We start from the raw sequence: 57671 nt of genomic DNA, 5'->3' as shown, positions 1-57671 counted from the left end.
ATGAATATTATTCCCGGGGAAGCTCTTTTACAGGTTGATATTAGAGGAATTGATATGGAATCTAGAAATCGTGTAACAGAGGAATTAATTGAAACTATTTTTCTATTAAAAAATCAGCGTAATGTAGAAATAGAAATAATAAAGCTTTCTGAGGAACAATCCGTTCCAATGGATGAATACTATATCGATTTACTATTAATGTTAGCAGAAAAAAATAATTTTAAAGTTAAGAAAATGAGTAGTGGTGCAGGCCATGATGTCATGAATATGGCAAAGTTATTTAAATCCGCAATGATATTTGTACCTTCCAAATACGGTATTAGTCATAACCCTAAAGAATATACGTGTATTCAAGAGATTATGAAAGGAATCTCGTTGATGAAAGATTTTTTACTTGCTGTTGATAAGGAGTGATGATGTTGTATAAGTTAAATGAAATTTTATTCAATAAACAAATTTCATCTCGATATTGGCATATGGAAGTTTTTGTTGGGCAAGATGTTGACAATGTCCTTCCAGGTCAATTTTTTAATCTATTATGTTCGAATGAAAATACGTTTCCATTTTTACGTAGGCCATTAAGCGTTTACAAAATTAATTATGATAAAAAAACTATAGAGTTTTTATATTTAGTTAAAGGCGATGGTACAAAAAGGCTGACAAAATTTAAAAATGGAGATTGTATGGATTTAGTCGGTCCTTTAGGAGTTCCTTTTAAATTAAATAATGGTGCTAGGCACATTTTATTAGTTGCAAGAGGGGTTGGTATTGCGACCCTTACTGCTCTTGCTCAATATGCAGTAGAGAAGGGTATACAGTGCCACGCAATATTAAGTGCACGAACAAAAGATGATTTATTAGCGGTGCGATTGTTAACCTCATTAGGAGTTCATTTACACATTGTTACTGATGAAGAAGGAACAAGTGAATTAACTCATGTTAAAGAAATAATGCAAAAAATCCATTACAAATTTTCCATCCAGGGAATTTATGTATGTGGTTCAAAACGTCTATCAAAATTAGCAAAATCATTTGTTATAGAGCAAAAGTTAGAGGGGCAGATAGCTTTAGAAGAACATATGGCATGTGGTATGGGAGTGTGTTTCGCATGTGTATGTAATATTTTAAATGATGAAAATATCGAATCGGTTAGAGTTTGTAAAGAAGGACCTGTTTTTGATTTAAGAAAGGTGGTCTTATAAATAGTGGATTTATCTGTAAATATAGGCGGATTAAAATTGGAAAATCCAATTATGCCCGCTTCAGGTGCCTTTGGATACGAAATGGATGGGTTTTTAGATATTAAAAAATTAGGAGCAATCGTACCTAAAAGTATTACAAAATATCCTCGTCCCGGCAATAAAACCCCTCGTGTTTGTGAAGTAACTAGTGGCATGATTAATTCTATTGGTATACAAAGCAAGGGTATTGATTATTATTTGAAAAATATTTTAGAACAGTACAGAAAATATAATTTACCTGTCATTTCAAGTATCTCAGCGGATTCTATTAATGAATTTGCTGAAATGGCGGAGATAATCTCTGGCCATCCAGTGGTTTCTGCTTTGGAACTCAATATTTCGTGTCCAAATTTAGAGCACGATGGGAAGTCATTTGGAATGGATTCAGATATTTCGTATTCACTCATTCAAAAAGTAAAATCCGTCACTGATTTACCAGTTATACCAAAACTAACTCCAAATGTTACTAGTATACAAGAAATTGCAATAGCTTGTGAGGAAGCTGGTGCGGATGCACTGAATGTAGCCAATACATTACTCGCGATGGCTATCGATATTCATACAAGAAAACCTAAAATCGGTAATATTGTCGGAGGATTGTCCGGTCCAGCAGTAAAACCAGTTATTATTCGTATGATTTATCAAGTAAATCAAGTTACTTCAGTACCAATTATTGGGTGTGGGGGCGTAATGAATGGCGAAGATGCTATTGAAATGATTTTGGCTGGGGCTTCTGCAGTTCAAGTAGGAACTGCTTCATTTATATATCCAAATGCAATGGAAAAAATTCTAGATGAAATTAAAGAGTATATGGAACAACATCAAATTTCCTCAATAAACGAGCTTATAGGAAAAGTATTAATAAATGAATAGGGGTGCTATTAATGGAATGGGAGTTAATTATTAAAAATGGAACGATCGTTACTCATGAAGAAAAGTATGAGGCAAATCTGTATATAAAAGATGGGAAAATCTCGGTCATTTCTACAGAGGATCTTGGTGAGGGGAAACGTGTTATTGATGCTAAGGGTAAATATGTATTACCTGGGTTAATTGATACACATGTTCATTCAAGAGATGGTGGAGCAACACATAAAGAAGATTTCTATCACTCGACATTATCTGCAGCAGCAGGGGGGATTACAACGGTCTTTGAAATGCCAAATACTAACCCCCCAGTAAATAATGAAGAAAACTTTAATCAGCAACTCGAAAATTTAAGTAGTAAAGCAAATGTTAATTTTGGAATGTGGGCAATTTGCTTAGGGAAGGAAAACTTAAAAGATTTAAGTCGATTAAATGAACTAGGTATTATCGGTTATAAATATTTCTGGGGATATGCATTGAATCTAGATAACTATCAACTAGTTTATAATTATCATCCGGAGCTGAAAAATATACTTCCACCACTGGACGATGGTGAAGTTTATGAAATTTTTGAAGAAGTAGGTAAAACAAATAAAATGCTTGCTATTCATGCAGAAAACAGTGCATTAATAAAAACATTAACAAATCGTTACAAAAATGACTCAAATAATTATGAAGATTTATTAAAAGCACGACCAAGTTTAGCTGAAGAGTTAACTGTTCAAACAGGAATTAGAATGGCGAAAGAGACGGGTGCTCGTTTGCATATTCTGCATATTAGTTCCGGTAAGACAGTTGGTTATATTAAAAAGGCTCAAGAAGAAGGACTTCCGATTACTGGGGAAACTTGTCCACATTATTTGTATTTAGATGCATCTATGTATGATGAACTAGGAAATATGCTGAAGGTTTTCCCACCTATTAAGTATAAAGAAGATCAGGAATTATTATGGGAAGGTTTGCAAAATGGGACTATTACATCGGTTTGTTCAGACCATGCTCCACATACTGCAGAGGATAAGCAATTGGATTTATGGGAAGCACCAGCAGGAATGTGTGGTGTACAACATTTGGTTCCATTAATGCTTGATGCTGTTAGTACGGGGAAGATTTCTTTAAATCAACTTGTATCAATGTTGTCATATAAACCAGCTTTAGAGCATGGGATAGCTTCACGGAAGGGAGTTATACGGGTAGGATCTGATGCAGATATAACAATTGTAGATTTATCTAAAGAAACTGTTATTCGAACAAAGGATTTACTAAGCAAGAGCAAAGTAACAGCTTTTGATGGTTTCCGAGTGAAGGGGTTACCGGTTTATACAATTGTAAATGGTCATGTTGTAATGGAAGATGGTCAAGTAATTGAGACTTTAAAGGGACAATTTATAAAAGCCTAATTTTTAATTTGATTGCTAGGAGGGTTTTGAATGATTGGATTAATTACGTTGGGTACTTCTCCAAGGTTAGATTTATTATCTTATTTTGAAGAGCACTGTAGAGGTGATAAATTTATATTAGTAGGGGCATTAGATGGATTGAGTAATGACTCTATAAAAAATTTAACAGTACATGAAGGTAAATATCCATTAAGTGTACGTATAGGAACCCAATCCGAAGTAATTGATATAGAAGTACTTAAACCTTTTATTGAGAAACAGATTAATCATTTACATGAGCTTGGGTGTAAAAGGGCAGTATTATTATGTTCAGGAGAGTTTGATTTCTTTTTCAAATCACAGATTCCAATTATTAGACCTTCCTTTTTATTAGAAGGAACTGTAAAAGCAAATCAGAATAATAAAAATATACTTGTAGTTTCTCCAATAAAAGAACAGATAGCTGCAAATGAGAAAAAGTGGAGAAGTTATGGCTTCAATCCGATTGTTATTGCAATTCCACCTACTGATTTTAGTTGTAAGCAAATAAAAAATGCTTTACCAAATGATTATGTAAGTCAAATTGTTCTTGATTGTATAAGCTACACAAGGGAACACCGTCTTTTAGTAGAAAAACAAACAAATTGGAATACGTGGACGCCAATAGAATTGGTTGGAGCTATATTGAACTTATATTAAATTATTTAATTTGATATAAAAAAATAATATATTAATTTATTTCATAAACGATTTAAGTTTAACTTACTTCGTCAACTGATTTTTGGAAAAATCCAAAATTATATTTATTTTGTTATATACTATGTGATTCATTCGATATGCAGCGAGTTTACTAGCATTTAAAAATCATCACACTTTAAAATGTAATCTCGCTTTTTTATTCAGGACATTGTTTGATTCTAAGCTTTATATTGAGTTGTAGCAAAGTTCATAAGCAGTTTGTGCTTTATAGGTGTGAACTGTATTATTTACTCAAAACTTGCAACCACATCTCCCCAACATTTAACTGTGAATCCTTTCAAATTTCTTAAAAGTATGTTAGATAATCTTATTCTTTTAGTTAACTACTAGCTTTAACTAACCCTTTATATATCCTCATAAAATATTGCTGTATTTTAAAGACCCCATTAGATTTTTTTCATTATTGGAAAAAACTAACTATTTTATATTTTTTCCTTATTAAAACAAAGCGGAAAATAGAAGGAGAAAATTTTTATGGAAACAAACTCTTTGAAGACTTCGTGACTTTAGTAATGAATAATTAATAAACTGTACACCAGTTGTAAGGTTACTTTAAAAGTTATAACAAATTTAAGATATTAATCTTTGTCTAAACAAACATATCCAAACTTCAGAATTTTAAATTACAATAAAATAAATAAAAAATGGAAAATTACAACAATTTGTGAGGTGATTATAATAAAAATGATTTATCTAGATAATGCTGCAACTAGTTTTCCGAAAGCCATTGATACTATGCGAATACAGGAAATTATAGACCGAACTCCCGGATCCATTAATAGAAGAGGTTATAGTAGTGATTATAATCTTTCTTCTATACTCGATGAATCCAGAAGAAAGATAAAAACTTTTATAGGGAGCGGTTTCGAGGATAAATTAATATTTACCTTTAATGCAACGCATGCTATTAATATGGCTCTACGTGGGATTCTTAATAAAAATGATCATGTATTAACTACTAGGTATGAACACTCAGCTATTTCTAGAACACTTTATTCCTTAACTCATGAGCGAAATATAAGTTATTCACTATTAAATGTTAATACCAACACTAGTGAAGAAGAGTTCGAAGAATTATTATTAAATTTACTATCTCCAAATTCTAAAATGATAGTCATGACTTATGGTTCTAATGTTACTGGGGATATAATTTATAAATCAAAATTTGGTGAAATTGCTCATAAGTATGGGCTCATTGTTTTTGTAGATGCTTCTCAGGCAGTTGGGAATATTGAAATTAATGTAAAACGAGAAAATATAGATATTATGGCTTTTTCTGGGCATAAAAGTTTAATGGGGTTAACTGGAACTGGTTTTCTTTATTTCCGTAATAATATGAATTTGCCCCTTATATTCACAGGGGGAACGGGAATCAAGAGTGAAGATGATTTTATTATTCCAACTGAAGAATTAGATTATGAAGTTGGGACTATGAATATACCTGGAATACTGTCTATCAATCAATCAATACATTTTTTAGAGCAAAATTTTAAAGAAGTTATTACAAAAAAAAGCATGCTAACTAAAGAAATTATAAAGAGGTTAAAAGCAATTGATGGCATTCATATCTATGGGAATTTTGAAGCAGAAAATCATTTACCGATAATATCATTTAATGCAAAAAATCTTCATCCAGTTAATGAAGTAGCTATTATTTTAGAAAATGTTTATAACATAGTTACAAGAGCAGGCATTCATTGTGCACCATGGACTCATAAAATGCTTGGTACGTTTCCACAAGGTACTGTAAGAATAAGCCCTGGTTATTTCAATGAGATGGAAGATATTTATACATTAGAAAAAGCTTTGAAAGAAATTTCATTAATAAAACAAATTTAAGAGGAGGAAATCCAAATGTTTTTAGGTAAACCAAATTCTCATATTATCCTTGCACTAGATACTGAAAGTAAAGCGGAGGCAATTAAAGTATTAGATCAAACTCATGATTTAATAGATGTTATTAAATTTAATTACCCTTTAATTCTAAAAGAAGGTTTATCTCTTATTTCGGAAATCAAACAAAGGTATGGTTTGAAAATTTTAGCGGACTTTAAGGTAGCTGATGTACCGGTAACTAATAACAGAATAGTAGAGCTTGTTAAAAAAGCAGGTGCTGATGCTATTATGGTGCATGGATTTATAGGTACAGATGCATTATTAGAAATAATGAATATTGCTAATAATGAAATTGGAGTAATAATTGTTACTGAACTAACTCATCCAGGTGGTCTGGAATTTACAAGACCTTACTCAATAGATTTTGCTAATATATGTAGTCTTATAGATGCGTATGGTATTCAGGCTCCGGGGACAAGACCTGATCAAATAAACCAATTGAGAAATACGATAGGTGAGAAAAAAACAATTGTCTCTTGTGGAGTAGGTGCACAGGGGGGAGATTTTAGAGAAGTATTAAATGCTGGTGCTGATTTTGCTATCATTGGAAGAGCAATTTATAATGCTCCTAACCCTAGAGAGGTTGTTTTAAACTTAAGAGAAAGTGTTAATGTATGATTATTGAGTCATTACAAGTTGAAAAATACTGTGCTGAAAGTAATAACTTTACTTTAAAGATTAATTTTAAAAGAATTTTATCTATAAAACAGTTAACTAAAATTAAAGAGGTAGAAAAATCAATTGAACTTTCCTCAAAATGTGTATTAGTTAGAGACACAAAATTAGATACAATCATTCATTTTTATAGAGAGAAGAATTATTGTTTGGTAACTAATGCCGGTACTATAAATCAAGGAATTCTAAGCTTGGAAAATATATTAGGACGCATTGAGGATGAGTAAATTAAATGATTAAAAATAAACAATTTTTTACGCTCTTCTTTAGTCAAAGTATTTCAAATATAGGAGAACAAATATATATCCTTGCGCTACCTTGGTTTGTTTATGAGCTTACACATTCCACTTTAACAATGGGAACAGTTGCTGCTATGATAAGTCTTCCTCAAATTTTGTTCGGTTTTTTCCTAGGTTCAATAATAGATAATGGCAGCAAGAAAAAACTTCTTTTTATATCTACCCTTATACAAGTACTACTTTGTGGTATAATACCAATTTTATATTACTTCAAAGTACTGGAAATATATCATATATATGTAATTTCGTTTCTTTATTCGACATCTTCGTTATTATTTCTTTCGACATATAGAAGTACTATTCCAAACATAGTGAGAGAAAGTGAATTACTTATTTCTAATTCATGGATACAAAGTTCACTTACTATTATCAAAATTATTGGGCCTATAATAGGTGGATTTTTATTGGCTTACTATAATGCGACCTTTGCTATGTTAGTAAATATGTTTTCTTTTTTCTTTCTCTTAATATTTATACCAACTTTGGAAATTAATCAAGAACCCATAAAGAAATCTAATAAGCAATGGTCAATTATAAAAGATTCATTAGATGGAATTAAATTTATATTTCATGATAAAAACATTTTTCAAATAAATATTATTTCCTTATTTTTAAATTTTAGTATCTATTTCAGTACTTCTATGATTTTATATTTCCTCCTAGATGAAAGATCATTAAACTCCACAGAAGTTGGTTATTTATATGCACTTGGTGGTGGAATAGCTTTTCTTATTACCTTAATGGCCAAAAAAATCAATAAGAATTTTAATCTGTTCCAATCCATATTTATATCCTGTGCTTTTACAGGTATTGCTTTTATATTCTTTCCCATTTCGACACATTGGATAATAATTAGTATTTTATTCGGTTTTATTAATGGAGGTCTCACATTAGGTAGTATTTTTATAAATACTTATCTTCAAAAAAATACACCTTCTTATATGTTAGGCCGTGTTTTTACCACTTCTCAAATGTTATCAAGAGTTACTGCACCGGTCGCCGTTTTTCTTTCTGGTTGGCTTATAGAAAATAAAATAATATCTATTTCTAGTGTTTTCACTATATCTGGAATCGGTATAATTCTTGTTCTTTTAACAAATTATCTATTTTTTGAAAAAGTAATAACTTATAAGAAAAGAGGGATATCATAATGCAATCTATTAAACCAATATTAGATTATTCCGTTAGGATAAAAGAATTGCAGGGAGATTACTATTTAGTAAGTAAAAACTCTGCTTGGAAGTTAAATAGTATTGGTAAAGAAATTGTTGATTTATGTGATGGTGAACATACAGTGGAAGATATTATAAACAAACTTTGTTTATTATATGAAAATACAGATGAAAAAATAATATATGAGGATACCTTAGAGCTAATTGAATATTTAATTTCTGAAAAGTTATTAGCGTATGAACAATATAATTAGATAGTAATCTTGAAAGGAGGTGAGATGAATGAAAAAAAGTTATGTTAAACCATCAGCTAAGAAAGTAACTTGTCCACAAGCTATTCTTGCCCATGTTGTTGCATCCTAAAAGTACTTAACAAGAGGCAACTAGTTTAATAAAGGGGGGATACTAATGAAAAAAATGTATGTAAAGCCAACAGCTAAGAAAGTAAATTGCCCACAAGCAATTATTGCTCATGTAAAATTCTAAAAATACTTAACAAGAGGCGGCTTAATCTGCCTCTTGTTACCAAAAGGTAAAATAATATGTTAAAAAGGCAAAAAATATACTTAATAATTTTAATCTTAACATATGTTTATTTCTTTATATTTGAAAATCAATTAGGTCAAATTATTACTTTAGGGTTGTCAATGCCACTACTTATTATGGCATTTGCTCCTTTACTCTATCAAAGAATCAATGTTCCTATAAAATATCGTTATATTCCAATATTAATAAGTATGGTTTTACCTAATGTTTTATTTTCTATTCATATAGATTGGTTCACAGATGAATATCATTATTTTTTAATAACCATGCTACTTAGTCTAATTTTATTACTAACAAGATATAACAACTTAAAAGAAGCAATTAAAATCTCTACTCTATTGGAACCTATTAGTAAATTAACTTGTTTTATGCAAATGGTAAAATTAACTCTCATTATAATTGGAGAGGAGCTTCTATTTAGAGTTTTTTATTATAATTTAATTTCAAACCCTTCGTTTTGGCATATTATTTTAAATGGTTTAGTTTTTGCATGTTACCACCATTTTAATAGATTTGCTCATAACCAATATAAATTTATAGATTATGTCTATCATTTTTTATTATCAATTATATTGGGTTATTGTTATTTATCTTTCGATAAAATATTTGCGCCAATAGTTTTTGGCCATATTACTTATAATTTTACAAATTATATTATTTTATTGCAAAGAGGTAGGAAATAAAAAATATGAACAATGGATTTGATAAAAATGACAAAAGAAAAATATGATGAATACTTATATAAATATAATATTAAAACAGAACAATTATTAAAGGATCTAAATGTAAGTGGGAATGATATTGTCTTTATATCTGGATCTGTAATTGAGGGATTTTCAAATATGGGGTCGGATTTAGATGTCTATATTATTTACAATGAAAATTTTAAATTTCCTGAGAACTCAAACATTTCTAATAGTTATTTTGGATACGAATACACTATTTTAACTTATCAAATTCCTATAAATATAAATTTAATAAAATTTAAATTTTTAACAGAATTTTTAGATGAATACAAAAGTAAATTACAAAAAGAGAACATAGATTTTAGTGATATAAGAAAAGTTGAGTTATATCATAGACTTCTATGTTCCTATGTTATTAAAAATTCTGAATTATTTGATGCTATTATACTAAAGAAAATGGATAGCAAAAATTTTAAATTAGCATGTACATTAAATCGTCTTGCTTATAGTGAAAACAGACATGATGATGCTGTAGGTGCTCTTGAATCTAAAGACTTTCTAACAGCCTATATAAATGCTAGAAGTTGTTTAGAAAAGGCTGTAGAATCGATAATATTTATTAATGGTCAAACAAACCCAAAAGAAAAGTGGATAATAAAACGGTTATACAGTGTTTTTTCTAGTACTGAATCCTGGGTTCCAGATTTTATATCCCTCTATGTAGGGCAACTTAACTCTTTAGAAGAAGAAGAACTTAAGGACCAAACAAAAGCAATGGTTAGACTCGCATTTAAGATTAGGAATAAAACAATTTCTATGTTGAAAACAACTAAAGAAATGGAGAAATCGAGATGAAGGGATTATTAATAGCAGTTTGTGGACTAGACGGTTCAGGTAAATCTACTCAAATTCAAAAATTAGAAAATTGGTTTCGTAATCAACAATTGCCAACTTTACTTACAAAACAACCTACAGATTACTACCGCCAAGATTTAAGGGTTAGAGAATATTTAGATAATGGGCAATGTGGAAGTATGGAAGCATTAGCAATGCTAGCTGCAGCAGATAGAATATGGCATATTAAAACTTTAATTGAACCTTCCCTTAAGGGAGGAGTAAGTGTTATTTCTGATCGTTACCTTTTTAGTTCACTAGCCTATTTTTCTGCACGAGGTCTAGATGTACAATATGTAAAACAGCTTAATAATGGTACATTAATTCCCGATTTAACAGTTTTCTTAGATGTAGAGCCGGAAATTTTACTACAAAGAATTTCTATAAGAGATGGTAAAACAACTAAATTCGAAGAAAGGGAGCCTACTATGTTTACAAAAGTTCGTGAAGCTTTTTTAAATGAGGTGCTTCCAAGTAATGCACTTATAATCGATGGAACTTTATCTGAGGAAGAAATTCATAAGATAATAATTGGAGAACTGAATTTGATCATAAAAGATAAGATAATAGCTACCTAATAATCTAGGATTTTCAAATTATTTAGCTAAAACATTTTTTTTAACGTTGATTCAGAATATTCAAACCAATTTGGAGGGAGTAGGTAAAATGAACTTAAAGGAATTAATTAGCCAAGTAAAAGCTACTAATGCTTTTGTCGATACAAATCACCAACAAGCTTTGTGTACATTAATAAATAAAAATATTAATAGCAATAGCATTCTTAATTTTTTGGACGAAGTATTACAGTTGAATACCACTGAAATTTCTAATTTAGCATCTCTTATGGAAATCCATCCTTTAGGTTTTCAAAAGTATGTACTATGGGATGATGAGGTGCGTGCAAGATTACACTTATGGAATAATACGGATGCAATTGATGTGGTAGAAAATATTCATGATCATAGATTTCATTTTGTTTCAAACATTGTTTATGGAAGTTATATACACGAAGAGTATAAAATAGTTAATACTATTAATGATAAAGTAGAAGTAGAACTAATTTCCAGATCAGAATGTAATGAAGGATCAACTTATTTCTTTGAGGCAGGGAAATTCCATAGAATTATTCAAAATAATCCATTTGCAGTTTCATTTTTGGTTAGAAGTCAACCTATTTTACCATATTCAAGAGTAATTAATCCTGAAACAATGATAATGGCAAAAAGATATGGTGTTCATGAGAAATTCAAAAAGAATATTGAAAACGTAAAAAAAGAATTAGAAACTAGGTGTCACCATAATGTTTAATTTTTCTGATTTAATTATCCAAAATGTTAAGATGAAAAAATCTCATGTTGTTGTAGGGATAGATCCTGATATTAACAGAATTCCTCTTTTTTATTTAAAAGAAGCCGAGAGTTTATATGGAGTCTCCTCACAAGGAGCAGCTCATGCATTATTAGAGTTTGGAAAAACAGTTATTAATACGGTTAAGGACTATGTTGCAGTAGTTAAATTACAGTCAGCTTATTTTGAAGTATATGGGGCTTATGGTGTTGCAACTTTTTGGGAATTGGTTTCACATGCTAAAAATGAAGGTTTGATTGTTATAGCGGATGCAAAACGTGGAGATATTGGACCTACTTCTAGGGCGTATTCTGAGTCTTTTTTTGGTGATAAAACGAATAAATGGAGAGACTCAAATCCAACTGTTGATGCTCTAACTATAAATCCATATCTAGGAAAAGACAGTATAGATCCTTTTTATAATAGTGCAATTTCTTTGAAAAAGGGTTTATTCATATTGGTAAAAACTAGCAATGACTCCTCAGAGGATTTACAAGATAAACAACTAAAATCACAATTAACAGTTAGTGAAACAATTGCAGAATGGGTAAATAATTACGCATGTGATAGTATTGGTGAAAATGGGTATTCACTTATAGGTGCTGTCGTAGGGGCGACACATACAAAAGATATTCTAAAGTTTAGAAAATTAATGCCTAATAGTATTTTTCTCTTACCTGGATATGGGGCTCAAGGGGGAAAAGGTGAAAATATAACTAATGCCTTTAATCCAGATGGCTATGGTGCCCTAATAAGTGCATCAAGAAGTATTATATATTCTTATAACAAAGTAGAAATAAAAACTGAGCACCAAATAAAAAAATGTATTACTGATGCGGTTAGAAATATGAATAATGATATTAATGATGCATTACTTAGAGAAAATAAATTAAAATGGAAAGCTGAAGCCCTGAATAGTAGACATTAGTGTACTATTCAGGGTTTATATTATGTTGAGTTATCTGAATTCTGTGATAACTAAACGATGAAGTGCAACTTTTTTTGGTCACAGAAACAAGATTCAGAAAAATAAAAGCCGATGTGACTTAATACATCGGCTAATTTTTTATTTTATTGTACAACCTTAGCAGTCCAGCGAGATAAGTCTGCACCTTCAGCATTAACTGTTTTTGCTGGGAAGATGAATGTCCATGGCTTTGTTGAGTTTCCTTGAACTGTTAAGGCAGGATTCATTTTAAATGAACCTTTTGCTACTAATTTGCCATTTGCATCAATAATTTCTAGTGGCAGCTGCTCTAGATTTATTGCTTGATCGTTGCCGTTACGAATAAATATGGAAACCATTAAACTATTATCATCTCGAACTCTTGCTTGTAAACCAGTAAAATTCACTTCTTTTCTGCCAAGCTTCGGCAATTCTTTTACAACTTTCGCGAGCAATTCCTGTTGTTCCTGTGGTAATTGCTTTTTCCAACTTTCATCTAATTCAAGTTGGTGTCCTCTCAAGGCAATTAAATTGAACGCAATTGTCCAACCGTCTTCCGGCATCTCCTTTGTTTCAAGATATTCCTTCTCAAATTTGAATACCCATGGACGTGCGCTTTCCGGTGGTAAAGTGCCTAACTCTTTAAAGTCAAATTCTTTTGAAGCAAGACGTTTTCCGTCTTTATCAACAATAATTAATCCTATTTCACCAAGCTCTATATTGTTAGGAATAGAAGAACGGAAAAATGCTTTAACATACCATGCACCGTTCCTTTTATCTTCTTCTATATTAATAGCTGCCAATGATAATTGATTTGGCTTTAATGGTTCTAATTCATTGGCAAGAAAACTAAATACATACTGCTGCTCTAACGGTACGTTCCATTCAGGGTGTAAAGATAACTTTGTAGTAACCTCTTTATTATCTGAAGAGGCTTCTGTGTCCTGAACTAGTTGATTTGAATCAATGGCGCTATCGGCTCCTACTTTATCTGTTTTCTTGAAAAATGAGAATAAATTCATCATTGTTCCTCCTTTTCTTTAGCATCAATCGTTTTCATAAAGACAACTAAATCTTCTACAATCGAACGGCGAAGTTCTTGATAGTTTTTACCGAATAGCTCTAATCCTTCACGTTGGTAAATACGCATTGGATCTTCTTGTTGATAGCTTCGTAATCCAATACCTTCTTTTAAGTGGGCCATTTGCTCTAAATGTTTCACCCACATACGATCAATGAAACGCAGCATTACTTGAGGGATAATAGACATAACGCGTTCATTTTCCTCATACTGCTCAATAAACGATTTTAGCTCTAAATAACCGGGTTCTACTTGGTCAAAGATTGCATTTATTTTAGTTGTTTCACGGTCGATAGTGATAGGTGTTAGGTAAAGTGTATTAAGTGTTTGTTCGATTTTTTCAAATTCCCATTGTGCTGAATCCACTTCTTCTGGTGCATTGTCTCGAACTGCAAAATCGATTGTTTCAAATATCATTTTTCGTAGGTGTTCAATTAAGTTTTCGCGTTTTAAAATACTATCTCTTAAAGTGTAGATAATTTTTCGTTGCTCGTTGATAACATCATCCAGTTTTAGATTGTATTCTCGTAATGAGAAATGAGCGCCTTCAACAATTCGCTGAGTACGATTAATTAATTCATGAACATCCTTATTAAGAATAAGTTTCTTTTCATCAACTTGAATTTTTTTCATAAACTTCTCGACATCATCTTTAGCATATCGACGGAACATGTCATCTTCAATGGAAATGATAAAACGGCTTTCTCCTGGATCTCCTTGACGACCTGAGCGGCCGCGTAATTGGTTGTCAACACGGCGGCTCTCATGTTTCTCCGTACCTATTACATAAAGACCCCCTAATTCGGCAACGCCTTCTCCTAAAACGATATCCGTACCGCGGCCAGCCATATTCGTAGCGACTGTAATTCGACCTCTTTGGCCAGCCTCAGAAATAAGTTCAACCTCTTGTTCAACTGTTTTCGCGTTTAGCAATTGGTAAGGAAGGTTATATTTATCAAGATATTTTGCCACTTTTTCTGATTGTAATATCGAAGTTGTCCCAATTAAGATAGGCTGTCCCTTCTCATGGCGACGTTTAGTTTCCTGAGCAACAAATTCATATTTGGCTTCAATTGTTTCAAAAATATAATCAGGTTGATCTATACGAATACGAGGTCTGTTTGTTGGGATTTGTACAACTCGCATTCCGTAAACGTCCCGAAATTCTTTTTCCTGAGTTTTCGCTGTTCCTGTCATCCCAGATAATTTTGGATACATACGGAAGTAGTTTTGAATTGTAATCTGGGCCTGTGCTTTATTTTCTTCTGTAATTGAAACGCCTTCTTTTGCTTCTAATGCCTGATGCAGCCCATCCGATAAAGAACGACCTTCTAAAATACGTCCTGTAAACATATCAACTAATTCAATTTTATCGTCCTTCACAATGTAGTCCACATCGCGTTCAAACATTACATGGGCACGAACTGCTTGAATTACATAGTGGTAGAGTGTTTGATGATCTAAATCGTAGAGATTATCAACACCAAATGCAGCTTCTACTTTTTCAATTCCTTGTTCTGTTAGGGAAGTTGCTTTAGTTTCATCATCGAAGTCATAGTCTTCATCTTTTTTAAAGCGTTTTGCAAGAAGTGCTGCAATTCGGTGAAGCTCTTCATTGGCTGACATTTTTCCTGCAATAATTAATGGCGTCTTTGCTTCATCAATTAAAACGGAGTCCACCTCATCAATAATGGCAAAATGGTATGGACGCTGCACTTTATCTGCGATTGAATGTGCCATATTATCTCGTAAATAGTCGAAACCGAATTCTGTCCCTACACCGTAAGTAATATCTGCTTTATAGGCTTTCTTCTTTTCATTAAGCTCCATCATCGGTACATTTAAACCAACTGTTAAACCTAAAAATTGATGGATTTGCCCAATTAGTTCATAGTCGCGTCTCGCTAGATAATCGTTTACTGTGATAACATGAACACCTTTACCTTCAAGGGCGCGTACGTAGGATGGAAGGGATGCAACTAATGTTTTACCTTCCCCAGTAGGCATTTCCGCAATATTTCCTTCTGTTAATACGAGTCCACCAATTAATTGAACGTCAAAATGGCGCATATTTAAAACGCGTTTTGATGCTTCGCGAACTACTGCAAACGCATCGGGAATAATATTGATTATTTCCTCTCCATTTTGTAACTTTTCTTTAAAAGTGACCGTCATATTTTTAAGTTCATCGTCGGACTTGGATGAATATGTAGCTTCTAATTTATTGATTTGATCAACCAATTTATAATATCGTTTTAATTCTCGAACACTAGTTTTTTCTTTGTTACGATTTAAAATTGAGAACATTTTTTACGCTCCTTTAAACATCGTCTAAATATGTAGACACTTAGATATTCTATCAAACTTTTGAATGTATGACTACTTAGGGAAGGGGAAAACTAAATCAATGAAATATAAGTTATTAAAATAACCAATTTCCCCTAAAAATGGTTCCTCTATCTACAATTAAAAATTGATGAATTTGTTTTAAATGTTTCATAAATGTAATGGAGAACATCTATATTTTAGTTTTTATTCATGCTATAATGATTTAGGCTTATCTTCATTCAGTGGGGGTCTAAAATCCCCCTTTGAATGAAGATAAAGCTTTAGGCGGATTTCACGGATTTCATCTAAGAATTGCCTTGTGTTTTCACGAGCAGGAAATCCGAAATCAATTATACCAAGGTGTAATTGATTATGTGCTTATATTTTATTTTTGAGGAGGAGAGACATGCTTTATGTGTCTTTAATCGTGGCACTAGTTGTGTCCATTTTAATCACTCCACTTGTCAAGCGATTAGCGTTTCGCATTGGTGCTGTTGATGCGCCAAACTATCGAAAAGTACACTCGCGGATAATGCCACGATTAGGTGGGTTAGCAGTATTTATTGCTTTTTTAGTAGGACTAGCTATTTTAAGACCAGTACCTGGGACTCCATTAGTTCAAACTGGAGAAAATCCATTTATAATACCATTAGCAATGGTATTAGGTGCATCAGTAATTGTCATTACTGGTATTTTAGATGACATGTACGAAATATCCGCAAAAGCAAAAATGTTAGGACAATTAGTAGCAGCTTGTATCATTGTATTTTTTGGCGGAATTCAAATTGAATTCATTAATTTACCATTTGGTGGAGAATTAGAATTTGGATTTTTAAGTATTCCATTTACAATTTTATGGATTGTTGGGATTACAAATGCCATTAACTTAATCGATGGTTTAGATGGTCTTGCAGCAGGTGTTTCAACAATTGCTTTAATTACATTAGCATGTATGGCTTTAATTATGGGCAATATGTTTGTGGTTGCAACTGCAGCTATTTTAGCATGCAGCACAGTTGGATTTTTATTCTATAACTTCCACCCGGCAAAGATTTTCATGGGTGACACTGGTGCATTATTTTTAGGATTTATGATTGCTGTACTTTCTTTACTTGGTTTTAAAGGTGTAACGGTCTTTTCATTTATTATCCCTGTTATTATGCTTGGTGTACCAATTTCTGATACATTCTTTGCTATTGTACGTCGCGTGCGCAACAAGCAAAAATGGTCTGACCCAGACAAATCGCATTTACATCACCGTTTAATTGATATCGGTTTTTCACATCGACAAACTGTTTTAATTATTTACGGTATTGCAGCCTTATTTGGTATTGCAGCCATTATATTCTCAATGGCAAAATTATGGGGTGCAATTTTACTTATTACAGTTATTTTAGTGGCAATCGAATTGTTCGTTGAAGTAATTGGATTAGCAGGTAAAAACTATCGACCGTTAATTAATTTAGCGAGGATTTTTAATAAATAAAATAACAAAATATATGCCCTTACTTTGAACGTCTTTGAAACGACTCGGAGTAGGGGCTTTTTTATTCCTTCAATAGTTGATGTTAATTTTGTGAAATTACTTCATTACAAATTACATTAAGGCTATTCTAGAATATTATGTTAGAAAGAAAGGAACATTACATATTTATTTTGAATATATAATGTCCCTTTACTTATGTATATTTTAGACCTATAAAAAAGGAACTTTAAAATTTAGTAACATCAAAATAATTAAAATAGTACAGCTATAAATGGCTAGCTTATCGCCAATGCCACCTCCTTTAAAATTTGCAATTCTGAAGCTTTTTGAGGTTAATGGATACAGTAGAGGGATGCCTCTTCTAGTCAGCATATCCAAAAATAAATGACTAAACATTCCATAACTTGCCCCAATCACAAAGAAAAGCGATACGTCATGTATAATGCCTGTTAACTGCATAGCAACATAGCAAGGTAGAAAAGTAATGATGAAAAAGCAAAGATTACTAGAGGAGTGTGTACGATGCTTCGATGCCCTAGAGTTTTGCTAATAATGAAAGAAGTAATTCTAAGTTTTCTGCCGATATAGCTGTTTCGATGATCTATGTCGGGGAGAAGTGAACCTAATAAAGCCCCACAAAGGACTGCTCCAATCCCAACCATTCCATCTATCTGGCCGTTATACGGAACAGTTGGAACTATGTATTTCGAAACTGCAATTCCTACTGTTAAACCACTCATCAAATGCGCCGATTTATTCATGATTTTCCTCCTTTTTAATATGTGTTTAGTCTTTGAAGCGAAAAAGAAGGATTATTTTCTACCTTATGTACTTTTCGTATGTAATAGTTTTATTACAAATGGTAGATTTATTCAACTAATTACTTTTATCAAAGAAGTTAGATTAAAAAGGTAATACTACTTTCGTGTTAATTTTTAATACTTCTGTGTGCTTCGTTCATATTCAAGTACAGTTGCTTTTAAAATATAAAGTAAAAAAACAACCCTTAAGAATAAAATTCTAAGGGTTGGTCTATGATAGTTATGAAGAAATACGATGTCGTCAATACTACTGCTGTAATGAAGAATTATAAGTATCGGCTTGTATATTTTCAGATGCTGTTACGTCTAAGTTGTTATTTGTTCCTGACATTGTTCCGGAAATGTCAGATGTATCTGGAATTAAACCTAGATGGCTTTTTAAAATATGTTGTGTCTCTTCCAAAGATTCTTGATCAAGCAGATAGTAATAAATACCTGTAGACATATCATCCGAACCTTCTAAAGTTAGTGTATCAATTTGTGGAATACCATTTGATAAATAACTAAAGAAAGATTTCATTTCATCAAAAGTCATGTCAGTTTTCATATTATCGCCAATTGCTTCAATAATATCATCATATTTTGTAATAGCCGATACAGAAGAAGCTTTTTTTGCGATTGCCTTTAAAATATCTTGTTGACGCTTGCCTCGCATAATATCGCTATCATGTTTACGTGTTCTCGCTAAGGCAAGTGCCTGACTGCCATTTAACTGTTGCAAGCCTGGTTCCAAACGAATTGAATAGCGGTCATTTTCATCTTTTTCAGTAAAGGCATAAGGTATATCAACGTCAACTTCAATACCACCTAATGCATCGACAACATCGATGAATGCATTAAAGTTCATACGTACATAATAATCAACAGGAATATCAAATAATTCCTCTACTGTTTTAATTGAAGCAAGTGTACCGCCGTAAGCATGCGCGTGAGTAATTTTATCTTCATATCCAACATAAGGGATATAAACTTTTGAATCACGAGGAATACTAACTAATTTAACGGATTTGTCCTCATTATTTAATGTGGCTAAAACTAAAGCATCAGAACGGGAATTTTCTGAACCCTGCCCTCGTTTTTCACTATCATCTACACCGATAAAAAGTATAGAGACATTGTCTTGAACTGGTTCAACTTTTGCCTGTCGTTTGTCAGATTGTTCTCGATCTGCAATTTCTTCAAACGATTTATTGGCTGCATGTTCTGCTTTTTTTGTTATATAAATGCCATATGCTGTTACACAAATTAAAAGGGAAGCCGACAATAATAATATTATTTTGAAAATTAAAGAAAATTTTGTCGACTTTTTCTTTTTTATTTCTACTCTCTTCATTTAAACTCTCCTCTAATGTAGGAATCGCATTATATATCTAATTTGTATACATCTTTAGTATGTCGAACATAATACCAATCATCAGTGGTAAAACTTACAGTATGTAATCTGAATTGTATTTCGACAACAAGTTTAATTTTTTTCAATAAAACTAATTATACTATGTTGTCGAAATACAGTAAAATAAAATTTCGCAAATTATACGATAAATTCTACAAATTTCTTATCAACGCAAGAAATAATAGATTGCCCATTTGTAAGTTCAGTAATCCAGTTTATGAAAGCTTCCTCTTCATCTTTCAATACTCCCACAAATACATCTACACCTTCTGCATATTGGATTTCTGATAAGGTGTAATGAGAATTTCTAACTTCATTCTCTACTTTACCAAGCCATGTATAATCAATAGAAACCTTCATGACGTGATGCAATTTTCGTTCGACTACTTGTGCAGCATCGATTCCTTCTGTAGTTGATTTGCCGTATGCGCGAATTAATCCGCCTCCACCCAATTTTATGCCGCCAAAATATCGGGTAACAACTACGACAGTATCTTTTAAACCTTGTTTTTTTAATACTTCTAGCATAGGGACGCCAGCAGTTCCACTGGGTTCCCCATCATCGTTTGCCTTTTGTATCTGATCGTGTTCCCCAACGATATAACAAGAGCAGTTGTGAGTAGCATTCGGATGCTTCTTTTTAATACTATCAATAAAATCTAGTGCTTCCTCCTCAGTTTCAGCTCTGTTTACATAAGCAATAAATCGAGATTTTGAGATGACAATTTCCCTTTCTCCATATCCTTTTACCGTTTTATAGTCTTTTCGCATTAAAATTTCTCCTTTTTTTAACAAAAAATACATTATTCTATAGTAGGAATTTTACTTAAAATTTAAAATTAAAATGTTATAATAGTATTTAACAATTCTGTTTACTGGGTTTTAAATTTTAGAAACCTTTTATTGTTATAATATTAACACCAATTAGATTGGGGAAAAGGTATGTTTTCAAACGATAATGTTGACATTGGTTCACTTGATGTAATTTTTCATCGTATGATCGAAACAATTACAAATTCTAAAAATGATATTTTTATTATAAGTGAACAAAGTCGTAGAAGCTTTGAAGAAATGCAAGCAGAGCTAGAAATCATAAAACAACAAATAAAAATTCTCATAAATGAAAGCGACATATTAGAAACCAGAACCAAAATTGCTAAGCAGCGTCTAGTAGAAGTGAGTAGGTTTTTTGATAAATATTCTGAAGAGCAAGTGCGGGAAGCCTACGAATCAGCAAATGATCTTCAAATCAGACTTTCTCTAACTCGTTCAGAAGAAAAAAGACTGCGAGAAAAACGAGATGACTTAGAACGGCGATTAAGAGTACTATACGACACAATACAACGAGCTGAGCATATCGTCAACCAAGTAAATGTTGTATTAAATTATTTAACTTCTGATTTGAAAAATGTATCTGCTGCATTAGAAAAAGCCAAAATCAAGCAAGAGTTTGGTATTAAGATTATTGCATCACAAGAGAAAGAAAGAAAACGTCTTTCTCGTGAAATCCATGACGGTCCAGCACAAATGATGGCAAACGTTCTAATGCGTTCAAACTTAATTGAACGGACGTATAAAGAAAGAGGTATTGACGCAGCGATAAAAGAAATTGCAGAATTAAAAGAAACTGTACGAGATGCCTTATCCGAAGTACGGCGAATTATTTACGATTTGCGTCCAATGGCATTAGATGACCTTGGCATTGTTCCCACTTTAAAAAAATATTTGTCTACAGTAATGGAATACAATGAAGGCGTTAAAATTCATTTTCAATCCTATAGTAATGAAAAACGACTTCCTTCAGATTATGAAGTTTCCATCTTCCGTTTAGTGCAAGAATGTGTCAATAATGCTATGAAACATGGAAAAGCACTAGATATATGGGTAAAAATAGAGTGGCTTTCAAATAGCGTCAATATTCTAGTCAAAGATAATGGCAAAGGATTCGATAAAACTAGTGTAAAGGATCAATCTTTTGGTATTATCGGAATGAGAGAAAGAATTGATTTGCTAAAAGGGACGATGGATATCCAAAGTAATATTGGAAAAGGAACTAGTGTTACGTTCAAAGTACCATTTCCTGACAATGAAATTGAATTAGAAAAATAAAATAGCTTCATATTTATGTAGGGGGTAAAGACTTATGACGAAAATTATTATTATTGATGACCACCAATTATTCCGTGAAGGGGTAAAGCGTATACTAGATTTCGAAGATACTTTTGAAGTCGTTGCTGAAGGCGACGACGGTTCAGATGTAATTAACTTATACCGAGATCATTTGCCAGATGTTGTTCTAATGGATATTAATATGCCTGAAAAAAATGGTGTAGAAGCAACTGGCGACTTAATTGAAGAATTTCCGGATGCAAAGGTAATTATGCTTTCTATCCATGATGATGAATCGTATGTAACGCACGCTTTAAAATCGGGTGCACTAGGCTACATGCTAAAAGAAATGGACGCTGACGAAATTGTAGAAGCAATTAAAGTTGTTGCGAATGGTGGCTCGTATCTGCATCCAAAAGTTACGAAAAATTTAGTAGCAGAGTTCCGCCGTTTAAGCGAGCATGAAAATAAAGGAAACTTCCATCAAGCAGAAATACGCCGACCATTCCATTTATTAACTAAACGTGAATGCGAAGTGCTTCAATTACTAACTGATGGCCAATCCAACCGTACAATCGGAGAAACGCTTTATATTTCAGAGAAAACAGTAAAAAACCACGTTTCAAGTATTCTCCAAAAAATGAACGTAAACGACCGTACACAAGCTGTTGTAACAGCAATCAAAAATGGTTGGGTTGAAGTGCGTTAATTTTCTACATAGTAGTCTACTATAGATAGAAATTTATAGAATCGATTTCTTATTGAAAATCGCAACGTACCCTAAAAATTCCAATCAACGACTGAAATATCGTTGGTTGGAATTTTTTTGTTTTGGGGATGATTTAGATTAGATACGGCTCATCTGTATAAGTTTAAATAATTATAGATGGTTCATAGTAGTGTTGCGCAACTAGCAGGTTGAGTAAATCTATATGATGAACAGCGTGTTTTAAAGTAGGCGAAAAAAGTGGATTTTTAATTTTTTACTTAGTTTTAGGTGAAATTTACTCGTTTCAAAGAAATATTTACGCACTTTCGAACAGAATTTACGCGGGTTTACTACTTTTTTACGCGTTTTGAAATTTTTACGCGGTTTAGCATGGTATTTACGCGTTTCAAAGAAATATTTACGCACTTTCGAACAGAATTTACGCGGGTTTACTGCTTTTTAAGCGATTTGAAAGTTTTACGCGGTTAAGCATGATATTTACGCGTTTCAAAGAAATATTTACGCACTTTCGAACAGAATTTACGCGGGTTTACTACTTTTTTACGCGTTTTGAAATTTTTACGCGGTTTAGCATGATATTTACGCGTTTCAAAGAAATATTTACGCACTTTCGAACAGAATTTACGCGGGTTTACTGCTTTTTAAGCGATTTGAAGGTTTTACGCGGTTTAGTATGATATTTACGCGTTTCAAAGAAATATTTACGCACTTTCGAACAGAATTTACGCGGATTTACTGCTTTTTTCGTATTTTGAAAGTTTTACGTAGTTCCAGGTGAAATTTACGCATGTTCACAGCTTTTTTACGCACTTTGAATTCTTTCATGGTTTATCACTAACTTATCGTACTTTGTTTATACAAAGTGGAATATCAAATAGTTCTGTAAGAGCGAAACTAATTATAATGGAAATCGTCAATAAATCGAAAAGATAACAAATAATAAAATAGTATTACATTTTCGTGCTAATATTACGGAATTAGCCATAATTAGACAACTATGCTACAATATGCGCGGGAGGTTTAAAGTTTATGAAAAAATGGTTGATGTTGGCAGTGGCTTTACTTATGCTAACTGCTTGTAATAATAAAGAAGAATCAAATATTGAAAGTTCTGTTGCCAGCAATAAGGAAACTACAGTTGGATATGAAATGCTTGGAGATAGTATTGAAGAGGCGGATGATGTTCCAAAGGAAGCTGAAAAGGAAATTTTAGCTGCTTTTGATGAGTATATTGCATCATTTAATTCAAAAGATATCGACCGCTATATTAATACACTTTCTAAAAACCCTCAAGGCTTTGATGTTAATGAAGATATAGAAGTAGCAAAAAATGTTTTCGCACAATATGACATTAATCGAACTGCTTCCGATGTAACAATTGTGAAGTATAATGAAGAAGAAGCACAAGTATATGCAAACTTAGATGTGAAAATGACAGAAATCAAAACGAATGCAGAGTTAAATAGCAGCGGAAGACAGGTTACGGTATTTGTGAAGGAAGACAACAACTGGAAAGTAACAAGTGTTTATTATATAGGAAATGAATCTCAACAATAATCATCTCTGTTGGTAATTTACTCCATAATATTTGATTGAATGTTGTAAAAAGCGAACTTTAATAAGTAGATCAGCGTTTTGTGTACAATGAACTAATTACACGTACACGAAGCGCTTTCGTTTTTATTCACATAGTAGAAGAGATAGGGTAATATATTGTACATAGGAGAGTGGGAAATTCATGAGTATTGCAGTCGTAACTGACAGTACAGCGTATTTAACGCTAGAAGATAGAAAGCGCTACAACATTCAAATGATTCCTCTTAGTGTAAATTTAGAAGATGGTAGTTATGAAGAAGAAGTAGAAATTACTGCTTCTGAATTTTATGAAAAAGTTCGCAAGCAAAAATCGTTTCCAAAAACAACTCAACCACCAATAGGGAAATTTGTTGAACTGTTTGAGAAACTTGCAAAAGATTATGATGAAATTATTTCAATTCATTTATCGAGTGGAATAAGTGGTACATACCAAGGGGCGATACAGGCGGGACAGATGGTTGAAGGTGTCAAGGTTCACGCATTTGACAGTGAAATTTCTTGTTCTCCTCAGGGTTATTATGTATTAAAGGCTGCTGAAATGGCTCAGCAGGGAGCTTCAGCAGAAGAAATTTTAAGTACGCTTGAAGAAATGAAAACAGTATTGAGAGCATACTTTGTTGTAGATGATCTATCTCATCTACAGCGTGGAGGCAGACTATCAGCAGCCGCAGCATTGGTTGGAGGATTGTTGCAAGTAAAGCCTATTCTTCATTTTGAAGAAAAAGTAATTGTTCCATTTGAAAAAATTCGTACAAAGAAAAAAGCATTGCGTCGTGTAGAAGAATTGCTTGCTCAAGATGCTGCGAATGGTAATCAGCTTCAAGCAACTGTTATCCATGCTAATTGTGAAGAAGAAGGCAAACAATGGATGAATCAACTAGCAGAAGCCTATCCAAATGTTGAATTTCATTTAAGTTATTTCGGACCTGTAATTGGGACTCATTTGGGAGAAGGCTCCCTTGGACTCGGATGGGTGAAGAAGTTCTAAAGGCTAAATAATGCTTTTAAATTTAATAATAGAATATTAAGAAGCAGTCTCTATTTTAATAGTAGGGGCTGCTTTTTGTTTTGACATAAATTAAAAATTAAGGAGTGGATTCAATGCCTTATAAGCTTGTAAAAGAAAACCATTTTATTTTATATAAAGGAATTATAATTGAGCCTCAAATACGTGATTTTTTTATCGGAAGAATTTGGACAAGAGTAAATACCCCTTTCCCACAAGAAAAAATTGAAAAGTATAAAGAACAAAATTATTTCAACAAGAAGCCTGGTATATCAATCAACCGTTCAATAGGAATTTTTAATCGCAAAAGGTACAAATGCAATCGCTGCCACAATGAGCAGCAAAATGAATTCGTACAATATGACTGTGCGCGCTGCAACAAAACATGTGTGTATTGTCGACATTGTATCAATATGGGAAGAATTACAAGCTGTACAGATCTATTATTATGGAATGGACCAAAACCAAAAGTTAAGAAGACGCATGAACTGGTATGGAGTGGTGCTTTTACAGATTTACAATCTACTGCTGCACAGCAATTAATAGAAAGTTTAAAAGAAAATCGCAATCATTTATTACATGCTGTTTGTGGAGCTGGAAAAACAGAAATATTATTTCCTGCCGTTTTGTATGCTTTAAAAAAAGGGTGGCGTGTATGTATTGCCACGCCACGTACAGATGTTGTATTAGAATTGTTTCCTCGGTTTAAGAAAGTATTTCCAAAGACTATTCTCCACTCATTATACGGGAATGCACCAAGCCACCCTGGCTACCCGCAGCTTGTGATTGCTACAACACACCAGCTTTTTCGATTCGAAAATGCTTTTGATTTCGTTATTGTAGATGAGGCGGATGCGTTTCCTTATACGTATGATCGAGCTCTGCAAAAAGCAGTGCTAAAGTCAAAGAAGGTAGGGGCACCGATTGCTTTAGTTACAGCTACCCCTTCAGCAAAAATATTAGCGCAAATGAAGCGTGAAAAATGGGGGTATAGCTTTATTTCAAGGAGATACCACGGCCATCCGCTGCCTGTACCTCGTCTCGAGCCGCTTTGGTCATACAATAAAATCATTCAGAAGGGCCGCATTCCTAAAAAACTGCTAGATTGGACGACAACACGACTCGAAAATAAAGAACCCTTTTTAATTTTTTTTCCAACAATTAATTTAATGGAGAATGCGATTCCATTGTTTCAACAATTAGATAAAAAAATTCTAGGTGTCCATGCTGAGGACCCGGAGCGGAAGGGAAAAGTATTGAAACTTCGCAACGAAGAAATTCCTGGATTATTAACAACGACTATTCTAGAAAGAGGTATTACGATAAAAAACGTACAAGTAGCAGTTGTAGGAGCAGAATCGAAAATTTTTAACTCGAGTGCATTGATTCAAATAAGCGGACGTGTTGGAAGAAACGTTCTATTTCCAAGTGGTGAAATTGTACTTTTTCATCACGGAATTACCGTTGAAATGGATGAAGCACGGAATGAAATCATTCGCTTTAATAAAGAAGGTTTTAGGATGGAAGCAAAATGAAACGATATGAAACTCGAAACTGTTTATTATGCAATTCTTCTTTAAATGAACCCATTACATGGAAGCTTTTTCTCACAAATACTTTTCCGAAAACAATTTGTTTAGAATGCGAACAAAAATTTGAATTCTATAATCCATCACAACAAGAAGAACAAGACATTATATCCCTCTACAAATACAACGATATGATGAAAGATTTCATACATCGCTATAAATTTATGCATGACGTTATACTAGCTAAAGTATTTCGTCAACAAATCCATGAGCATCTGGCGAAGACAAAAGCAATCATTGTTCCTATTCCAATACATCCAGAAAAACTAAAAGAACGCACTTTTGCGCATGTAGACCAACTATTAAAAGAAGCGAATATTCCATTCCAACACTATCTTGAGAAAATAACAACTGATACGCAAGTAGGTAAAACACGCCAGCAGCGAATAAATTCACCACAACTATTTAGAACGACCGAAAATGTCGATATAAAAGGTAAAGAGTTTTTATTGGTTGACGATATTTATACAACAGGAACAACAATTCTTCATGCGAAAACTACATTATTCAAGGCTGGTGCGAAAAGAGTGGCGGCATTTACTTTAATTCGAGGATAATTTCAAAACTTAAAATGTGAAATAAATATTAAATTAGTATCTATAAAAGATGTTTTTCATTGGAAAATGATACAATTTTTATTGATTACTGTATAATCACAAATAAGAGAAAATGAATAATAATTTCAACATGGATCGATTAATGTGGAGGTATTAGTATGGCAGAAATACAAAATTGTCCAAGCTGTGGAGAGTTTTTTAATTTTACTGGGGTTCGGGACGTATGCTATAAATGTGCTCAAAAAGAAGAGGAAATGTATCAAATCGTCTATCGCTTTTTGCGAAAGCGGGAAAATCGAGCTGCGACTATGGAGAGAATTGTAGAAGCGACGGGTGTAGAACAAGAACTGCTATATAAATGGGTTCGAAAAAATCGCCTCCACCCTGCAATTTTCCCTAATTTAGGGTACCCTTGTGATAATTGTGGACGTATTACAAATAAAGGAAAGCTTTGTGAAAAGTGCCAAGGTGAGTTGAAATCAGATCTTCGTACATTTGAAGCAGCAAAAGAATTTAGAGATAATGTTGCGAATCGTGAAAGAGGAACCTACTTATCTGAAAAAAAATAAATATTTTTTTAGCTCATTTGTTCTTAAAGAAAGTGAGAAATTGTTATACTAGATAGACAATTTCTTAAGCTTTAGGGAACTAATGAGCTTTTTTTATTGAGAAACGTTAACATTTTTATGAATGAACCGAAATATACAGTAGAAAATGATTGATGAGGGAGGGGTAATTATGAAAATTACTTCGTATAATGTGAATTCTATCAACCCATATAATAAACAACCAAAAAATGTGAAATCTATAGATAGTAAATCAACATTTGCAGATAAAATTGAAATTTCAACTACTGCAAAAGAAATGTCCGTGTCTTCTACTTATAGTACAGAGCGCGCAGAAAAAGTTAAAAAACTGAAAGAAGAAATTCAATCTGGCGAATATAAAGTAGATGCACGAAAAGTAGCAGAAGATATGCTGAGATATTATAGATATTAATTTTTTAAAGGAGTTCGTTAAACCATGTCGGTCCAAGCTATTATAGCGATATTAGAAAAACTCGAAACAATGCATAAAAGCTTACTTGAGCATTCGTACAAGAAAACAGAACTAATAAAAAAAGGTGACATGGCAGAACTTGATAATATGCTGAAAACAGAGCAATCACATGTAGCTGCTATTGAAACACTTGAGAAACAGCGTCAGCAGGTGGTAACGGATTACCTAAGAGCTAAAGGAATAGCTCCCTCTGACTCACCAACTGTTTTTGATGTGATCGAAGTTGCTGAACCAGAAGAGCGAAATCATCTCGATGCTGCTCGTAAACGATTAACTTTAGTAATAGATGATTTGCGTAAACAAAATGATTTAAATCAACGTCTTATCTTTCAATCATTACAAATTGTTAATATGACGTTGGATATGCTGCGCCCACGACCTGAACAAATTAACTATACAGGGAAAAACGTGAGTGGAAATCAAACGAATACAAAGAAAACATATTTTGACTCGCAGGCGTGAATATCAGCAAATCATCCATAACATAATCTTCATATTTTTATATATATGAGCGACCATAATTTTATTAAGGAGGAGACTATATGCGCTCCACATTCATGGGATTAGAAACGAGTAAAAGAGGGCTTTTTACACAACAAAGTGCACTTTATACAACTGGCCATAATATTTCAAATGCCAATACAATTGGCTATTCGCGTCAACGTGTCAACATGACGCCAACACTAGGTTATCCAGGAATTGGGTTAAACGCACCTCAAACAGCTGGATTTATTGGAACTGGTGTGGAAGCAAGTTCAGTTCAACGTATTCGGGATCAGTTTATTGATCGACAATACCGTCAAGAGACAAACAAATTAGGTTATTGGGAATCACGTTCGAACGCAATTTCTCAAATGGAAGACATTATGTCCGAGCCATCTGAATTTGGGCTGAATCAAGCATTCAATTTATTCTGGAGTTCCTTGCAGGATGTAAGTACAAACCCAGAAGATACTGCAGCAAGAAAAGTTGCTATACAACGAGCTGCTCATTTAGCAGATTCATTTAATTACCTTGATACACAATTAAAAGAGATTCAAGGAAATCTAGGGAACGAAATTAATGTTTCAACAACTGAAATTAATTCAATTTTAAAACAAATCGCAGAAATTAATCGGCAGATACAAGCGGTGGAACCGAATGGCTACATGCCGAATGACTTATATGATGCACGGGATGTATTAGTAGATAAATTAAATGAATACATGCCAGTCACAATTGAAAATGTTCCTTCTGGAGGAAATGCTTTACCGATTGCGGAAGGAAGTTTAACGATTACATATAAAACTAAAGATGGTACTGAAATTAAGCTAGTAGATGGTAAAAATTACGCTAAGTTGTCAACGTTAGATACAAATGAAACTAAAATTGACGGCAATGAAGACGAAACTGGTACATCTTCGAGCTACTTTTTATTCGATAGAATTGAAGTATCATCACTTGGGGATCCACCAGCAGAAGGTTCAGGCGGTGGGACAATCACATACGATGATTTTGAAACTTCTAAAGGGAAATTATTATCCTTAATTGACTCATATGGACATAGCGGTAATCAAGGCTATTATCCAGAAATGCTCGCAAACTTAGACAAGCTTGCACAACAGTTTATTACAGCTTTCAATGAAGTTCACAGTGCAGGGTATACTTTAGGTACTTCAGAGAATCCATCGACTAACGGTGTAGCTTTCTTTACAGGAACAAGCGCTGGAACAATCCAAATTAATAATGCAATCGTTGAAGATCCAAATTTACTTGCTGCTTCAACAGTTGAAGGTGAAGAAGGAAATGGTAAGTGGGCTACAGAATTAGCGAATTTACAGTTTAAAGGAATTTCCCCTGGTTCAACAATTGAAGTGAAAAATAGTGATGGAACTACGCAATTGTCTGTAAATATTACAGCAGATTTAGAAGGAGCTACATTCCAATCATTCTACGAAGGCTTAATTGGCCAGCTTGGTGTAGACGGAGAGGAATCCTCTACTCTACAATTTAATACGGAAACGATTCGATTAACGATTGAAAATAATCGTGCATCAATGAGTTCAGTTTCATTGGATGAAGAAATGACGAATATGATCACTTTCCAACAAGCTTATAATGCAAATGCTCGTATGCTGACAGTAATCGATGAAACATTAGATAAGATTATTAATGGTATGGGTCGAGTAGGTTTATAACAACTATAACACTTTAATATAAAGGAGAACGACAATGCGAGTTACACAATCGATGTTATCGAGTAATATGCTTCGAAACTTAAATAATAGTTATTCGAAAATGGGGAAATTACAAGAACAACTCACATCAGGTTCTAAAATTAACCGTCCTTCTGATGATCCAGTTGCTGCGATTAAAGGCATGGGCTTTCGTACGGATTTAAATAAGGTAGAACAGTTTACCCGTAATATGAATGAAGTATATACATGGCTTGATTCAACTGATGATGCACTTACTCAAGTTGGAGAAGCTTTAAATCGCGTGAAAGAACTGGTTGTTCAGGCAGCAAATGATACAAATACAGCAGAAGACCGTGAAAAAATTAAGACAGAAATAGATCAAATTCGTGAACAGTTACAAGATTTAGGAAATACAAAAGTAGCCGATAAATACATTTTCTCTGGAACGAAAACACATTCCCCTTTATTTAATGAAGGTGTACTAAATACAGATGTAAATGAAAATAATGTGAATATGGAAGTATTTGATGGGATTCAGTTAAATGTAAATACTCCAGGATCTGAAATGTTTAAGCAGATTGATGAGGTAATGGCCAAAATCTCAACTGCTTTAACACCGGGTGAAGAAACGAATAATGGGTCAGATATTGGTGATTTACTAGGTGGAATTGCCGATGGAACAGATGACACATTATCCGAAGTCCAAAATTTAGTTTTGGAGATGCGTGCTGAAGTTGGGGCAAAACAAAACCGTGCAGATATGATGGCAGATCGTTTGTCCACACACGAAATAAACGTAACAAAACAAATGTCGAATAACGAAGATGTTGATTATGCTGAAACGATTACACAAATGGTAACAACTGAATCAATTCATCAAGCAGCATTATCTGTAGGTGCAAGGATTATCCAGCAAACATTAGTTGACTTCATTAGATAGTTAAAAACTTGTTCTAATTACGAAAACGAAGTGGTAGGGAACTTATTCAATTTTATCTATAATTAAAATATAGAGCGTTTGGACATATGCGTTCAAACGCTTTTATTAAAATGGAAGGTGATAAATTGCAATTCCCACGAATTCAAATTAAAACTACCGATACAAAATTAGATTTAAACATACAAGACTCTATTCAAATTATTAAACAACCAAAAGCAGATTTGAAAATTGAGCAACCAGCTGCAATTGTTGAAATAAATAAAAAAGATGGAACCTTACATATCGACTCTACTCAGGCTAGAAGGGATTTAGGATACTTTCCAATGAAAGAAGTGGTCCAAAAATATGCTCAAGAAGGCCGTCAAGAGATGTTAAAAGGGATTTCCAGAAGAGTAAGAGAAGGAAATCAAATGATGATGACAGCAGGGAAACATCAGGATGGTGCTGTATTTCAACAAATTGCAAAGCAAAATCATGGACCAAAGCGCCCGGGGCCATACAATATTAAATTTGTTCCATCAGTAGGCTCTGTAAAAATCGATTACATTCCGGGATCAGTGGATATTAATATACAAAAACGAAATCCAGAAATCGATGCTAAGGTTAACAAACCAATCCATGACTATCAACCAGGGAAAGTGACTGGTACAATTGTACAAAGACCAAGTATCGAAATCGATGTCATTGGTTGAACGCTCTATTTAAGGTGGAGTATTTCGCCAACTAATTAAAGGAGTTATTACCCATGAAGATTAAAACGAAATTTTTATGTGAAGTAGAAATCAATGAACAGGAAATTATAACTTTTGAATATGGCTTACCGGGATTTCCAGATTTAAAAAAGTTTGCTTTACTCTCATTAGATGCTGATTTACCTTTAGCTTTATTACAGTCAACTGAAGAAGCAGAAATCGGTTTTGTTGTAGCATATCCTTTCTTATTTAAAAATGATTATGAGTTTGAAATTAGTGACGAAGATAAAGAGGATTTACAAATCGAAAAGGAAGAAGAAGTACTTGCGTATTCCATCGTGACTTTGAAAGAAACTTTTCATGAATCAACATTGAACTTATTAGCACCAGTGGTTATTAATACAAATAAAAAACTAGGCAAACAAATCGTACTTCAAGATAGTGCTGCTTACTCACTAAGATATCCTATAGGTGCAATGGAAGGAAGTGCGAAATAATGCTCGTCCTCTCTCGTAAAAGGAACGAATCAATTATGATTGGCGACCATATTGAAGTGAAAATTTTATCTGTTGATGGCGATCAAGTAAAACTAGGCATTATCGCACCTAAAAACGTCCAAGTCCACCGCTCTGAGGTTTTTGAAGCGATCCAAGAACAAAATAGAGAAGCGCTAAACACGAACTTGAATTTATTAGAACAGTTAAAGAAAAATAAGTAAATTCCGCTGGGCTTAGGCTTAGCGGGATTTTTAGATTAGTTATAATTTAAATAAAAAATTTTTTCTAATTCTATTAAACTATTTTTATTAAAGTCGATATATAATTTGTAAGGCAGAGGTACTATATCCTAGGCCGAACTTTCCCACAAGGATGTGGGTTATTAATATAATAAATTCAAGGAGGAATTCCAAATGAGAATTCAACACAACATTGCGGCTTTAAACACACACCGTAACCTAACTTTCAACAACACTCAAGCTTCTAAAAACCTTGAGAAATTATCTTCAGGTTACAAAATCAACCGTGCTGGAGACGATGCAGCTGGTTTAGCAATTTCTGAAAAAATGCGCGGACAAATCCGTGGTCTTGACATGGCTACTAAAAACGCTCAAGACTCAATTTCTTTAATCCAAACTGCTGAAGGTGCTCTTAACGAAACACACTCTATCCTTCAACGTATGCGTGAATTAGCAGTTCAAGCTTCAAATGATACTAACGTAACTGCTGACCGTGAAGCATTACAATTAGAAATCGAAGCTTTAGCAGACGAGATTACTCGTATTTCTACAGACACTGAGTTCAATACTCAAAAACTTTTAGATGGTACATTTACAGCATCTACTAATACTGATAAAGTTTCTGGTGGAAATGCAACAAGTGTAGATGGTAAAGTATTCCACATCGGTGCGAACTCTGGTCAGAATATTAACCTTTCTATTGGTACAATGTCAGCTCAAGCACTAGGGGTTTCAGTAACTGCTGCTGCTAGTGTTACTGAAGGCGATTACACTACAGGTATTAACATCACAACACAATCTGCTGCTGATAATTCAATTTCTATTATTGATAACGCACTTAACACAGTATCAAAAACTCGTGCATCTCTTGGTGCGGTTCAAAACCGTTTAGAACACACAATCAATAACTTAGGTACTACTTCAGAAAACTTAACAGCTGCAGAATCTCGTATCCGTGATACTGACATGGCTGCTGAAATGATGGGCTTCACTAAAAATAACATCTTAATGCAAGCAGCTCAATCAATGTTAGCTCAAGCTAACCAACAGCCACAAGGTGTACTTCAATTACTAGGTTAATATATAACTAGAAAAGAACAGAAGAGGGTAACCTCTTCTGTTTTTTTATGTTTATTTTTATCTTTATTTATATAAAGTTTTGACGATAAATAAAAAGAGGTGAAAATTTTGACTGATTTTACTATTCACACTGAAGTTACTAAATCAGGTGATGAAACGATAAAAATTAATGACTATTTTGTTCATAGTAAATATAATCCAATAATCGAATCGGAAAGAATAGCCGAAAAAGAATATAGTATTAATTGTACTCATATTATTTTCGGATATGGGAAAGGGTACATTGTTGATAGTTTATTGAATAGAATGAAAAACGAGTGCATTGTAATAATTGATCCATTAATTGAAATGGGACTGATTAAAATTGATGCTCGCCATATGAATTACACTAATATTTACTATTGGGATACTAATTCTATAAATACATTAGGATACATAATCTCTGAGATTTCGGAAGGAAAAGCATTAAAAATAAAAGTCGTTGTAACACCAAACTATAATAAATTATTTGATAAAGAGTATAGAGATTTATTAGTATACTTACGTAATTTCCAAAATAAAACACAGATTAATTACAATACAGAAGTACAATTTGCAGATGAGTGGCAACACAACTTTGCTAAAAATGTTCCTTCTATTGCGAAAGATGAGTCGTTAGCTGTTTTACATAATAAATTTGATTTGCCAATAGTTTTAGCTGCTGGTGGTCCTTCATTAACAAAACAACTACCATTATTAAAACAAATCCAAGATCATGTTATAATTATTGCTTCGGGTTCCACTATTAACTCACTATTAGCTGAAGATTTAGAGCCGGATTTTGTAATATCAATTGATGGTGGAGAAACAAATTATAAGCACTTTAAAGATTTACATTTCGATAAAGCAAGCTTAATTTATGCACCATATAATCATGCAGGTATTAGGAGATCATTTAGTAAAAAAGCGTTTGTTTTCTCTCAAGTAAAACAAGAAGCTGTTGGAAAATATCTTTTGGACAATATTGGAATTAATTTGCCAATTTTAGCTGGTGGAGGGACTGTAGCTCATTATGGTGTAACGGTTGCTAGGTTACTGAATTCTGGTCCAATTGCAATGATAGGACAAGATTTAGCTTATACTAATAATGAAACTCATGCTAAAGGAAATAAATTTGGAAGTAAGATTGAAAATATTTCTGAATTAAAATCAAAACTTATTCAAGTTGAAGGTTATTATGGGGAGAAAGTTTATACAACTCGTGCTTTTTTATCTATGAAAATGGTATTTGAAGAATTAATTCGTTTTTATAAACCATTATACCCTATATTTAATTGCACTGAAGGAGGAGTTAAGCTTCAAGGATATGACCAAATTTCCTTCCAAGATTTTGTTAATGATTATGTAGATCATAAAAAAGTAAAAAAATTAAACATTATTAATACTTCTCAATCTCCATACAAAACGGACATTGAAATAGTTGAAATTTATCAAAAAGAATTAAATTTAATTAGAAGTTTAGAAAAAGAATTAATTAATGGAATAAATGAATTAAATAAAGTGAAAAATAACTCATTTTTTGATCAAAAAACCTTAAATCTATTTAATAAAATTGAACATGAGATTAATGAGAAAACAAAGAAAATTCAGATACATTTTCTTATTTCCCCAATTACAATTGAAATTTCAAATTGTTTCTTAGAAAAAGAGAGTGAAACTCAGAAAGAAGCATTTGAAAGAGTATGGAATCAGACATATACTCTTTATAAAAGATTGTTAGAAGCATTTGAGAAAACAAAACATAATTTAAGAGAAGTAATTGAAGATATTATAGGTAGGTGTTAGAAATATGACTGATATAGTTCTTGAAACAATTGAAAGTTATAATGAATATTTAAATAAATTACCCAGCGGTTGTATAGCAATAGCAAAAAAATTTCGTGAGGATCAAATTCAAGCAGCATTACTAAATGTGAAAGATTTCTCTGAAGGTGTAATTTGGCTATCGGAAGTATCTGAATTACTGAAGAAAAATTCAGTAAATGTAGAATCGAATATTGAAAAAATTCACGAGTTTTTAACAGAAATAAATGATGCTTTACAAATTCGTGATTATCATTTAGTTGCGGATTTATTTGAATACGAGATAGCTGAGTTTTTTGAACAATGTAAAAAAATAGTGAGGGAACAATGAGATTTGAAATTGGTATAGCTAGAGATGGTAATCAAACACTTACTGTAAATGGGATTCACATCTATAGCAAGTATAAACCTAGAGATCATGCAGAGGCATTTATTGAGAAAGAATTAAATTTTAATGCAGAAGGCTATTTATTACTAGGTTTGGGCTTGGGCTATCATTTAAAAGCTATTACAAATAAAGTGAATAATAAAAAAATCTACGTCATGTGTGTAGATAAAAAAGAAGAAATAATATATAAAAAATCTGATGTTTTTGAAGAGATGCTGAAGTTTCCAAACATATATATTGTTAATCATCCAAAAGATATTAAAATAAATAATAACTATCAAATTATAATTCCAAATGCGTGGTTACAAGTTTTAGACTATGACAATCCTATATATAATTATTTAGCAGATATAAAAATTAAACAAGAAAGTTATAGAAGGAATAAACCTTTATTGGATGAGAACTTTTCAAAAAATTTATTATTAAATGACAGGAATATTAAAGATTACATTACTGAAATTAAAATCGAAAATAAAATAGCCTGTTTAGTTTCAAGCGGTCCGTCACTTAATGAAACAAAAAGCTGGATAAAAGAAGTGCGTGACAAACTCTATATTCTATGTGTGGGATCGGCTTTAAAAGTTTTATTAAAAGAAGATATAAAACCAGACGCTGTTGTCATTTCAGATCCCAAAAAAAGTATTGTTCATCAGTTAGAAGGAACGAATTTTGATGGATCACTACTTTATTTAAGTACAGCCAATAATCTAGCAATTTCAAATTATCCACATAACAAATATATTTTGTTTCAATCCGGTTATAAGAATGCAGAAGAATTAGCAAGATTATACAATGTTCCTCTAGTTGAAACTGGAGGATCTGTAGCAACTACTGGATTTAGTACATTAGAATTATTAGGTTTTGATACAGTTATCCTTTTCGGTCAAGATTTAGGATTTATAGAGAATCATACACATGCAAATTATTCAACCTCGGGTAGAACAGTTAGTAAAAATGAGAACCTTTTAAAAGTAAAATCAAACATTGGGGAAGAAATTTATACAACACCGAATTTACATTCTTATTTGATGTGGTTTAATAATAAAATAAAAAATTCTTCTAAAATAAAGGTTTTTAATACAGCTTTAAATGGTGCTAAAATAAATAATGTAGAATCTATTAACCAAAGAGATTTTTATGAGCTTGTGAATATATAAAAAGTTTTAATAGTAGGAAAATGTAAAATTAAGAAAAATAATTTAAACCTATGTGTCCATAGGTTTTTCTTTATTTTTAATAAGAATTACCGATAATAATAGTATAAATTTCGATAAAATTAGACAAAGAAATTGATTGGAGTAGTTTTGCTATGAGTATTTTAGATAATAAAACAGTACTAGTAACTGGTGGGACAGGTTCTTTTGGTAAAAAGTTTGTCCGAAAAGCGCTTGATTCAAATGTAAAAAAAATTATTATTTTTAGCCGTGATGAGTTAAAACAATATGAAATGAAACAAGAGTTTACAGACAATCGTTTACGATTTTTTATAGGAGATGTTCGTGACAAAGAACGTCTGGTACGCGCATTTAATGGCGTTGATTATGTCATTCATGCTGCTGCAATGAAGCATGTGGATGCTTGTGAATACAATCCTTTTGAAGCGATAAAAACAAATATTCATGGTGCTCAAAATATCGTTGAAGCAGCAATCGACTGTGGTGTTGAAAAAGTGATAGCACTTTCAACGGATAAAGCATGTAGTCCAGTAAACCTTTATGGTGCCACCAAATTAGCATCAGATAAATTATTTGTTGCTGCGAACGCTTATGTAGGTGATAAAAAAACAAGTTTTTCTGTGGTGCGTTACGGGAATGTAGTAGGAAGCAGAGGAAGTGTTCTACCATTCTTCAAAAAAATTCGTGATACTGGTGTGCTTACAGTAACAGACGAAAGAATGACACGTTTTTGGATTACCTTAGAACAAGGGGTTCAATTTGTGCTTGATAGTTTAGAACGTATGTATGGTGGTGAAATTTTCGTACCAAAAATACCAAGTATGAAAGTCATAGATTTAGCAAAAGCAATCGGACCCGAGTGTAAAATTGAAATTATTGGTATCCGTCCAGGCGAAAAGCTACATGAAGCAATGATTATGGAAGATGATGCACGTCATACAGTAGAATTTGATAAATATTACGTAATTCAACCGGAATTCCCATGGTGGTCGAAAGCGTATGCAAAAGGTGGGAAAGAACTGCCAGATGGTTTTGCTTATACGAGTGATAAAAATACTGAATGGCTGACTGTAGATCAATTAAGTAAATTAGAAGAAGTCTAAAATTTAATGATTATTAAAGGTAAATATAAATAATATGAGGGTTAAAAAAACATAATAATTACCATAAATAGTGAATATTATATCCCTACTATGTAATGAAAATTTTTTATAGAATGAAAGGAATTTAAATGAAAAATATACTTTTATTTGCCTACACAAATACTAACCTTGGGGATGATTTATTTATCTATATTTTATGTAATCGATATCCACAGCATAAATTTTATTTAGTATCATATGGCGATTATAAAGATAAACTTGTAGACATTCCTAATTTGGAAATAATAGATATGTCAAGCCAATTTGACAGAAAATTAAATAGGTTATTAAGGAAATACAACCAAAAGGAACGTGCTTATTATTATAAAAGAAAAAATGAAATGGATCTTTCTATATATATTGGAGGCTCCATATTTGTAGAAAATAATGAATGGATGGAATTTTCTGAAATATTTAAAACTAGAAAAATTAATAATAAGCCGTATTTTGTATTAGGGGCAAATTTTGGTCCTTTTTCTAATATTCAATTTTTGAATACATATAAAGTAATATTTAAAAATGTGGATGATATTTGTTTTAGAGACTCGTATTCTTATAATTTGTTTAAGGGGATAAAAAATGTAAGAAAAGCAAGTGATATTATTTTTCAATATAAATCAGATAATTTAAAAAATGTTTCTATAAATGATCAAAAAATAGTATCAATAAGCGTTATCCAGCCATCATTTAGAGAACATCTTAAAGATATGGATACTTTATATTACGATAAGATAATAGAAGTCGCTAAGTATTACGTTAAAATGGGTTATAAGATAGAATTGATATCTTTTTGCGAAAATGAAGGTGATTTTAATGCAGCCCATATTATATATAAAAATTTACAAGAAATTCTTAATGATGATATTAATAATGTTAATATTTTTAATTATAATGGAAATAACATGATTCATATTCTTTCTATTTTATTTAATAGTGAAATTATTTATGCTACTAGATTACATTCTATGATATTAGGTTGGCTTTTTGGAAAGAAAGTACTACCACTTATTTACAGTGATAAAATGTTAAACATAATAACAGATTGTAAATTTGAGGGTGACTATTTAGATATTCGACATATGGATACAAGTTCAAATGTAATAAGACAACTGGGAAATAAAAATAAACTTCAAAACATTAATTATTATAAATGTGACTCTGCAAACCATTTTAAATATTTAGATATTATATTGAATAACGATTACAATTAAGATTAATTTGGAGGGCTTAAATTGAAAGTAGTAATCTTAGCAGGTGGATTTGGCACTAGAATTAGTGAAGAATCCCATCTTAGACCAAAACCTATGATTGAAATTGGGGGGAAGCCAATTTTATGGCATATAATGAAAACTTACTCTTACTATGGATATAATGATTTCATTATTTGTCTTGGATATAAGTCTTATGTTATAAAGGAATATTTTGCTCATTATTTTTTGCATGAGTCAGATATTACATTTGATTTTAGAAATAACAATAAGCAAATTATTCATCATATAAACGCTGAACCATGGAAAGTTACACTAGTTGATACTGGTCTTGAAACGATGACTGGAGGACGTTTAAAAAGAGTAAAAGAGTATTTAGGTAATGAAACTTTTATGTTTACATATGGTGACGGTGTTTCAGATGTAAATATTAAGAAACTAGTTGAATTTCATAAAAGTCATGGGAAATTAGCAACAGTAACATCTGTTCAACCAAGTGGTCGTTTTGGGGCACTCGATTTAGGGGAAAATAATGAAGTGTACGGATTTCAAGAAAAACCTAAAGGAGATGGCGGCTGGATAAATGGAGGGTATTTTGTGTTAGAACCTGGAGTTTTAAATTATATTGATGGAGATTATACTACTTTTGAAAATGAGCCCTTAATTAATTTAGCTTCTGATGATGAACTTAGAGCATTTAGGCATAACAATTTTTGGCAGCCTATGGATACTATTAGAGACCATAAGCTATTAGAAGATTTATGGGCAAATGATGAGGCGAAATGGAAAGTTTGGTAATAGAGAAGTGAGGAATTTGCTATGATTGACAAGACATTTTGGAATGGTAAAAAAGTATTTTTAACAGGACATACAGGCTTTAAAGGATCTTGGCTTTCTTTTTGGTTACATAATCTGGGTGCTAAAGTCATGGGTTATTCTTTAGAGCCAAGTACATCTCCTTCTCTTTATTATTTGGCAGAAATTGACAAGTTAGTTGATTCTGTTATAGGGGATATTAGAGATTTAGAATATTTAAAGAAAAAGATGATTGAATTTAATCCCGATATTGTTATCCATATGGCTGCTCAACCTTTAGTAAGAAAGTCTTATGAGAATCCAGTGGAGACATATTCAACTAATGTCATGGGTACTGTTAATATATTTGAAGCAGTGAGAATTTGTAAGAATGTTAAGTCTGTAATAAACGTTACAACAGATAAAGTATACGAAAATAAAGAATGGGATTGGGGATATAGGGAAAGTGATAAGTTAGGTGGATATGATCCTTATTCTAACAGTAAAGCTTGTTCAGAATTAGTTTCCTCAGCATATATAAACTCATTTTTTAACCCATTACAGTATGCTCAACATGGAATAGCAATTGCTACAGTTCGTGCAGGAAATGTTATTGGTGGTGGGGATTGGGCGCAGGACCGTTTAATTCCAGACTGTATAAGAGCTATCCATGATGATAAGCCAATTATCATTCGAAATCCAAATGCAATTCGCCCATGGCAACATGTACTAGAACCATTGAGTGGTTATCTTATTTTAGTACAAAAGTTATATACAAAAGGTACATTATATAATGGAGCTTGGAATTTTGGACCTAAATACGAAGATGTTAAGCCTGTTAAATGGGTAGTAAGTAAATTAATTGAAAAATTTGGAGGAAATGTTTTATTACAGTATGAAGAAAATAATGGGCCACATGAAGCAATGTATTTAAAACTAGACTATTCTAAATCCAAAATGAGATTAGGTTGGGAACCTAAAATTTCTCTAGAAGAATCTATTGATTTTGTTACGTCTTGGTATAAAAATTATAATAATAATAAGGATTTATTAAAAATAATGAAGGAACAAATTGGTCTGTACTTATGAAGAAAAAAAATGTTTTATTTACTGGCAGTACAGGGTACTTAGGTAGTTATTTAGTGAAAAAGTTTGTTGAGAATGGATGGTACGTCTTTTCTTTAGTTAGAAACAAATCAAAATTAGATAGACTTAGTTCGGTTGTTTCAAAAATTAGAATTATTTATAGTATTGAAGAATTGATTTCTTTAAATATAAATATAGATTTAATTGTACATTGTGCAACTAATTATGGAAGGAAAAATGAAACTTTAGAACAGATATTTCAATCGAATGTTGTTTTTCCTTTAAAAATATTTAATTATGCTAAATCTCAGAAAAAATGTGATTTTATAAATATTGATACTATTCTCGAGAAGAATACAAATAATTACTCATTATCTAAAAAACAATTTCTTGAAGTAATAAAATTAAATGAAGGAGAATTAAATGGATCTATTATAAATATTAAATTTGATCATTTTTATGGTCCAAATGATGATCCTTCGAAGTTTGTAGAAAATATTATTAAAAGTTGCATTAATAATGTAAAAGCTATTGATTTAACTTATGGTGAACAAAAAAGAGATTTTATTTATATTGATGATTTAATAGATGCTTTAGATATAATAGTACAAAAAACTATTAATACAGAAAATAAAACATATAAAGAATTCTTTATTGGAACAGGCAAAAGTATTACGATTAGAAAGTTAGTTGAACTTGTACATAAATATACAAATTCAAAATCATCATTAAATTTCGGAGCATTACCATATAGAAAAAATGAAGTAATGGATAGTAATCTGGATAATTCAAAAGTAACAGCTCTTGGTTGGATACCTAAGATATCAATTGAAAAAGGAATACAAAATTGTATTGCATCTTCTAGAAAGGTTTGTGATTAATGTTTAAAGTTGGAGAAATTATACAGGTTAATAACGGGAATTTTTTAATTGTTGAGAAAGGTGAAAAAGTTTACATTACAAAAGAATTAAAAGAAGATACCGTATCATTTAAAACTTTTGAATTTTTTATAGATGAATTAGAATCAATAGCTATAAGAAAAAATGAAAGAATTAATAATAAAATACTTGAGCAAGTAAAAAGGCAAAGAATATTTGATAAGGTAAATGAATTTTTTACTCTTTTTCATAAAAGGGAAATATTTAAACCAGGGGAAACTAGTTTAAGCTATGCAGGAAAAGTTTATGATGAAAATGAAATGACTACATTAGTAGATGCATCTTTAGATTTTTGGTTAACTTCTGGGAGATACTTCAAAAAATTCGAAAAAGAGTTAGCTAAATATTTAAATGTTAAATATGCCTTATTAACAAATTCAGGTTCTTCAGCAAATTTGTTAGCGTTATCTGCACTTACTTCTCCTAAATTAGGTAATCGTAGACTTCAGCGAGGCGATGAAGTTATTACTGTTGCAGCTGGTTTTCCAACTACTGTTGCGCCTATCATCCAAAATGGTTTGATTCCAGTATTTTTAGATGTTGAATTAGGGACTTACAATTTAGATATTGCTCAATTGGAAGATGCAGTTTCAAATAAAACTAAAGCGATAATGATTGCTCATACAATGGGAAATCCATTTAACTTAGATGAAATTATGAGAGTAGCTAATAAATATAATCTTTGGGTAATAGAGGATAATTGTGATGCTTTAGGTGCAAAATATAATGATAAATATACAGGTACTCATGGCCACATAGGAACTTCTAGTTTTTATCCAGCACATCATATAACAATGGGGGAAGGGGGTGCGGTATATACAAATGATCCTAATTTAAAAATGATAATAGAATCTTTTAGAGATTGGGGAAGAGATTGTTGGTGCCCATCTGGATGTGATAACACATGTAAAAAAAGGTTTGGATGGCAGCTTGGTGAGCTTCCAGAGGGTTATGACCATAAATATACATATTCCCATCTTGGATATAATCTAAAAGTTACTGATATGCAAGCAGCAATTGGAGTTGAACAGTTAAAGAAATTACCTGAATTTATTAAATTAAGAAATCGAAACTATGAGTTGTTGCTAGAGAAGCTTAAACCTATAGAAAAGTTTGCGATATTACCAAAAGCAACACCAAATTCGAGTCCGAGTTGGTTTGGTTTTATAATTACAATAAAAGATAATGTTAATATTGAACGTAAAAAAATTATTCAGTATTTAGAAGAGAATAAAATACAAACACGTATGTTGTTTGCAGGTAACCTAACAAAACAACCAGCATTTCAAAATATAGAATATCGTATTGTTGGTGATTTGAAAAATACTGATAAAATTATGAATGATACTTTTCTTGTAGGAGTTTACCCTGGGTTAACTGAAGATATGATAAATTATATGGCTACACACATTATTAATGCCTTTCAAATATAAATAAAACAACAACTTAAAGGTGAAGATATTGCAAAAGTTTAGTAGTTTTTTAAATGGTAAAAATATAATACTAGTGGGTTATGGATTGGAATTTGAAAATGCTAAAAACTTTTTAGAAGCTAAAAATATGGTAATTGATATAAGAAAAGTAGATTTTAATTTAGAAGATAAAAATCTAATCTATTCCAAGTTAAGTGAGTTATCTGAATGTTTCCTTATAATTGCATCATATTATAAAAGGAAAGCTAAACAATTTCTAAATAAGTTATCTTATGTAATAAATATAGATTATATTTATTTTGAACAAATTTTTAGTAATTCGAATGATATATATATTTTAAATAACTTAATAAGAATGAATTTAGAAATTGAAAATAAGTCGGAACTATTAAATATATTTAAAAAAGATATTGGTATTTTCCAAAAAGAAAATTTGATTGTAGGTAAAAATGAAAATTACATATATCCTCAAAATGAATGTTATACAGGAAATTTGTATTATTTTATTGCTGACAATTCATATGCATTTGGATTAAACTCCCATATTCTAGATGAAAATGGGAGGGTTGTTCAAGAGTTTAGTTACAAAGGGGAAGTAAATCCGAATTCAAGATTTTGGGATAATAGATCGCCTTTTAATTTGGAAATGAACTATATCTTCGAACCCTATTATCATTACTTAAATAAAGAAGTTGCAGTAACAGCTACTAGATACGCTAAACACAATTATTTTCATTGGATGTTTGAAGAACTCCCGAGATTTATGCTACTAAAATATTTAGACATCGTTCCAGATTTCTATTTAAGTTCTTTTAGTGGAGAAGAATATCAAGTAGAAACATTAAAGCTAATAGGGGTTGATTTAGAAAAAATTTTACCATCAAGTGCTAGTAGTGAGATATTCTATTTAAAAGCAAAAAAACTAATTGTCCCATATAATCCAGCTAATGATTTTGGATATATTCCTAGTTGGATAGTAAATTTTTTAGAAAATTTATTTAGTAAGGAGTTATTACAAGATTTTAATTCTCCCCGAAAAATCTATATAAGTCGAGAAGATGCTAAAGTAAGAAGGATTGTAAATGAAGATGAGTGTATAGGAAATTTAATCAAACTGGGATATAAAAAGGTAACATTAAGTAATTACACTGTATTGGAAAAAGCTAAATTATTTTATAATGCTACTCATATTATTTCTCCATATGGAGCAGCTTTGGCGAATTTGGTATTTTGTAGAAATAATACTAGAATTATTGAAATAGTTAATTCTAAAAGAATTACTTCAGTGTATTTATCTTTGTCAAAGAAAAAAAATCTAAAACATGAAATATTCGAAAGTAGAGAAATAGAAGAATTAGAAAAAAACTCGAATAATAGTGATATTTATTTGGATATAGAATTGTTTAAGGAATTCTTATCTAATAGAAATGACTGTTTTTAATAGTGCATATTAATCTAGAGGTAATTGGTTAGGGTTATCGCTAATAATTTTACCATTCAGTCTCGAAAAAAAATATAAATTTTTAAATATAATTCATAAACTTGTTAATTAGAAAGTTAAATAAAAATCCACTGTTTAGAAATGTTTTTTCAAATTAATTAATTTAATAAGAAGTGGTGGGAGATTATTGAGTAAAGTCAGTGTAATAATTCCTGTTTATAATGGAGAGGCATATATTAAGGAAGCGTTAATAAGTGTTTTAAACCAATCTTATAAGGATATTGAGATAATTGTAGTAGATGACGGTTCTACTGACTTATCATCAGTTATTATTAATGATTTTATAGAAGATAATAGAAATTTTAAAATAAAATACATCCGCCAAGAAAATAAAGGACCTTCTATAGCAAGGAATACTGGAATAGAAAATGCAAATGGTGATTATATAGCTTTATTAGATTCAGATGATTGCTATCATTCCGATAAAATATATGAACATGTGACTTTTTTGCTAAGAAACCCTAGAATTGATATAGTCTACGGTGATTTAACGATTGTTAACAAAAATAATGAAATTCAAAATATCTTAAAAGCAGAGATGCCGTCTGAAAATCCAAATTTATTTTTAGCATCGATGCTTTTTAGACAATTCATACCTGGACCCGCAACGTTAGTTGGGAAAAGAGAGTGTTTTATTGAAACTCCATATAATCCGAGTATTATTTATGCAGAAGATTATGATTTAACAATTAGACTAGCTATGAAATATCATTTTGCCTATGTTCCAGAAGGAATCTATTATTGCCGACGACACGACTCTAATCTTACTAATAATCATAAGGCGCAAGTTGAATCTGAAAATGAGATTGTTAAAAAATTAGGTGAAAGATATATTTGGGAAATTATTAATCTTACTCCATTATCTACTAGTGATAAAAATTTTTTATTCGCCAAAATTATGATGAAAATTGGGAAATATCAAGATGCTTTTGATAAATTAATAGCTATAAAGAATAAAAATGAAGTTATAAATTTTTATTTGGGTAATTTATACTACTATCAAAATGAATATCAGAAAGCTATAAACTTTTATAATCTAGCCATTGAACAAAATAATTCAATGGCTGAAGTGTATAACAATTTAGGGATCTGTTATGCGATGTGTAATAATTGTGATAAAGCGCAAGCAGCATTTATAACTGCATTGAATCAACGACCAAATTACCTAGATGCTACACATAATTTAGAAGTGATATATAAAAATATAGATAATTTTAAATTTACGAGAAAAGAATTAAGAAAAGAGTTATTGACTTACGGGGGGCAATGAATATGCTTCAAAATAATAAAATACAATTAAAAATAATTGAAAAAGAGGATTTGGACTTAATCCAAAAGTGGAATAATAATTTTAATATTACACAATATACAACTCTTACATCTTTTTTTCCAAGAAATAGGGATGAAGAACTTTCCTGGTATGAGCGAAAATACAAAGATAACAGTGCAAGAATCTTTATGATAGTTATAAAAGAAAATGATACAAAAATAGGATTTATCTCATTTTCGAATCTAGATTATAGAAATCAAAAGGCAATGCTTTCTATTGTAATAGGGGAAGAAGAATACCAGGGTAAAGGATATGCATCAGATTCATTAAAAATATTAGAAGACTATTTAAAACATGAAATCAATATTCGTAAAATATCCGTTCAAATTTTAGGTTTTAATAAACCTTCAATAGGATTATTTAAAAAAAATGGGTATCTTGAAGAAGGGATTTTAAAATCCGAAGTATATCGGTTTGGTAAATATCAAGATTTACTTATATTAAGTAAATTTTTATGAAGGTGAATGTTGATGGAATCAGTTGTCTATAATGAATTTTCGTTTACAGATTATGATGAATATAATTGTGATCTTGTTCAACAAAGTATTAGGTTGCAAAGTATTTATCGTAATTTCCCAAAAATGAATTATCGATACATAGTTTGTACAGATCAAAGTAAGATAGTTGGGGTTATGCCATTTATTCATTACACAAGTAAATTATCAGATATTATCCATTCTATGCCGTTTATCGGATATGGTGGTCCAACGGTTATAACAAACCATATTGAAGTATTTAATAATTTAATAAGTACATTGGAAGAGTATGCGATTTTGAATAATATCTCTTTAATTACAATATGTACTTCACCTTTTGATGAGTTTGTTGAATCCTATAAAAATATTCTCAATCCTGATTTTACTAAAGAAAACTTTTATCAATTTATTGAATTGGATTCACACTATTTGGAACAAATGAAAAGTAAACAGAGAAATAATTTAAAGAGAAATTTAAGAATTGCAAATCAAAATAATATTATTTTAAAAGAAAGTTATAATCACAAAGATTTAAAATTTTGGTATGAAAATGTTTATGTTCCAAGATTAGTTGAAACTAATGGTGCAATTTATCCTATAGAGGTATTTGAAACATTTAGGAAAGAATTTGGTGGAAAAAGAGTTATTATCAATTATGCTATAGAGAACGAAAAGATTATCGGTGCTGGTTTTTTTATAAAGCAAAAAAAATCGTTAGATAATTTTATGAGAGTAATTTCGACTGATAAACTGTATACACAAGCAGGTGTTTTATTAGATAAATGGAGTATAGATTTTGCTCTAGAGAATAATTTTAAATATTATAATTGGCAGTCAGCTGATGCAATTGACTCTTCAATTTATAATTATAAAGCTAGTTGGGGATCAAAAACAAATAAACACTATTACTTAACCAAAAAAGTTGGTGATATTAGTAAACTATTAAATGTACCATTATCAACTATAAAAGAAGAGTATAAAAATGTTTATGTATTACCATTTGAAGTATTTGAGAAAGGAAAATGAAAGTGAAAACAATCATTATAATTCAAGCTAGAATGGGATCAACTCGACTGCCAGGAAAAATATTAAAGCCCCTTGGAGATGTAGATGTTTTAACCTACGATATAGAACGATGTCGAGCAATAGAAGGTGTTGATGAAGTTATAATTGCTACCTCTCATTTACAACAAGACGATAAAATTGTCAAATGGTGTGAAGAACATCATGTTCCATATTTCCGTGGATCAGAAGATGATGTATTAGACCGCTATGTACAATGTGCAAAAATGTATAACCCGGATTATATAATACGTGTCACTTCCGATTGTCCTTTTGTGGATTATGAAATGGCAAGCGATATTGTTGCATTAATGGAAAAAGAAAGGAAAGATATAGTCCTTGTTGAAGGAGAATTACCACGTGGATTAGTTGTAGAATTAATATCTTATGATGCTTTACTTCGTATTCACAAAGTAGGTAATGAAGGACGCCATCGTGAGCATGTGACGTACTATGCCTATGAATTCTCTGCAGAATTTGAATCTGTCACTTATAAAGCTCCTTCAAATCGTATTGCACCTGAACTTAGAATTACATTGGATACGGAAGAAGATTATCAATTAATTAAAGCTGTTGCAGAGCATTTCCAAAATCCTTTAGTATCCAGTGCAGATGTCATTCAATATTTAAAAGAAACTCCAAAAGTAGCAAAATTAAATGCCCACATTGAACAAAAGCCGGTGATCTGATTTGAAAAAAATTATTATTCGAACAGATGCTTCCACACAAATTGGTAGTGGCCATGTCATGCGATGCCTTACTATTGCTAAAAATTTAAAAAAGCAAGGTTATCAGGTTATATTTTGGATGGAACCACTACAAGGAAATTTAATTAGTTACGTGAAGGCTCAAGGATTTGAACATATTCTTGGAGCTGAAAATGCTGACTTATACATAGTAGACCACTACGATATCGATCAAGAATGGGAAAGAATTCACCGAAAATATACAAAAAAAATAATGGTCATAGATGACCTAGCCAATCGTAACCATGATTGTGATCTTTTACTAGATCAAAACGTAGTACCTGAATTTAAGAAACGTTATGAAACGCTTATTCCTCAATATTGTAAAACATTACTTGGTCCAAAATATTTAATTTTACGTGATGAATTTTTAGAGGCTCGTCAACTTATAGATCGTAGAAATGGGAATGTTGAACATATACTCATTTTTATGGGTGGAACAGATCCGACACACGAAACGATGAAAGTGTTAAATGCCTTACCGGAAATATCTCATAATTTCAAACATATTGATGTTGTTGTAGGAAAAGGTAATCTCCAAAAAAATAAGATTGAAAGGATTTGTAAGGAAAGAGGTTATCATTATCACTGTCAAATTAATTATATAGCAAGCCTTATACAACAAGCAGATTTTTCAATCGGTGCTGGTGGTTCAACAACATGGGAACGCTGTTATTTAGGATTACCTTCATCAAGTACGATTGTTGCAGAAAATCAATATGAAGCAACGAAATATGCTGCAGAATTAGGTGCTGTATTGAATCTAGGATGGCATAACCAAGTAACAATAGAAACATATAAAGACCTACTAAATACTTTAAATGCTAAGCAACAGCAATTAAGTAAAATTAGTGAAATGGGTTTATCTTTAACGAATAATGAAGTTCCAAATCCTTGGATAGACGAAATAATGGAGTTGTTATCATGATTAAAATTGGAAATAGAGAAATTGGTCGACATACAAAACCGTTTATAATAGCAGAAATGTCAGGAAACCATAATCATTCTCTAGAAAGAGCACTTCACCTAGTAGATTTAGCAGCCGGGGCAGGAGTAGATGCGCTAAAACTTCAAACTTATACACCAGATACGATTACACTTGACGTACATACCGGGGAATTTTTTATTTCAAATGATGCAAATCTTTGGAAAGGTCAATCTCTTTATAATTTATATAAAGAAGCATATACCCCATGGGAATGGCATGAAGCGATTTTTAATCGTGCAAAGGAACACGGCATCCTTGCATTTAGCTCACCATTTGATGAGACAGCGGTTGATTTTTTAGAGACGTTGAACGTACCGGCTTATAAAATTGCGTCATTCGAAAACGTATCAATACCACTTATTCGAAAAGTGGCTCATACTGGCAAACCACTCATTATATCAACTGGAATGGCAACAGCTGCAGAATTAGATGAAGCAGTTCGTGCTGCACGTGACGAAGGAAATGACCAAATCATATTACTAAAATGTACAAGTACATACCCAGCCACTCCTGCTAACTCAAATTTAGCAACAATACCCCATATGCGAGAGTTATACGGAACCGAATTGGGATTATCAGATCATACAATGGGTGTCGGTGTATCAGTAGCTGCTGTTACATTAGGTGCAACTGTGATTGAAAAGCATTTTACTACATCCCGTGCAGAGGGGGGAGTCGATTCTGCATTTTCCATGGAGCCTCATGAGTTAAAAATGTTAGTCGAAGAAACGGAACGGGCTTGGCAAAGTATAGGCCATATCCAATATGGCCCTACAGACGCTGAGGTAGCCTCATTAGAACATCGACGTTCACTATACATTGCACAGGATGTAAAAGCTGGAGACGTGTTGACGAAAGAAAATGTTCGTGATGTTCGTCCGGGGTTAGGCTTACCTACTAAATATTATGACCTAATTTTAGGAAAGACAATTAAGAAAGACGCGAAAAAAGGTACACCACTTAGTTGGGAGTTATTAATGTGAAAAAATTATCGAGTTTTTTATCATATGGACGTCAAACAATTTCAGAAGAAGATATTGAAGAAGTAATAAATACATTACGTTCCCCCTTCCTTACTCAAGGACCAAAAATAACAGAATTCGAACAAGCTATTGCAGATTATCTTGGTGTTAAATATGCAGTAGCGTTTTGTAATGGGACAGCAGCGTTACACGGAGCGTGCTTTGCAGCAGGGATTGGAGAAAGTGACGAGGTAATTACTACACCAATTACATTTGCAGCTAGTGCAAATTGCGTTCGTTATATGGGTGGTACGGTAGTCTTTGCTGACATTCATCCTGAAACGTACAATATTAATCCCTTAGAAATTGAAAAAAAAATTACTTCAAAAACAAAAGCAATTATTCCAGTTGATTTTACTGGGCAACCAGCTGATATGGATGCTATCAATGAAATTGCCCAAAAGCATAATTTAATTGTAATTGAGGATGGTGCACATTCTCTTGGAGCAGAGTATAAAGGAAGAAAAGTTGGTACTTTGGCAGATATGACTATGTTCAGTTTTCATCCAGTGAAGCCGATAACAACGGCAGAAGGTGGGATAATAGTAACAGATAATGATGAATTCTATCACAAATTACAATTATTCAGAAGTCATGGTATCCAAAAAACGCCTTATTCAAATGAGCAAGGTGATTGGTACTATGAAATGATTGAACTTGGATTTAATTACCGAATGACGGATTTACAAGCGGCCCTTGGATTATCACAATTAAAAAAAATAGATCTCTTTCTAGAGAGAAGGAAAGAGATTGCTGAAATTTATAATAATTTGTTTAAAAACGTCCCCGAAATTATCATACCAAAGCAATTAAAAGATACAAATTCAGGTTGGCATTTGTATATGATTCAATTAGATGAAAAGATATCACGAAAAGAAATATTTAAAAAAATGCGGGAGCTAAATATAGGGGTACATGTTCATTACATTCCGGTTTATTGGCACCCTTACTATCAAAATTTAGGGTACAAAAAAGGCCTTTGTCCGATAGCAGAAAACTATTATAAAAGAGCTTTAACTCTACCAATACATCCGTCATTAACAAATGATGATATAGAAGGAATTGTAAGCTCAATGACCTCATTAATATCTTGAAGGAGATGTTAAGAAATTGGCTTTATTGAATAGTATAAAAATTCCTGCTCATTATAATCTGTATAACGGCAAGAATAATAGGGAATTAAGAATTGATTACGCTATCCCAGAATCAGGTACAAATGAGGAAACAGGAATTTTTATTTTTGTTCCAGGATTTGGAGGCCACATAGATTCAAAAGTTTATAAAAAAATGAGAGATGTTTTTGCTGATAAATATAACTGTGTAACCCTACAATGTGATTATTTCGGTAGCAAATTTATGCAAGAAGCTGAAGAATTCACATTAAAGGGGGATTTTTCAATGATAAGGCATCTATTTACAAATAATGAATTAAATCATATCCAATTACATCCCGAAGATATTTTAAACGTAGTTTCTAAAAAATATACATCTATACCAGTAATTGCAAACTTAAATGAAACAATAGACGAATTTGCAGACTTAAGTTTTATGCAAGTAATTGATATTGTTACGGCAATAGAAGCAATAAAAATATTATTGAGAGAGAATAATTTACTTTATCATGAAAGAAAAGTTATAGGTTATGGACAATCTCATGGTGCGTATTTGTTACATTTCGCTAACCGTTTAGCTCCTCATTTGTTTAGTTTAGTAATTGATAATTCTAGTTGGATTTATCCAAAATATATAATTCAAAATAGGAAAATTGCTAGCAAAATCAACAATTGCGAATTTATAATGGAGTTTGATTATTTTGCAAAAAAATTTATTAAGGATACAGAACCAATTTCTTTATTCTCAATGTATAATAATTTTGAAAACGGATCGTACATATATTCATGCATAGGGACAACAGATTCTTTAGTCGATGTTGAAAAGAAAGGAAAAATTTTTGAAAAGTTAAGCAATGTTGAATTTGAAATTATAGATGAATCAAAAGTAGATAGAAAAGTTTTTTATTCTACTAATCATGGGTTGGATGCAGATTTTCTTAAACTAATAGATTATGTGTTTTCTAAAAATATTAATCATTTAAATCAAAATATTCATCAACAAAAATATATCGTAAAATTAATAAATCTAGAATTGAATGTTGATTATAGTTATGGATTACCATTCTTTTCTTTAATATTCTAAAAATTTATTTTAAAATCAATTTCCATTTCGTGAAGTTAAACATATTAAAAAATCAATGAAGTTAATGATTAAGATACCAATTTTTAAACTAAGCAAGCAGTTGCTTAGTTTTATTTTTTTGGATAGAATTTCTAGTATTTTTATGAAATATCAAAAATTCTTGCCGATATAAAGTACATGATAAGAACCATATACGCTCGGACGAATTCAAGGAGGATAAGGAACATGCGTATTTCGACACAAGCAACAGTTGATACATCAACTACAGCTAAGCCAGTTCAACAAGATTCAACTGTCGAAAAAGTAGTAAAGCAAGGAAGCTTAGACACTGCGAAAATGGTAAAAGAACAGAATTTAGGTATAGAAAAAAATGAGGCTACTGATGAAAAACTAAAGCAGGCAGTAGAGTCGTTAAATGAATTTCTAGAAATCAATCATAATTCTTCGAAATTTGTCTATCATGAGGGACTTGACCGCTATTTTGTTCAAGTTGTAAATAAAGACACAGAAGAAGTTGTTAAAGAAATTCCACCTAAAAAGCTTCTTGATGCTTTTTATGAAATGCAAAAACTAGTTGGAATGATTGTAGATGAAAAAATATAACATAAATAGGAGGTTTTATAAATGGTGACACGTATTGGTGGATTAGCATCTGGAATGGATATTGATAGTATTGTTGAAAAACTTATGTCAGCCGAAAGAGCACCTTTAAATAAGTTATATCAACAACAACAGAAATATGAGTGGACACGAGATGCTTATCGAGAAATTAATACAGCGCTAAGTTCCTTTGATGATTTTTTATTTGACGGGTATCGTTTATCAAGTAATTTCTATAAAAAAACTGTTTCTTCAACAAATAGTTCTCTTGTAACAGCTACTGCGACTTCAGCGGCTACTGGAACCCTTTCTATTGATGGTGTAAGTCAACTTGCAAAATCAGCTCAAGGAGTAGGATCTACTATAATAGCAACGGGTTCTACTAAGATTAGTGATTTAACTGGTTTAGCTAGTGGTTCAAAGTTTACTCTAAGTGCTATTAATAGTAGTGGGACATTGAGTACAAAAGAATTTTCTATTGATGAAAATGAGACTGTTGATTCCTTAGTGAAAAAAATTAATAGTAGTGATATTGGTGTTACAGCACTTTTTGAAAACGGAAAACTGTCAATTACTGCCAAGAATATGGGGGATATAGAAAATGGTGCTGAAGTAACCGTATCAGCAGGAAATGGTGCCACATTATTTAATAAGCTCGGTTTTGGTGATCAAACAGGTAGTTTTGATAGCAGTACTTCACTTGATTTAGCTTCAGGTGGTCAAAATGCGGTATTTTCCATAAATGGTATTGCCACAGAAAGAAGTTCTAATACATTTTCGATTAATGGTTATTCAGTAACTCTTAGTTCGACTTTTAATAGTCAATCCACAACAGCAGAATATACGAAAAATATGTATAATAATTACATAATTGCCTCTTCTGAGTATAATGATGCAATGAATGAATTAGATGCTGCGCAAAATGACGTAAGTGCAAAAAAATCGGCTTTAAATTCTAACATTAGTTCAGCGATTGACTCAATTGAAACAGACGATTCTTTAAATGCTTACTTAATGAATTTAGGGGAAAACGGAGTAGAAAAATTAAAGAAACTTTCTTCTTTAAATTTTGATGATCCTTCCGTACTAAAAACAGAATTAGAAGGTTTATATTCTGCAGATAGTGAAACAAACTTGTTTACAGAATCGGAAGTTAACCAGTTAAAAAAAATGTTCATTTCTGAAACGGAAGCAACAGAAAATACTGAAGCTTCTATTTCATTCACTTCATCGGCTTCTATTTTCAAAGGTTTGGCAGATAATTTAAATGGCGAAACAGAACAAACTTTTACAGATGTTAAGGCTTATTTTGATGCAAATAAACATTTGGAAACTAGTATTGTCAATGCTGAAACAGCTTCAAATAATTTAAATTCAGCAAAGTCTACTTTAACGGATGCTTTATCGAAAAACTATGGAATTTCATACGATTTTAATACGAATAAAGCTTATGATTCTTCTAATAATGAAATTGATTTAAATTCGTTCTTAAATAATGAAATTAACAATTCAACAAGTATAAGTCCTGTTACTTTAACATCTTCAACTAATGTTGATGACATGGTTGACAAAATCAAAAAGTTTGTTGAAACGTATAACGGGCTAGTAACGACAATCAATAGCAAATTAAAAGAAAGCTACGATAGAAACTATCAACCTTTAACAGATGAACAAAAAGAAGAAATGTCTGAAGATGAAATAGAGAAATGGGAAGCTAAGGCAAAAACAGGTTTATTACGCAATGACTCCATTTTAACAAATGGATTATATGGTATGCGTAATACATTTATGAACTCGATTGGGGGATTAGGTGATGCTACCATCGACTCTTTAGCGGAAATTGGAATAACAACATCATCTACTTATTCTGATGGTGGTAAATTAGTAATAGACGAGGATAAATTACGTACGGCGATTGAAAAAGATGCAGATCAAGTTGCAGCAATCTTTACACAAACAGGTTCAGTTTCTAAAGATGAAGAAACTGGAAAAACTGTTGATACACGAGGTATTGCACAAAGATTGCGCGATGAACTAAAAGAATTTACAACTGACATTGAAAAGAAAGCTGGGAAAGCTTCTGCAACAAATCAAACCTTTACAATTGGGAAACGTTTGGATGAAGTAGAAGATAGTATAGCTCGATGGTTAGATAAGTTAGAAAACATTGAATCCCGATATTGGAAACAATTCACTGCTATGGAACAAGCCATTAGCAATGCAAATAGCCAAGCATCACTATTCCAAACAGGATATTAATCATTAAATTGGGGTAAACCAATGGAAAACATACAACAACTTTTGCAAATATCCGCTAAACTTTTTAAGCATCTTTCAGAAATTCCAAAGGGCGAAGAGCGTTCAGAATACATTGAAAAAATTAATCTTATGTTAGACGAGCGCGGTGTTATTATTAAAAAGCTACGTCTAGAAGGATTTGTAATAGAGGATAATAATAAACTTCATGAAACTTTGGCACAATTAGATAAAGGAATCCGCGAACGTCTAGATACTGTCATGCAAGCTGTAAAACAAGACATGAAAGACCTGCAAAACTCAAAGAAAAATGAGAAGCGTTATATGAATCCTTATTCATCGGTTCAAGTAATGGACGGGATGTATTATGACAAGAAAAAGTAAGTATTGGTACGAAAAAGTTCTATAAATGTTCATTCACATATAGAAAATTCTAGCTTACAAAAGAATTAGAAATGCAATCTCTCAAAAGGAGTGGCCCAATTGGCAGTACAAAATTCCGCACTTAATGCTTACAAACAAAATAGTGTGACAACTGCTTCGCCTGGAGAATTGACGTTAATGTTATATAACGGCTGTCTTAAATTTTTAACAAAGGCGAACAAAGCAATCGAAGAAAAAAATATTCAAGAAAAAAATATAAACTTACAAAAGGCACAAGCTATTATTTCTGAGCTAATGTCAACCTTAAATATGGATTATGATATTTCAAAGCAAATGCTTCCACTATATGAATATATGAATCGCCGTCTTATTGAAGCAAATTTAAAAAATGATACGGCAATTATTGATGAAGTTATTGGTTTAACAACTGAATTCCGTGATACATGGAAGCAAGTTATCCAAATTACTCGTCAACAACAATATAGCAATACGCAACAAGTTTAATATATTTTCGAAGCCTTGCATCAACATTTCATGGTGTAAGGCTTTTTATTTAACTGAAATCAGCAAATAAGTAACTATTTTCCATATAATTCACAGTGATAACAATACAAATTTTCCTAAATATAATGGTTGGAAAATATAGTAAATAGTCAAGTTGTGTATTGCATAATAAAAGTGCAGACTAGTGCAACGAATTTGTACAGAGTCTAGCACTTTTTTAGTGCAAAAAAATAGACTTGCCAGCCACCCCAAGTCACTCTACTGTTAAAGTGTCGAATTTTACCAGTGGAGGTTTGAAAGGATGCTAGCAATGTCTGAAATTAATTGTATCAAAACTTTAAGAAATGAAAAAGGATTGTCTATTTCTAAAATTGCAGAAACTATGAATGTGAATTGGCGTACCGCCAAAAAGTATGGTGATGGCGATCAGTTACCTCAAGAAAAAAAGCATATTAAAAAAGGGATGATGTACGAAGAAAAATGGGGAGAAATCGTTATAGACTGGCTTGAAG

The 57671-nt window shown here is 31.8% G+C and carries 59 protein-coding genes and 1 pseudogene (1 of these 60 running past the window's edge); 54 read left to right on the top strand and 6 right to left on the bottom strand.

Annotated features, from left to right (window positions below):
* The 15 genes from EKG35_RS06125 to pyrF (EKG35_RS06055) all read left to right on the top strand — a co-directional run.
* Positions 1 to 414, top strand: partial view of a M20 family metallo-hydrolase gene (locus tag EKG35_RS06125; RefSeq protein WP_126293559.1) — the 3' end only. 816 nt of this gene lie to the left of the window's left edge; only the last 414 of its 1230 coding nucleotides appear in the window; its start codon lies beyond the left edge, outside the window; the stop codon is at positions 412 to 414.
* Positions 415 to 419: 5 nt separating this feature from the next.
* Complete coding sequence (locus EKG35_RS06120) at positions 420 to 1202, top strand: dihydroorotate dehydrogenase electron transfer subunit (protein WP_410799198.1); 783 nt, start codon at positions 420 to 422, stop codon at positions 1200 to 1202.
* 3 nt (positions 1203 to 1205) lie between these two features.
* Positions 1206 to 2114 (top strand): dihydroorotate dehydrogenase, encoded by a 909-nt coding sequence (locus EKG35_RS06115; RefSeq protein WP_342774105.1) that lies wholly within the window; start codon positions 1206 to 1208, stop codon positions 2112 to 2114.
* A gap of 11 nt (positions 2115 to 2125) precedes the next feature.
* On the top strand, positions 2126 to 3508 hold the full coding sequence (locus tag EKG35_RS06110; RefSeq protein ID WP_126293556.1) for a dihydroorotase: 1383 nt from the start codon (positions 2126 to 2128) through the stop codon (positions 3506 to 3508).
* Positions 3509 to 3538: 30 nt separating this feature from the next.
* Positions 3539 to 4186: an AroM family protein gene (locus EKG35_RS06105; RefSeq protein WP_126293555.1), complete on the top strand. Its 648-nt coding sequence runs from the start codon at positions 3539 to 3541 to the stop codon at positions 4184 to 4186.
* Between the two features lie 645 nt (positions 4187 to 4831).
* Positions 4832 to 6085 carry an aminotransferase class V-fold PLP-dependent enzyme gene (locus tag EKG35_RS06100; RefSeq protein WP_126293554.1) on the top strand — a complete coding sequence of 418 codons (1254 nt, stop codon included), beginning with the start codon at positions 4832 to 4834 and terminating at the stop codon, positions 6083 to 6085.
* Between the two features lie 15 nt (positions 6086 to 6100).
* Positions 6101 to 6760: an orotidine-5'-phosphate decarboxylase gene (pyrF, locus tag EKG35_RS06095; protein WP_126293553.1), complete on the top strand. Its 660-nt coding sequence runs from the start codon at positions 6101 to 6103 to the stop codon at positions 6758 to 6760.
* Entirely contained in the window at positions 6757 to 7044 is a 288-nt protein-coding gene (locus EKG35_RS06090; protein WP_126293552.1) for a hypothetical protein, read from the top strand. Before pyrF (EKG35_RS06095) ends, EKG35_RS06090 begins: the two co-directional genes overlap by 4 nt.
* A 5-nt stretch (positions 7045 to 7049) precedes the next feature.
* The gene (locus tag EKG35_RS06085; RefSeq protein WP_126293551.1) at positions 7050 to 8267 is read left to right on the top strand and encodes an MFS transporter; all 1218 of its coding nucleotides are present in this window, start codon (positions 7050 to 7052) and stop codon (positions 8265 to 8267) included.
* Positions 8267 to 8542 carry a PqqD family protein gene (locus EKG35_RS06080; protein ID WP_126293550.1) on the top strand — a complete coding sequence of 92 codons (276 nt, stop codon included), beginning with the start codon at positions 8267 to 8269 and terminating at the stop codon, positions 8540 to 8542. The genes EKG35_RS06085 and EKG35_RS06080 overlap by 1 nt, the downstream gene beginning before the upstream one ends.
* 288 nt (positions 8543 to 8830) lie before the next feature.
* Positions 8831 to 9517 (top strand): CPBP family intramembrane glutamic endopeptidase, encoded by a 687-nt coding sequence (locus tag EKG35_RS06075; protein ID WP_126293549.1) that lies wholly within the window; start codon positions 8831 to 8833, stop codon positions 9515 to 9517.
* A 27-nt stretch (positions 9518 to 9544) separates the two neighbouring features.
* Positions 9545 to 10375 carry a hypothetical protein gene (locus EKG35_RS06070; RefSeq protein ID WP_148103500.1) on the top strand — a complete coding sequence of 277 codons (831 nt, stop codon included), beginning with the start codon at positions 9545 to 9547 and terminating at the stop codon, positions 10373 to 10375.
* On the top strand, positions 10372 to 10992 hold the full coding sequence (tmk, locus tag EKG35_RS06065; protein ID WP_126293547.1) for a dTMP kinase: 621 nt from the start codon (positions 10372 to 10374) through the stop codon (positions 10990 to 10992). Before EKG35_RS06070 ends, tmk begins: the two co-directional genes overlap by 4 nt.
* Positions 10993 to 11080: 88 nt before the next feature.
* The gene (locus EKG35_RS06060; RefSeq protein WP_126293546.1) at positions 11081 to 11722 is read left to right on the top strand and encodes a hypothetical protein; all 642 of its coding nucleotides are present in this window, start codon (positions 11081 to 11083) and stop codon (positions 11720 to 11722) included.
* Positions 11715 to 12689: an orotidine-5'-phosphate decarboxylase gene (gene pyrF / locus EKG35_RS06055; RefSeq protein WP_126293545.1), complete on the top strand. Its 975-nt coding sequence runs from the start codon at positions 11715 to 11717 to the stop codon at positions 12687 to 12689. The genes EKG35_RS06060 and pyrF (EKG35_RS06055) overlap by 8 nt, the downstream gene beginning before the upstream one ends.
* 143 nt (positions 12690 to 12832) lie before the next feature.
* Here pyrF (EKG35_RS06055) and EKG35_RS06050 read toward each other — a convergent pair whose 3' ends face one another.
* Entirely contained in the window at positions 12833 to 13729 is an 897-nt protein-coding gene (locus EKG35_RS06050; RefSeq protein WP_126293544.1) for an accessory Sec system S-layer assembly protein, read from the bottom strand.
* A complete protein-coding gene (secA2, locus tag EKG35_RS06045) occupies positions 13729 to 16095 on the bottom strand; it encodes an accessory Sec system translocase SecA2 (protein WP_126293543.1) in 2367 nt (788 codons plus the stop codon). Before secA2 ends, EKG35_RS06050 begins: the two co-directional genes overlap by 1 nt.
* A gap of 427 nt (positions 16096 to 16522) precedes the next feature.
* On the opposite strand from secA2, the gene EKG35_RS06040 reads away from it, so the two are divergent.
* Complete coding sequence (locus EKG35_RS06040) at positions 16523 to 17602, top strand: glycosyltransferase family 4 protein (protein ID WP_126293542.1); 1080 nt, start codon at positions 16523 to 16525, stop codon at positions 17600 to 17602.
* Between the two features lie 210 nt (positions 17603 to 17812).
* Here EKG35_RS06040 and EKG35_RS21590 read toward each other — a convergent pair whose 3' ends face one another.
* From EKG35_RS21590 to EKG35_RS06020, 4 genes are all read right to left on the bottom strand, one after another.
* Entirely contained in the window at positions 17813 to 18088 is a 276-nt protein-coding gene (locus tag EKG35_RS21590; RefSeq protein ID WP_425462049.1) for a metal-dependent hydrolase, read from the bottom strand.
* Positions 18052 to 18363 carry a metal-dependent hydrolase gene (locus EKG35_RS06030; protein ID WP_126293541.1) on the bottom strand — a complete coding sequence of 104 codons (312 nt, stop codon included), beginning with the start codon at positions 18361 to 18363 and terminating at the stop codon, positions 18052 to 18054. Before EKG35_RS06030 ends, EKG35_RS21590 begins: the two co-directional genes overlap by 37 nt.
* A 307-nt stretch (positions 18364 to 18670) precedes the next feature.
* Positions 18671 to 19756: an LCP family protein gene (locus EKG35_RS06025; protein ID WP_126293540.1), complete on the bottom strand. Its 1086-nt coding sequence runs from the start codon at positions 19754 to 19756 to the stop codon at positions 18671 to 18673.
* Positions 19757 to 19954: 198 nt separating this feature from the next.
* Positions 19955 to 20587, bottom strand: a complete 633-nt coding sequence (locus EKG35_RS06020) for a YigZ family protein (RefSeq protein ID WP_126293539.1) — start codon at positions 20585 to 20587, stop codon at positions 19955 to 19957.
* A gap of 171 nt (positions 20588 to 20758) precedes the next feature.
* Between EKG35_RS06020 and EKG35_RS06015 the strand changes: the two genes are divergently transcribed.
* The 38 genes and pseudogenes from EKG35_RS06015 to EKG35_RS05830 all read left to right on the top strand — a co-directional run.
* Positions 20759 to 21925, top strand: coding sequence for a sensor histidine kinase (locus EKG35_RS06015; protein WP_126293538.1), 1167 nt, complete (start codon positions 20759 to 20761; stop codon positions 21923 to 21925).
* A 34-nt stretch (positions 21926 to 21959) separates the two neighbouring features.
* Positions 21960 to 22634, top strand: coding sequence for a response regulator transcription factor (locus EKG35_RS06010; RefSeq protein ID WP_126293537.1), 675 nt, complete (start codon positions 21960 to 21962; stop codon positions 22632 to 22634).
* 1050 nt (positions 22635 to 23684) lie between these two features.
* Positions 23685 to 24212, top strand: a complete 528-nt coding sequence (locus EKG35_RS06005; RefSeq protein ID WP_126293536.1) for a nuclear transport factor 2 family protein — start codon at positions 23685 to 23687, stop codon at positions 24210 to 24212.
* Positions 24213 to 24393: 181 nt separating this feature from the next.
* On the top strand, positions 24394 to 25239 hold the full coding sequence (locus tag EKG35_RS06000) for a DegV family protein (protein WP_126293535.1): 846 nt from the start codon (positions 24394 to 24396) through the stop codon (positions 25237 to 25239).
* 113 nt (positions 25240 to 25352) lie between these two features.
* Positions 25353 to 26792 carry an ATP-dependent helicase ComFA gene (locus EKG35_RS05995; protein ID WP_126293534.1) on the top strand — a complete coding sequence of 480 codons (1440 nt, stop codon included), beginning with the start codon at positions 25353 to 25355 and terminating at the stop codon, positions 26790 to 26792.
* The gene (locus EKG35_RS05990; RefSeq protein ID WP_126293533.1) at positions 26789 to 27403 is read left to right on the top strand and encodes a ComF family protein; all 615 of its coding nucleotides are present in this window, start codon (positions 26789 to 26791) and stop codon (positions 27401 to 27403) included. The genes EKG35_RS05995 and EKG35_RS05990 overlap by 4 nt, the downstream gene beginning before the upstream one ends.
* A gap of 158 nt (positions 27404 to 27561) precedes the next feature.
* The gene (locus tag EKG35_RS05985; RefSeq protein WP_126293532.1) at positions 27562 to 27972 is read left to right on the top strand and encodes a TIGR03826 family flagellar region protein; all 411 of its coding nucleotides are present in this window, start codon (positions 27562 to 27564) and stop codon (positions 27970 to 27972) included.
* A gap of 169 nt (positions 27973 to 28141) precedes the next feature.
* Positions 28142 to 28402 carry a flagellar biosynthesis anti-sigma factor FlgM gene (gene flgM / locus EKG35_RS05980; RefSeq protein ID WP_126293531.1) on the top strand — a complete coding sequence of 87 codons (261 nt, stop codon included), beginning with the start codon at positions 28142 to 28144 and terminating at the stop codon, positions 28400 to 28402.
* Positions 28403 to 28426: 24 nt separating this feature from the next.
* Positions 28427 to 28924: a flagellar protein FlgN gene (locus tag EKG35_RS05975; protein WP_126293530.1), complete on the top strand. Its 498-nt coding sequence runs from the start codon at positions 28427 to 28429 to the stop codon at positions 28922 to 28924.
* 80 nt (positions 28925 to 29004) lie between these two features.
* On the top strand, positions 29005 to 30639 hold the full coding sequence (gene flgK / locus EKG35_RS05970; RefSeq protein WP_126293529.1) for a flagellar hook-associated protein FlgK: 1635 nt from the start codon (positions 29005 to 29007) through the stop codon (positions 30637 to 30639).
* A gap of 34 nt (positions 30640 to 30673) precedes the next feature.
* A complete protein-coding gene (flgL, locus tag EKG35_RS05965; RefSeq protein ID WP_126293528.1) occupies positions 30674 to 31579 on the top strand; it encodes a flagellar hook-associated protein FlgL in 906 nt (301 codons plus the stop codon).
* 110 nt (positions 31580 to 31689) lie between these two features.
* Positions 31690 to 32271, top strand: a complete 582-nt coding sequence (locus tag EKG35_RS05960; protein WP_246020210.1) for a DUF6470 family protein — start codon at positions 31690 to 31692, stop codon at positions 32269 to 32271.
* Positions 32272 to 32324: 53 nt separating this feature from the next.
* Positions 32325 to 32768, top strand: a complete 444-nt coding sequence (gene fliW, locus EKG35_RS05955; RefSeq protein WP_126293527.1) for a flagellar assembly protein FliW — start codon at positions 32325 to 32327, stop codon at positions 32766 to 32768.
* Complete coding sequence (csrA, locus tag EKG35_RS05950; protein ID WP_126293526.1) at positions 32768 to 32989, top strand: carbon storage regulator CsrA; 222 nt, start codon at positions 32768 to 32770, stop codon at positions 32987 to 32989. Before fliW ends, csrA begins: the two co-directional genes overlap by 1 nt.
* Before the next feature lie 192 nt (positions 32990 to 33181).
* The gene (hag, locus tag EKG35_RS05945; RefSeq protein WP_126293525.1) at positions 33182 to 34087 is read left to right on the top strand and encodes a flagellin Hag; all 906 of its coding nucleotides are present in this window, start codon (positions 33182 to 33184) and stop codon (positions 34085 to 34087) included.
* Positions 34088 to 34195: 108 nt separating this feature from the next.
* A complete protein-coding gene (locus EKG35_RS05940; RefSeq protein ID WP_126293524.1) occupies positions 34196 to 35911 on the top strand; it encodes a motility associated factor glycosyltransferase family protein in 1716 nt (571 codons plus the stop codon).
* A gap of 4 nt (positions 35912 to 35915) precedes the next feature.
* A complete protein-coding gene (locus tag EKG35_RS05935; protein WP_126293523.1) occupies positions 35916 to 36260 on the top strand; it encodes a DUF8042 domain-containing protein in 345 nt (114 codons plus the stop codon).
* Positions 36257 to 37474 carry a motility associated factor glycosyltransferase family protein gene (locus EKG35_RS05930; RefSeq protein ID WP_126293522.1) on the top strand — a complete coding sequence of 406 codons (1218 nt, stop codon included), beginning with the start codon at positions 36257 to 36259 and terminating at the stop codon, positions 37472 to 37474. Before EKG35_RS05935 ends, EKG35_RS05930 begins: the two co-directional genes overlap by 4 nt.
* A gap of 152 nt (positions 37475 to 37626) precedes the next feature.
* On the top strand, positions 37627 to 38595 hold the full coding sequence (gene pseB / locus EKG35_RS05925; RefSeq protein ID WP_185807659.1) for a UDP-N-acetylglucosamine 4,6-dehydratase (inverting): 969 nt from the start codon (positions 37627 to 37629) through the stop codon (positions 38593 to 38595).
* A gap of 128 nt (positions 38596 to 38723) precedes the next feature.
* Entirely contained in the window at positions 38724 to 39845 is a 1122-nt protein-coding gene (locus EKG35_RS05920) for a polysaccharide pyruvyl transferase family protein (protein ID WP_126293521.1), read from the top strand.
* Between the two features lie 21 nt (positions 39846 to 39866).
* Positions 39867 to 40640, top strand: a complete 774-nt coding sequence (gene rfbF, locus EKG35_RS05915; RefSeq protein WP_126293520.1) for a glucose-1-phosphate cytidylyltransferase — start codon at positions 39867 to 39869, stop codon at positions 40638 to 40640.
* A gap of 21 nt (positions 40641 to 40661) precedes the next feature.
* Positions 40662 to 41726: a CDP-glucose 4,6-dehydratase gene (gene rfbG / locus EKG35_RS05910; RefSeq protein WP_126293519.1), complete on the top strand. Its 1065-nt coding sequence runs from the start codon at positions 40662 to 40664 to the stop codon at positions 41724 to 41726.
* Entirely contained in the window at positions 41723 to 42604 is an 882-nt protein-coding gene (locus EKG35_RS05905) for an NAD-dependent epimerase/dehydratase family protein (protein ID WP_126293518.1), read from the top strand. Before rfbG ends, EKG35_RS05905 begins: the two co-directional genes overlap by 4 nt.
* The gene (rfbH, locus tag EKG35_RS05900) at positions 42604 to 44094 is read left to right on the top strand and encodes a lipopolysaccharide biosynthesis protein RfbH (protein ID WP_126293517.1); all 1491 of its coding nucleotides are present in this window, start codon (positions 42604 to 42606) and stop codon (positions 44092 to 44094) included. Before EKG35_RS05905 ends, rfbH begins: the two co-directional genes overlap by 1 nt.
* Positions 44095 to 44122: 28 nt before the next feature.
* Positions 44123 to 45535, top strand: a complete 1413-nt coding sequence (locus EKG35_RS05895; protein ID WP_126293516.1) for a glycosyltransferase family 61 protein — start codon at positions 44123 to 44125, stop codon at positions 45533 to 45535.
* A 187-nt stretch (positions 45536 to 45722) separates the two neighbouring features.
* Entirely contained in the window at positions 45723 to 46865 is a 1143-nt protein-coding gene (locus tag EKG35_RS05890) for a glycosyltransferase (RefSeq protein ID WP_126293515.1), read from the top strand.
* 2 nt (positions 46866 to 46867) lie between these two features.
* A complete protein-coding gene (locus EKG35_RS05885; RefSeq protein WP_185807658.1) occupies positions 46868 to 47383 on the top strand; it encodes a GNAT family N-acetyltransferase in 516 nt (171 codons plus the stop codon).
* A gap of 12 nt (positions 47384 to 47395) precedes the next feature.
* On the top strand, positions 47396 to 48427 hold the full coding sequence (locus EKG35_RS05880) for a GNAT family N-acetyltransferase (protein ID WP_126293513.1): 1032 nt from the start codon (positions 47396 to 47398) through the stop codon (positions 48425 to 48427).
* A gap of 2 nt (positions 48428 to 48429) precedes the next feature.
* On the top strand, positions 48430 to 49152 hold the full coding sequence (locus tag EKG35_RS05875) for a cytidylyltransferase domain-containing protein (protein WP_126293578.1): 723 nt from the start codon (positions 48430 to 48432) through the stop codon (positions 49150 to 49152).
* A 1-nt stretch (position 49153) separates the two neighbouring features.
* The gene (pseG, locus tag EKG35_RS05870) at positions 49154 to 50137 is read left to right on the top strand and encodes a UDP-2,4-diacetamido-2,4,6-trideoxy-beta-L-altropyranose hydrolase (RefSeq protein ID WP_126293512.1); all 984 of its coding nucleotides are present in this window, start codon (positions 49154 to 49156) and stop codon (positions 50135 to 50137) included.
* Positions 50134 to 51180: a pseudaminic acid synthase gene (gene pseI, locus EKG35_RS05865; protein WP_126293511.1), complete on the top strand. Its 1047-nt coding sequence runs from the start codon at positions 50134 to 50136 to the stop codon at positions 51178 to 51180. Before pseG ends, pseI begins: the two co-directional genes overlap by 4 nt.
* The gene (gene pseC / locus EKG35_RS05860) at positions 51177 to 52313 is read left to right on the top strand and encodes a UDP-4-amino-4,6-dideoxy-N-acetyl-beta-L-altrosamine transaminase (protein ID WP_126293510.1); all 1137 of its coding nucleotides are present in this window, start codon (positions 51177 to 51179) and stop codon (positions 52311 to 52313) included. Before pseI ends, pseC begins: the two co-directional genes overlap by 4 nt.
* A gap of 25 nt (positions 52314 to 52338) precedes the next feature.
* Entirely contained in the window at positions 52339 to 53415 is a 1077-nt protein-coding gene (locus EKG35_RS05855; protein WP_185807657.1) for a DUF2920 family protein, read from the top strand.
* A 225-nt stretch (positions 53416 to 53640) separates the two neighbouring features.
* On the top strand, positions 53641 to 54018 hold the full coding sequence (locus EKG35_RS05850) for a flagellar protein FlaG (RefSeq protein WP_126293508.1): 378 nt from the start codon (positions 53641 to 53643) through the stop codon (positions 54016 to 54018).
* Positions 54019 to 54039: 21 nt separating this feature from the next.
* A complete protein-coding gene (gene fliD, locus EKG35_RS05845; protein ID WP_126293507.1) occupies positions 54040 to 56274 on the top strand; it encodes a flagellar filament capping protein FliD in 2235 nt (744 codons plus the stop codon).
* 21 nt (positions 56275 to 56295) lie between these two features.
* A complete protein-coding gene (gene fliT, locus EKG35_RS05840; protein ID WP_126293506.1) occupies positions 56296 to 56655 on the top strand; it encodes a flagellar protein FliT in 360 nt (119 codons plus the stop codon).
* A 99-nt stretch (positions 56656 to 56754) separates the two neighbouring features.
* On the top strand, positions 56755 to 57159 hold the full coding sequence (gene fliS / locus EKG35_RS05835) for a flagellar export chaperone FliS (RefSeq protein WP_126293505.1): 405 nt from the start codon (positions 56755 to 56757) through the stop codon (positions 57157 to 57159).
* Between the two features lie 301 nt (positions 57160 to 57460).
* Positions 57461 to 57671, top strand: a pseudogene (locus EKG35_RS05830) (IS21 family transposase); the annotation flags it as partial.

It is taken from the genome of Lysinibacillus telephonicus, from assembly GCF_003966145.1.
GTDB classification, from domain to species: domain Bacteria; phylum Bacillota; class Bacilli; order Bacillales_A; family Planococcaceae; genus Ureibacillus; species Ureibacillus telephonicus.
Note: the sequence above shows the minus strand (reverse complement) of the source record. Positions and strands in the feature narration are given on the sequence as shown.

Bases quoted from the DNA above. Each gene is read 5' to 3' on its own strand.
- rfbG (WP_126293519.1), top strand. From the start codon at position 40,662: ATGATTGACAAGACATTTTGGAATGGTAAAAAAGTATTTTTAACAGGA.
- EKG35_RS06090 (WP_126293552.1), top strand. From the start codon at position 6,757: ATGATTATTGAGTCATTACAAGTTGAAAAATACTGTGCTGAAAGTAAT.
- EKG35_RS06010 (WP_126293537.1), top strand. From the start codon at position 21,960: ATGACGAAAATTATTATTATTGATGACCACCAATTATTCCGTGAAGGG.
- EKG35_RS05880 (WP_126293513.1), top strand. From the start codon at position 47,396: ATGGAATCAGTTGTCTATAATGAATTTTCGTTTACAGATTATGATGAA.
- EKG35_RS05885 (WP_185807658.1), top strand. From the start codon at position 46,868: ATGCTTCAAAATAATAAAATACAATTAAAAATAATTGAAAAAGAGGAT.
- EKG35_RS05975 (WP_126293530.1), top strand. From the start codon at position 28,427: ATGTCGGTCCAAGCTATTATAGCGATATTAGAAAAACTCGAAACAATG.
- EKG35_RS06025 (WP_126293540.1), bottom strand. From the start codon at position 19,756: ATGAAGAGAGTAGAAATAAAAAAGAAAAAGTCGACAAAATTTTCTTTA.
- pyrF (WP_126293553.1), top strand. From the start codon at position 6,101: ATGTTTTTAGGTAAACCAAATTCTCATATTATCCTTGCACTAGATACT.
- flgK (WP_126293529.1), top strand. From the start codon at position 29,005: ATGCGCTCCACATTCATGGGATTAGAAACGAGTAAAAGAGGGCTTTTT.
- EKG35_RS06030 (WP_126293541.1), bottom strand. From the start codon at position 18,363: ATGAATAAATCGGCGCATTTGATGAGTGGTTTAACAGTAGGAATTGCA.
- pseB (WP_185807659.1), top strand. From the start codon at position 37,627: ATGAGTATTTTAGATAATAAAACAGTACTAGTAACTGGTGGGACAGGT.
- EKG35_RS05985 (WP_126293532.1), top strand. From the start codon at position 27,562: ATGGCAGAAATACAAAATTGTCCAAGCTGTGGAGAGTTTTTTAATTTT.
- EKG35_RS06040 (WP_126293542.1), top strand. From the start codon at position 16,523: ATGCTTTATGTGTCTTTAATCGTGGCACTAGTTGTGTCCATTTTAATC.
- EKG35_RS06005 (WP_126293536.1), top strand. From the start codon at position 23,685: ATGAAAAAATGGTTGATGTTGGCAGTGGCTTTACTTATGCTAACTGCT.
- EKG35_RS06050 (WP_126293544.1), bottom strand. From the start codon at position 13,729: ATGAATTTATTCTCATTTTTCAAGAAAACAGATAAAGTAGGAGCCGAT.
- fliT (WP_126293506.1), top strand. From the start codon at position 56,296: ATGGAAAACATACAACAACTTTTGCAAATATCCGCTAAACTTTTTAAG.
- rfbH (WP_126293517.1), top strand. From the start codon at position 42,604: ATGTTTAAAGTTGGAGAAATTATACAGGTTAATAACGGGAATTTTTTA.
- EKG35_RS06060 (WP_126293546.1), top strand. From the start codon at position 11,081: ATGAACTTAAAGGAATTAATTAGCCAAGTAAAAGCTACTAATGCTTTT.
- EKG35_RS06070 (WP_148103500.1), top strand. From the start codon at position 9,545: ATGACAAAAGAAAAATATGATGAATACTTATATAAATATAATATTAAA.
- EKG35_RS05960 (WP_246020210.1), top strand. From the start codon at position 31,690: ATGGAAGGTGATAAATTGCAATTCCCACGAATTCAAATTAAAACTACC.
- EKG35_RS06015 (WP_126293538.1), top strand. From the start codon at position 20,759: ATGTTTTCAAACGATAATGTTGACATTGGTTCACTTGATGTAATTTTT.
- EKG35_RS05920 (WP_126293521.1), top strand. From the start codon at position 38,724: ATGAAAAATATACTTTTATTTGCCTACACAAATACTAACCTTGGGGAT.
- flgM (WP_126293531.1), top strand. From the start codon at position 28,142: ATGAAAATTACTTCGTATAATGTGAATTCTATCAACCCATATAATAAA.
- EKG35_RS05990 (WP_126293533.1), top strand. From the start codon at position 26,789: ATGAAACGATATGAAACTCGAAACTGTTTATTATGCAATTCTTCTTTA.
- EKG35_RS05850 (WP_126293508.1), top strand. From the start codon at position 53,641: ATGCGTATTTCGACACAAGCAACAGTTGATACATCAACTACAGCTAAG.
- EKG35_RS06080 (WP_126293550.1), top strand. From the start codon at position 8,267: ATGCAATCTATTAAACCAATATTAGATTATTCCGTTAGGATAAAAGAA.
- pseI (WP_126293511.1), top strand. From the start codon at position 50,134: ATGATTAAAATTGGAAATAGAGAAATTGGTCGACATACAAAACCGTTT.
- EKG35_RS05935 (WP_126293523.1), top strand. From the start codon at position 35,916: ATGACTGATATAGTTCTTGAAACAATTGAAAGTTATAATGAATATTTA.
- EKG35_RS06075 (WP_126293549.1), top strand. From the start codon at position 8,831: ATGTTAAAAAGGCAAAAAATATACTTAATAATTTTAATCTTAACATAT.
- EKG35_RS06020 (WP_126293539.1), bottom strand. From the start codon at position 20,587: ATGCGAAAAGACTATAAAACGGTAAAAGGATATGGAGAAAGGGAAATT.
- EKG35_RS06105 (WP_126293555.1), top strand. From the start codon at position 3,539: ATGATTGGATTAATTACGTTGGGTACTTCTCCAAGGTTAGATTTATTA.
- fliW (WP_126293527.1), top strand. From the start codon at position 32,325: ATGAAGATTAAAACGAAATTTTTATGTGAAGTAGAAATCAATGAACAG.
- secA2 (WP_126293543.1), bottom strand. From the start codon at position 16,095: ATGTTCTCAATTTTAAATCGTAACAAAGAAAAAACTAGTGTTCGAGAA.
- tmk (WP_126293547.1), top strand. From the start codon at position 10,372: ATGAAGGGATTATTAATAGCAGTTTGTGGACTAGACGGTTCAGGTAAA.
- EKG35_RS06110 (WP_126293556.1), top strand. From the start codon at position 2,126: ATGGAATGGGAGTTAATTATTAAAAATGGAACGATCGTTACTCATGAA.
- pyrF (WP_126293545.1), top strand. From the start codon at position 11,715: ATGTTTAATTTTTCTGATTTAATTATCCAAAATGTTAAGATGAAAAAA.
- EKG35_RS06000 (WP_126293535.1), top strand. From the start codon at position 24,394: ATGAGTATTGCAGTCGTAACTGACAGTACAGCGTATTTAACGCTAGAA.
- EKG35_RS05905 (WP_126293518.1), top strand. From the start codon at position 41,723: ATGAAGAAAAAAAATGTTTTATTTACTGGCAGTACAGGGTACTTAGGT.
- EKG35_RS06085 (WP_126293551.1), top strand. From the start codon at position 7,050: ATGATTAAAAATAAACAATTTTTTACGCTCTTCTTTAGTCAAAGTATT.
- EKG35_RS05930 (WP_126293522.1), top strand. From the start codon at position 36,257: ATGAGATTTGAAATTGGTATAGCTAGAGATGGTAATCAAACACTTACT.
- fliD (WP_126293507.1), top strand. From the start codon at position 54,040: ATGGTGACACGTATTGGTGGATTAGCATCTGGAATGGATATTGATAGT.
- EKG35_RS05995 (WP_126293534.1), top strand. From the start codon at position 25,353: ATGCCTTATAAGCTTGTAAAAGAAAACCATTTTATTTTATATAAAGGA.
- csrA (WP_126293526.1), top strand. From the start codon at position 32,768: ATGCTCGTCCTCTCTCGTAAAAGGAACGAATCAATTATGATTGGCGAC.
- hag (WP_126293525.1), top strand. From the start codon at position 33,182: ATGAGAATTCAACACAACATTGCGGCTTTAAACACACACCGTAACCTA.
- flgL (WP_126293528.1), top strand. From the start codon at position 30,674: ATGCGAGTTACACAATCGATGTTATCGAGTAATATGCTTCGAAACTTA.